At 56.3% G+C, this 57210-nt stretch carries 52 protein-coding genes (2 of these 52 cut by a window edge); 36 read left to right on the top strand and 16 right to left on the bottom strand.

The features are described from left to right. The 3 genes from ACWHVV_RS04020 to ACWHVV_RS04030 all read left to right on the top strand — a co-directional run. Positions 1-155 carry the 3' end of a LysR substrate-binding domain-containing protein gene (locus ACWHVV_RS04020; RefSeq protein ID WP_447928194.1) on the top strand. 718 nt of this gene lie to the left of the window's left edge, so the window shows 155 of its 873 coding nt (coding positions 719-873); its start codon lies off the left edge, out of view; its stop codon occupies positions 153-155. A 50-nt stretch (positions 156-205) separates the two neighbouring features. Then, positions 206-763, top strand: coding sequence for a cytochrome b (locus ACWHVV_RS04025; RefSeq protein ID WP_447928195.1), 558 nt, complete (start codon positions 206-208; stop codon positions 761-763). 155 nt (positions 764-918) lie between these two features. Then, the gene (locus ACWHVV_RS04030; protein ID WP_447928196.1) at positions 919-2583 is read left to right on the top strand and encodes a multidrug ABC transporter permease/ATP-binding protein; all 1665 of its coding nucleotides are present in this window, start codon (positions 919-921) and stop codon (positions 2581-2583) included. Here the strand turns inward: ACWHVV_RS04030 and fhuF are convergent. Next, the gene (gene fhuF, locus ACWHVV_RS04035) at positions 2580-3350 is read right to left on the bottom strand and encodes a siderophore-iron reductase FhuF (RefSeq protein ID WP_447928197.1); all 771 of its coding nucleotides are present in this window, start codon (positions 3348-3350) and stop codon (positions 2580-2582) included. The genes ACWHVV_RS04030 and fhuF overlap by 4 nt on opposite strands. 108 nt (positions 3351-3458) lie before the next feature. Then, positions 3459-4226, bottom strand: a complete 768-nt coding sequence (locus tag ACWHVV_RS04040; protein ID WP_447928198.1) for an ATP-binding cassette domain-containing protein — start codon at positions 4224-4226, stop codon at positions 3459-3461. Positions 4227-4389: 163 nt separating this feature from the next. On the opposite strand from ACWHVV_RS04040, the gene fhuB reads away from it, so the two are divergent. Continuing rightward, positions 4390-6369, top strand: a complete 1980-nt coding sequence (gene fhuB / locus ACWHVV_RS04045; RefSeq protein ID WP_447928199.1) for a Fe(3+)-hydroxamate ABC transporter permease FhuB — start codon at positions 4390-4392, stop codon at positions 6367-6369. Positions 6370-6375: 6 nt separating this feature from the next. Here fhuB and ltaE read toward each other — a convergent pair whose 3' ends face one another. Next, positions 6376-7380: a low-specificity L-threonine aldolase gene (ltaE, locus tag ACWHVV_RS04050; protein WP_447928200.1), complete on the bottom strand. Its 1005-nt coding sequence runs from the start codon at positions 7378-7380 to the stop codon at positions 6376-6378. Positions 7381-7468: 88 nt separating this feature from the next. Here ltaE and ACWHVV_RS04055 point away from each other — a divergent pair, with 88 nt between their 5' ends. Further along, on the top strand, positions 7469-8722 hold the full coding sequence (locus ACWHVV_RS04055; protein WP_447928201.1) for an NAD(P)/FAD-dependent oxidoreductase: 1254 nt from the start codon (positions 7469-7471) through the stop codon (positions 8720-8722). Positions 8723-8817: 95 nt separating this feature from the next. On the opposite strand, the gene ACWHVV_RS04060 is transcribed toward ACWHVV_RS04055, so the two are convergent. Together ACWHVV_RS04060 and ACWHVV_RS04065 are read right to left on the bottom strand one after the other, a co-directional pair. Next, entirely contained in the window at positions 8818-9579 is a 762-nt protein-coding gene (locus tag ACWHVV_RS04060; protein ID WP_447928202.1) for a M48 family metalloprotease, read from the bottom strand. Between the two features lie 584 nt (positions 9580-10163). Continuing rightward, complete coding sequence (locus ACWHVV_RS04065) at positions 10164-10304, bottom strand: hypothetical protein (RefSeq protein WP_447928203.1); 141 nt, start codon at positions 10302-10304, stop codon at positions 10164-10166. A gap of 224 nt (positions 10305-10528) precedes the next feature. On the opposite strand from ACWHVV_RS04065, the gene ACWHVV_RS04070 reads away from it, so the two are divergent. The 18 genes from ACWHVV_RS04070 (at position 10529) to ACWHVV_RS04155 (ending at position 33442) form a co-directional block, all read left to right on the top strand. Next, entirely contained in the window at positions 10529-12241 is a 1713-nt protein-coding gene (locus ACWHVV_RS04070) for a thiamine pyrophosphate-dependent enzyme (RefSeq protein WP_447928204.1), read from the top strand. A gap of 575 nt (positions 12242-12816) precedes the next feature. After that, complete coding sequence (locus ACWHVV_RS04075; RefSeq protein WP_447928205.1) at positions 12817-13872, top strand: ABC transporter substrate-binding protein; 1056 nt, start codon at positions 12817-12819, stop codon at positions 13870-13872. Between the two features lie 136 nt (positions 13873-14008). Next, entirely contained in the window at positions 14009-14443 is a 435-nt protein-coding gene (locus ACWHVV_RS04080; protein WP_447928206.1) for a tripartite tricarboxylate transporter TctB family protein, read from the top strand. Positions 14444-14458: 15 nt separating this feature from the next. Then, complete coding sequence (locus tag ACWHVV_RS04085; protein ID WP_447928207.1) at positions 14459-16021, top strand: tripartite tricarboxylate transporter permease; 1563 nt, start codon at positions 14459-14461, stop codon at positions 16019-16021. Further along, positions 16002-17570: a galactarate dehydratase gene (gene garD, locus ACWHVV_RS04090; RefSeq protein WP_447928208.1), complete on the top strand. Its 1569-nt coding sequence runs from the start codon at positions 16002-16004 to the stop codon at positions 17568-17570. The genes ACWHVV_RS04085 and garD overlap by 20 nt, the downstream gene beginning before the upstream one ends. A 46-nt stretch (positions 17571-17616) precedes the next feature. Then, on the top strand, positions 17617-18942 hold the full coding sequence (locus ACWHVV_RS04095) for an enolase C-terminal domain-like protein (protein ID WP_447928209.1): 1326 nt from the start codon (positions 17617-17619) through the stop codon (positions 18940-18942). Positions 18943-19280: 338 nt separating this feature from the next. Then, the gene (locus ACWHVV_RS04100; RefSeq protein WP_447928210.1) at positions 19281-20255 is read left to right on the top strand and encodes a Bug family tripartite tricarboxylate transporter substrate binding protein; all 975 of its coding nucleotides are present in this window, start codon (positions 19281-19283) and stop codon (positions 20253-20255) included. A gap of 83 nt (positions 20256-20338) precedes the next feature. Next, entirely contained in the window at positions 20339-20785 is a 447-nt protein-coding gene (locus ACWHVV_RS04105) for a tripartite tricarboxylate transporter TctB family protein (protein ID WP_447928211.1), read from the top strand. Positions 20786-20844: 59 nt separating this feature from the next. Then, on the top strand, positions 20845-22293 hold the full coding sequence (locus ACWHVV_RS04110) for a tripartite tricarboxylate transporter permease (protein ID WP_447929115.1): 1449 nt from the start codon (positions 20845-20847) through the stop codon (positions 22291-22293). Between the two features lie 252 nt (positions 22294-22545). Next, positions 22546-23463, top strand: coding sequence for a 5-dehydro-4-deoxyglucarate dehydratase (gene kdgD / locus ACWHVV_RS04115; RefSeq protein WP_447928212.1), 918 nt, complete (start codon positions 22546-22548; stop codon positions 23461-23463). A gap of 104 nt (positions 23464-23567) precedes the next feature. Further along, complete coding sequence (locus tag ACWHVV_RS04120) at positions 23568-24908, top strand: enolase C-terminal domain-like protein (RefSeq protein WP_447928213.1); 1341 nt, start codon at positions 23568-23570, stop codon at positions 24906-24908. Positions 24909-24976: 68 nt separating this feature from the next. Then, complete coding sequence (locus tag ACWHVV_RS04125; RefSeq protein ID WP_447928214.1) at positions 24977-25915, top strand: tripartite tricarboxylate transporter substrate binding protein; 939 nt, start codon at positions 24977-24979, stop codon at positions 25913-25915. 89 nt (positions 25916-26004) lie between these two features. Continuing rightward, positions 26005-26538, top strand: coding sequence for a tripartite tricarboxylate transporter TctB family protein (locus tag ACWHVV_RS04130; protein ID WP_447928215.1), 534 nt, complete (start codon positions 26005-26007; stop codon positions 26536-26538). Positions 26539-26575: 37 nt separating this feature from the next. Continuing rightward, a complete protein-coding gene (locus tag ACWHVV_RS04135; RefSeq protein WP_447928216.1) occupies positions 26576-28090 on the top strand; it encodes a tripartite tricarboxylate transporter permease in 1515 nt (504 codons plus the stop codon). Positions 28091-28254: 164 nt separating this feature from the next. Beyond that, entirely contained in the window at positions 28255-29832 is a 1578-nt protein-coding gene (locus ACWHVV_RS04140) for an aldehyde dehydrogenase (NADP(+)) (protein ID WP_447928217.1), read from the top strand. A gap of 141 nt (positions 29833-29973) precedes the next feature. Further along, positions 29974-30981, top strand: coding sequence for a 3-dehydro-L-gulonate 2-dehydrogenase (gene yiaK / locus ACWHVV_RS04145; protein WP_447928218.1), 1008 nt, complete (start codon positions 29974-29976; stop codon positions 30979-30981). Between the two features lie 239 nt (positions 30982-31220). Continuing rightward, positions 31221-31973, top strand: coding sequence for a FadR/GntR family transcriptional regulator (locus ACWHVV_RS04150; protein ID WP_447928219.1), 753 nt, complete (start codon positions 31221-31223; stop codon positions 31971-31973). A gap of 206 nt (positions 31974-32179) precedes the next feature. Further along, positions 32180-33442, top strand: coding sequence for a PQQ-dependent sugar dehydrogenase (locus ACWHVV_RS04155; RefSeq protein ID WP_447928220.1), 1263 nt, complete (start codon positions 32180-32182; stop codon positions 33440-33442). 83 nt (positions 33443-33525) lie between these two features. Here ACWHVV_RS04155 and ACWHVV_RS04160 read toward each other — a convergent pair whose 3' ends face one another. From ACWHVV_RS04160 to ACWHVV_RS04170, 3 genes are all read right to left on the bottom strand, one after another. Beyond that, positions 33526-33822, bottom strand: coding sequence for a hypothetical protein (locus ACWHVV_RS04160; RefSeq protein ID WP_447928221.1), 297 nt, complete (start codon positions 33820-33822; stop codon positions 33526-33528). A gap of 173 nt (positions 33823-33995) precedes the next feature. Then, positions 33996-35006, bottom strand: coding sequence for a phosphotransferase enzyme family protein (locus tag ACWHVV_RS04165; protein ID WP_447928222.1), 1011 nt, complete (start codon positions 35004-35006; stop codon positions 33996-33998). Positions 35007-35067: 61 nt separating this feature from the next. Further along, the gene (locus ACWHVV_RS04170; protein ID WP_447929116.1) at positions 35068-36003 is read right to left on the bottom strand and encodes a cation diffusion facilitator family transporter; all 936 of its coding nucleotides are present in this window, start codon (positions 36001-36003) and stop codon (positions 35068-35070) included. A gap of 177 nt (positions 36004-36180) precedes the next feature. Here ACWHVV_RS04170 and ACWHVV_RS04175 point away from each other — a divergent pair, with 177 nt between their 5' ends. Together ACWHVV_RS04175 and cobA are read left to right on the top strand one after the other, a co-directional pair. Further along, a complete protein-coding gene (locus tag ACWHVV_RS04175) occupies positions 36181-37026 on the top strand; it encodes an alpha/beta fold hydrolase (protein ID WP_447928223.1) in 846 nt (281 codons plus the stop codon). A 321-nt stretch (positions 37027-37347) separates the two neighbouring features. Further along, complete coding sequence (cobA, locus tag ACWHVV_RS04180; RefSeq protein ID WP_447928224.1) at positions 37348-38244, top strand: uroporphyrinogen-III C-methyltransferase; 897 nt, start codon at positions 37348-37350, stop codon at positions 38242-38244. Here the strand turns inward: cobA and ACWHVV_RS04185 are convergent. After that, complete coding sequence (locus ACWHVV_RS04185) at positions 38209-39456, bottom strand: MFS transporter (RefSeq protein WP_447928225.1); 1248 nt, start codon at positions 39454-39456, stop codon at positions 38209-38211. The two genes, cobA and ACWHVV_RS04185, sit on opposite strands and share 36 nt — an antisense overlap. 141 nt (positions 39457-39597) lie before the next feature. On the opposite strand from ACWHVV_RS04185, the gene dkgB reads away from it, so the two are divergent. Beyond that, entirely contained in the window at positions 39598-40410 is an 813-nt protein-coding gene (gene dkgB, locus ACWHVV_RS04190; RefSeq protein ID WP_447928226.1) for a 2,5-didehydrogluconate reductase DkgB, read from the top strand. Positions 40411-40697: 287 nt separating this feature from the next. Here dkgB and ACWHVV_RS04195 read toward each other — a convergent pair whose 3' ends face one another. Beyond that, complete coding sequence (locus ACWHVV_RS04195; protein WP_447928227.1) at positions 40698-41636, bottom strand: LysR family transcriptional regulator; 939 nt, start codon at positions 41634-41636, stop codon at positions 40698-40700. A 250-nt stretch (positions 41637-41886) separates the two neighbouring features. Here ACWHVV_RS04195 and rhmD point away from each other — a divergent pair, with 250 nt between their 5' ends. The 9 genes from rhmD to ACWHVV_RS04240 all read left to right on the top strand — a co-directional run bounded on the left by rhmD (position 41887) and on the right by ACWHVV_RS04240 (position 50636). Next, positions 41887-43071 carry an L-rhamnonate dehydratase gene (rhmD, locus tag ACWHVV_RS04200; protein WP_447928228.1) on the top strand — a complete coding sequence of 395 codons (1185 nt, stop codon included), beginning with the start codon at positions 41887-41889 and terminating at the stop codon, positions 43069-43071. A 20-nt stretch (positions 43072-43091) separates the two neighbouring features. Further along, positions 43092-43427, top strand: a complete 336-nt coding sequence (gene rhaM / locus ACWHVV_RS04205) for an L-rhamnose mutarotase (RefSeq protein ID WP_447928229.1) — start codon at positions 43092-43094, stop codon at positions 43425-43427. After that, a complete protein-coding gene (locus tag ACWHVV_RS04210; protein WP_447928230.1) occupies positions 43418-44302 on the top strand; it encodes an amidohydrolase family protein in 885 nt (294 codons plus the stop codon). Before rhaM ends, ACWHVV_RS04210 begins: the two co-directional genes overlap by 10 nt. A 31-nt stretch (positions 44303-44333) precedes the next feature. Beyond that, positions 44334-45104 (top strand): SDR family NAD(P)-dependent oxidoreductase, encoded by a 771-nt coding sequence (locus ACWHVV_RS04215; protein ID WP_447928231.1) that lies wholly within the window; start codon positions 44334-44336, stop codon positions 45102-45104. Positions 45105-45133: 29 nt separating this feature from the next. Next, complete coding sequence (locus ACWHVV_RS04220; protein ID WP_447928232.1) at positions 45134-45931, top strand: HpcH/HpaI aldolase family protein; 798 nt, start codon at positions 45134-45136, stop codon at positions 45929-45931. Between the two features lie 58 nt (positions 45932-45989). Continuing rightward, a complete protein-coding gene (aldA, locus tag ACWHVV_RS04225; protein ID WP_447928233.1) occupies positions 45990-47426 on the top strand; it encodes an aldehyde dehydrogenase in 1437 nt (478 codons plus the stop codon). A 102-nt stretch (positions 47427-47528) separates the two neighbouring features. Then, a complete protein-coding gene (locus tag ACWHVV_RS04230; RefSeq protein WP_447928234.1) occupies positions 47529-48962 on the top strand; it encodes a purine-cytosine permease family protein in 1434 nt (477 codons plus the stop codon). Further along, the gene (locus ACWHVV_RS04235) at positions 48962-49147 is read left to right on the top strand and encodes a hypothetical protein (protein WP_447928235.1); all 186 of its coding nucleotides are present in this window, start codon (positions 48962-48964) and stop codon (positions 49145-49147) included. Before ACWHVV_RS04230 ends, ACWHVV_RS04235 begins: the two co-directional genes overlap by 1 nt. 124 nt (positions 49148-49271) lie before the next feature. Then, positions 49272-50636, top strand: a complete 1365-nt coding sequence (locus ACWHVV_RS04240) for a GntP family permease (RefSeq protein ID WP_447928236.1) — start codon at positions 49272-49274, stop codon at positions 50634-50636. A gap of 72 nt (positions 50637-50708) precedes the next feature. Here the strand turns inward: ACWHVV_RS04240 and ACWHVV_RS04245 are convergent, their stop codons facing one another. From ACWHVV_RS04245 to ACWHVV_RS04270, 6 genes are all read right to left on the bottom strand, one after another. Beyond that, positions 50709-51566 (bottom strand): sugar phosphate isomerase/epimerase family protein, encoded by an 858-nt coding sequence (locus ACWHVV_RS04245; protein WP_447928237.1) that lies wholly within the window; start codon positions 51564-51566, stop codon positions 50709-50711. A 95-nt stretch (positions 51567-51661) separates the two neighbouring features. Continuing rightward, a complete protein-coding gene (locus ACWHVV_RS04250) occupies positions 51662-52663 on the bottom strand; it encodes a TRAP transporter substrate-binding protein (RefSeq protein WP_447928238.1) in 1002 nt (333 codons plus the stop codon). 54 nt (positions 52664-52717) lie between these two features. After that, a complete protein-coding gene (gene bglB / locus ACWHVV_RS04255; RefSeq protein WP_447928239.1) occupies positions 52718-53857 on the bottom strand; it encodes a beta-galactosidase BglB in 1140 nt (379 codons plus the stop codon). Between the two features lie 30 nt (positions 53858-53887). Beyond that, complete coding sequence (locus ACWHVV_RS04260; RefSeq protein WP_447928240.1) at positions 53888-55186, bottom strand: TRAP transporter large permease; 1299 nt, start codon at positions 55184-55186, stop codon at positions 53888-53890. Continuing rightward, positions 55183-55674 carry a TRAP transporter small permease gene (locus ACWHVV_RS04265; protein ID WP_447928241.1) on the bottom strand — a complete coding sequence of 164 codons (492 nt, stop codon included), beginning with the start codon at positions 55672-55674 and terminating at the stop codon, positions 55183-55185. The genes ACWHVV_RS04260 and ACWHVV_RS04265 overlap by 4 nt, the downstream gene beginning before the upstream one ends. A gap of 75 nt (positions 55675-55749) precedes the next feature. Next, positions 55750-56490, bottom strand: a complete 741-nt coding sequence (locus ACWHVV_RS04270; protein WP_447928242.1) for a hypothetical protein — start codon at positions 56488-56490, stop codon at positions 55750-55752. 249 nt (positions 56491-56739) lie between these two features. Between ACWHVV_RS04270 and kdgR the strand changes: the two genes are divergently transcribed. Next, positions 56740-57210 carry the 5' portion of a DNA-binding transcriptional regulator KdgR gene (kdgR, locus tag ACWHVV_RS04275; RefSeq protein ID WP_447928243.1) on the top strand. The gene runs 327 nt beyond the window's last position, so only the first 471 of its 798 coding nucleotides appear in the window; its start codon is at positions 56740-56742; the stop codon falls past the right edge of the window.

Here is a 57210-nt window from a genome sequence, read left to right on the forward strand (position 1 = left end):
CTTCGCTTCGCCCGCTGGACGAGTCGAGTGGGCTGCCCACGCTTCCTTCCATCGAGCTTGCCCTGCACCGCGCGCCGCATCGGCCCACCGAGCCTGCCCGCCGGCTGGGAGAGTTAATTCGCGAACAGCTAGCGGCCATTGGCGAAGCGTTATAAGGTTAGGGGCAGCGTTTTACTCATAAGGATTTAGGCGTCAGGAGCAAGCGATGCACGAGCTGGATCACTATATTTACCCACATCGGGTGCTGCACTGGCTGGTGGCGGCGGCGGTACTGGTGTCATTGGTCACGGGACTAACGCTCGGCACCTGGGGCTTCGAGCGGACGGCCAATTTTTTGGGAACGACTTTCACCAACCTCCTGTACACCGGGCATAAAACCCTGGGCGTGACGATCTTGCTACTGATGACCCTGCGTATCATCACGCGCATTGCCTTCGTAGTGCCAGACCACGACCCGCCCCTGAATGCGTTCGAGCGCATCGTCAGTAAAAGCGTACATCACCTTTTGTACATCGCGCTGGTGCTAATGCCGCTGATCGGCTGGGCGGCAACGGCCACCGGCGGCTACCCTATCGAGTTTTTCAGCTGGCACTTGCCCGGTTTTTTCAGTGAGAACGCCGCGCTATCCCAAACGCTTTTCGGCTGGCACGAACTGCTTGGCTGGGCCATTTTGGTGCTGGTGGTACTTCACGTGGGCGGTGCGATGATCCACTGGCGTATCAAGCGCGACAACGTCACCAAGCGGATGAGCCTGTTCGACTGATCCAGGGTGGCTTCAAGGGAGCGAGGGTATGGCGCTGCTGATCTTTTCCTGAAGGCTCGAACGGGTATGGGTAAGTGAAAATGACAATCACTTGCTGATTGACTTGGCGGGTGAGTGCGTCACAATTCGCGGCCTACACCACGGGGGAGTCTCTAATGGAGTTGTTGCGGGTCGTCTTTACGCACTACCGCTGGGCCTTTCTTGGCGCCATGGGGTTGAGCCTTCTAAGCGCCGGGTTAGGGGTGGGGGTCATCGCCTTCATCAACCAGCGTTTGATCACCTCTGAGAGTACCTTCTCCGTACTGCTGCCCTTCATGGGACTTTTGACGCTGCTTTTGGCGGTTACCCTGGCCACCCAGCTCGCGCTCACGCTATTGGGTCACTACTTCGTTTATAACCTGCGCTCCCGGCTTTTGAAACGCATGCTGGATACCGATATCGAGCGCCTCGAGCGGGCCGGTAGCGCCACGCTTTTGGCGAGCCTTTCAAGCGACGTGCGCAACATCACCATTGGCTTCGTACGCCTGCCGGAACTCGTGCAGGGCATCGTGATGAGCGTGGCGTGCGTTGCGTATCTTGCGTGGCTTTCGCCGGAGATGGTGCTGGTAACGGTGGCCTGGATGGCGGCTACCATGGGGATTGGCTGGTTACTGGTGTCCAAGGTGTACCGCCACTTTCATCTGGTGCGCGAAAGCGAAGATCTTTTATACCGGGACTACCAGACCGCTATCGAAGGGCGCAAGGAACTAGCGCTCAACCGCGCGCGGGCGCAGCGCTTTTTCGACGACACCTACACGGCGAACGCCAGGACCTACCGCCACCATATCATTCGCGCGGATACCTACCATTTAAGCGCCAATAACTGGTCGAACATCATGATGCTCGGCGCGATCGGCGTGGTGTTTTTCATGGCCAACGTGCTGGGGTGGGCGGGCCAGGCCACGGCGGCGACCTTCGCGCTAACGCTGCTTTTCCTGCGCACCCCTTTGATTCAGGCCATTGGCGCCTGGCCCACGCTGATCAGCGCCCAGGTGGCGTTCGATAAACTCAAAAGCCTCGAGCTTACCGAGTACCAGCCCGGTTTCGAGGTCGAGGATACGCTCAAAACCTGGCAGCGTATCGAGCTGGTCGACGTGGTCTACCGCTACGAAGGCGAGGGGGGCGCGCAAAACGCCTTTCAGGTGGGGCCGTTGAATTTGACCCTTCAGCGCGGCGAGCAGGTATTTCTGATTGGCGGTAACGGCAGCGGCAAGTCGACGCTGGCGCGGCTTCTTTCCGGGCTGTACCGCCCACAAAGCGGCTACATTCAAATCGACGACCAGCGTATCGGTGCCGCCGAGTGGGACGCCTTTCGCGCCCGCTTTGCCAGCGTATTTACCGACTTCCACGCCTTCGACCAACTAATGGGCCCGGGGGGCGGTGCCGCTGAGCCGGCGCTGGTGGCTCGCTGGCTCGAGCGGCTGCAGATGACGCAAAAGCTTGCGTGGCAGGATGACCGCGTCACCAACCCGACCCTCTCCCAGGGCCAGAAAAAGCGCCTGGCGCTGCTGCTCGCTATTGCCGAAGAGCGCGATGTGCTGCTGCTCGATGAGTGGGCGGCGGACCAGGACCCGCAATTCCGGCGGCTTTTCTACCGTGAGCTGTTGCCGCATCTAAAGGCGATGGGAAAAACCGTGTTCGCGATCAGCCACGACGACAGCTACTTCGTGCACGCCGACCGGCTTTTGGAAATGGCGAAGGGGGAGTTGATCGAGCTAACCGGAGAGCAGCGCCAGCAGGCAAGCGCGGACGCCGTGGCGCAGATCAGCCCCGGCGGCTAGCGCTTGCGGGCGCGTCGGTCGCAGCCCTCGAGCGGGCAGTTGCTGCACACCTCGAACTCGTCCAGCAGGTAGCGCAAGCAGCAAAGCTTACGCACTTGCTTCACTTCATCCGACCCCTTGGGCGTGAAACTTTTCACCGGCTGGTAGAGCGGGTTGCGTTGGCCGTCGAGGGTGCGCGATTCCAAAAGCGCCCGGGCGTCCTTCAAAGCACCTGGCCGTACGAAAGGGTGCTCGGCCAACAGATTGACGTAGTAGTCGAGGTAGCCGCCGGCATTGCTCCAGAATACCCGGGGGGCGGCGCCGGAAAGCGCGGATAGCCGTTCGATCAGCGGCGCCCAGTGGCCGTCGATCAGCGCGGCAAAGCGCTTGGCCGGGTCATGGGTGGTAACCGGCTCGCCGCCCTGGGCAAGCCAGAGCCCCTGGGCGCAGCCCTGGGCGTTGAGTAGCACGTAAGCCTCGTCCAGGCTAACCGGCAGTGCCCGGTCGAGCAGCAGGTGCGAGACCACGGTGGGCACGGTCAACGTGCTGAACAGCCACTTCGACCAAAGCGAGACGATGGCGCGGCGGTCGCCACCGGGAAACTGGGCGGCGTACTGCGCGATGTCCTGCTCCAATAGCGCCGGGTTGCGCCAGCGCGCGGCCTTTATTGCCCCCGGTGGCGGCTCGCCGCCAATGTGCGGCGGCGCCAAATGGGCCAAACGGTCGGTGTAGCACTCGGCCAGGGTGGCGGGGCGCCGGGGTTCGGGTTCGCGTAGGGCCAGGGGCATCGTCGCTTTCCTCATCCAGGGCGGGGCAGTGCCCCGGCGTGTTCTACGTTGACCAGATTAGTCGATAATGGTTATCAGTTAAACCCGTAGTCCGATCACTTTACCCACTTACTGGGCCACGGCAATGGAGTGGTGGCCGCTGGGGTGGTCGATGACCTGCATGGGCAACCCGTAAATCGCCTCCAGGGTCGGCGCGTGCATCAGCTCCCCGGGCGTGCCCTGGGCCAGCAGACGGCCGCTGTGCAGCGCGATCAGTTCGTCACAGTAGCGCGAGGCCATGTTGATATCGTGCAGTACGATGATCACGCCCAGATCGAGCTCGTCGCAGAGCTTGCGCACCAGCGCCAACACCTCGACCTGATGGGCGATGTCCAGCGCGGCCAGCGGTTCGTCCAGCAGCAAAAACCGGCTGCCCTGGGCGAGCAGCATGGCAAGCCACACCCGCTGGCGCTCGCCGCCGGAGAGCGTATCGACCAGCCGGTCAGCGAAGGCCTCGGTATGGGTCAGGTGAATGGCGCGCTCGATCGCGGCTTTATCTTTTTGGGTATGGCGGCCCAAAAGCCCGTGCCAGGGGTAGCGGCCAAAGCCGATCAGCTCGCGGCTGGTCAGGTTCTCCGCGCTGGGCAGCTGTTGGGGCAGGTAGGCCACCTGACGGGCGAACTCGCGGTGGCCCCACTGGGACAGCGGGCGCTGGTCGAAGTGGATGGCGCCTTCGGTGAGCGGCTGCTGCTGCGCGAGCAGCTTGATCAGCGTCGATTTACCCGAGCCGTTATGGCCGATCAGGCCGACGACTTTGCCCTGCTCGAAGGTGTGCTCGATGGCGTGAAGCAAAGGCTTGCCGGCAATGGTAAAGCTTGCGTTCAAGACCTCGAACATGCGCGGCTCCCGTGGTTTGGCGAATTGATCGTCCAATTGTAGTGTTAATACTTATCATTTAGAATCCTGCGCTTGAATTATTTTCTCTCACTTCTTGCCGACCGGGCTGCTCCATGACAACGCTTGCTCCTGTATTGACTGCTCTTTTAGGCGTTGGGTCGGCATGTCACTAAAACTTCGCGTCACCCCCTTTACCACCTGTGTCCTGCTCGGCCTGCCGCTGCTTTTGCTGCTGGCGCTGGCCTTGGCGGAGCAGGGCGGCGTTGCCGACAGCCTAAGTGGGCTTTTTAGCCCGGATTTTGCCAGCGCCGAGGCGCTGCTGCTTCATTTTACCTGGTGGCCGCGGTTTTTGGTGGCGCTGCTGGCCGGCGGCGCATTGGCCCTTGCCGGGGTGTTGATGCAGCAGGTGTTGCGGAACCCGCTGGCCTCGCCCACCACCCTAGGCGTCGCCTCGGGGGCCAATCTCGGCCTGATGATGGCGACGCTGCTGGCCCCTGGGCTTTTGGCTTACGGGCGCGAGTGGGTGGCGCTTGGCGGCGGAGTGGCCGCCATGGCGCTGGTGTTCGGGCTTGCCTGGAAGCGCCGGTTGGCGCCGGTCGTGGTGGTACTGGCAGGGCTTGTGGTCAACCTTTACCTTGGGGCACTAGCCACCGCGCTTTTACTGTTCAACCACGAAACCCTGGCGGGACTTTTGATCTGGAGCGCGGGGTCGCTGGCGCAAAACGGCTGGGAGGGCGTGGCCACGCTCTCGCTCAGGCTTTTGCTGAGCGGGGTGGCCGCCGTGCTATTGATTCGTCCGCTGGCGGTGTTGGAGCTCGACGACGCCAGCGCCAAAAGCCTCGGGCTTTCGCTTAAATATTTGCGCCTGACCGGACTGGGGTTGGCCGTTTTTATCACCGCAAGCGTGGTCAGTGTAGTGGGGATCGTGGGTTTTATCGGCTTGGCGGCGCCGAATATCGTACGCATGGCCGGGGCGCGGCGGCTGGGGTCGCGCATGCTCTACTCGGTGGTGCTGGGGGCGGTGCTGCTCGCCACCACCGACTTGTTGCTGCAACGCTTCTCCGGCCAGCTTGCCACGCTGCTGCCGACCGGGGCGATTACGGGCGCCCTGGGCGCGCCGCTGCTGCTTTGGCTGATCCCGCGCTTGAAGCTGCAAAGCGACCAGCCCCCGCAGGCCACGGGGGTGACCATGCTTCGCCATTCGGCACCCGGGCGGCGAGCCCTTTGGCTGCTGCTTTTGCTGGCGGGCGCGGCTTTGCTGGGGTTAACGGTTGGCCAAAGCGGCCACGGGCTCAACCTGGTGTCGCCCTTCGACGCGGCAGTAATGGAGTGGCGCGCGCCCCGTGTGATGGCCGCGGCGGCTAGCGGTTTGATGCTGGCGGTGGCGGGCACTCTTTTGCAGCGTCTTTCGGCCAACCCCATGGCAAGCCCCGAGGTGTTGGGTATCAGTGGGGGCTGCGCCATTGCGCTGATTCTGGGCATCTACTGGCTGCCCACGCCGGGGAGTGCCCAGTTGGTGGGGGTGGGGACGTTAGGCGCGCTGGCGACCCTGGCGCTTCTGGTCGTGCTCAACAAGAGAAGCGGCTTTCTACCCGAGCGCCTGCTGCTGAGCGGCGTGGCGGTCAGCGCTCTGTTCGATGCGGTGCGCGGCGTGATTTTGGCTGGTGGTGACCCGCGCGGCCAGCAGGTAATCGCCTGGCTTGCCGGTTCGACCTACTACGTGGATGTTCAAAGCGCGCTGCTGGTGGGGGCCGCCGCCGCCGGGCTGCTTCTCTTGGCGCTGCCCTTTACCCGTTGGCTGGATATTCTACCGCTGGGGGCGGCCACCGCGCGGGGGCTGGGCATCGGCTTGAACCGGGCCCGGCTGGCCTTGCTGTTACTGGTGGCGGTGCTGACCGCCTGCGCCACCCTGGTCGTCGGCCCGCTTTCGTTCATAGGGCTTTTGGCCCCGCATATGGCACGCCTGGCCGGTTTCTCCCGCGCCTGGTGGCATCTTTTGGGCGCGGGGCTGATTGGTATGCTGCTGATGGTGCTGGCGGATTTGATCGGCCGCCAGGTGATGTTTCCCTACGACATTCCAGCGGGCCTGGTCGCCTCGCTCATTGGTGGCGCCTACTTTATGTGGGGGCTGCGCCGCCTGTAGGCCGGCTTAGCGGTCGAAATACGCCTGCATCACCTCGAGCACGCGCCCGATATCGTCGTCATTAATATCGCGGTGTACGACAAACCGGGTGGCGTAAAGCAGGTCGAGCAAAATGTCGTGTTCTTCGAGCCATCGGGCCAGTCCCTCGACATGCCCTTTGTCGACCTGGGCGAACACCATGTTGGTCGCTTGTGAAGTCACCGTAATGCCGGGCAGCGCGGCCAGCCCTTCGCCCAGGCGTGTGGCCCGGCGGTGGTCGTCGGCCAAATCTGCCAGGTGGTGGTCTAGGGCGTGCTGGCAGGCGGCGGCAATGATGCCCGCCTGGCGCATACCGCCGCCCACCACCTTACGCCAGCGCCGGGCTTTATCGATCAGCGCGTGGGAGCCGACCAGCGCCGAGCCGATCGGCGCGCCCAGCCCTTTGGAAAAGCACAGCGACACGCTATCGAAGGGCGCGCAAAGCGTTTCGAGCGAGGTGTCTGTTGCCACCGCGGCGTTGAAAAGACGCGCGCCGTCCAGGTGGGTGGCCAGGCCGTGTTCGCGGGCAAGCGCGGTGGCGCGCTTAATGTACTCGAAAGGCAGTACCTTACCGCCGATGGTATTTTCGAGCGCCAACAAGCGCGTGCGCGCGAAGTGGATATCGTCGGCCTTGACCGCAGCGGCTATTTTCTCCAGCGGCAAGCTGCCATCCGGCGCGTTTTCGATGGGCTGGGGCTGAATGCTGCCCAGCACCGCAGCGCCGCCGCCTTCATAGCGGTAGGTGTGGGCATTCTGTCCCACGATGTATTCGTCGCCGCGCTCGCAGTGGGCCATCAGGGCGACCAGGTTGCTCTGCGTGCCGCTGGGGAAGAGTAGGGCCGCCTCCTTGCCGGTACGCTGGGCAAGATGGCGCTGGAAGGCGTTGACGGTGGGGTCGTCGCCCCAGACGTCGTCGCCCACCGGGGCGACCAGCATCGCCTCGCGCATGGCGCTGCTCGGGCGCGTGACGGTATCGCTTCGTAAATCAATCATGCCAGGCTCCTCTACTTTTCATGCGGCGTAAGGACAATTCTTTGTCCAGACACTATGGTTAACAGGACAACCTTGAGAAGGCAATTAAATGGATCTTAAAAGCGGTTATCCGTTCTGGGCGGTAAAAAATGGCCTGCTTGTTTCCTTTCCCCAACTAGACCACGACCATACCTGCGACGTCGTTGTCATCGGCGGTGGCATTACCGGCGCGCTGATCGCCGATGAGCTTAGCCAGCACGGCCACCACGTGGTCGTCTTCGAGCGTCGCGATATCGGCTGGGGCAGCTCCGCGGCGAGCACCGCGCTTTTGCAGTATGAAATCGATACCCACATGGTGGAGCTTGCCAAACGGTATGACGAGCCCCATGCGGTGATGGCCTATCAAGGCTGCGGCGAGGCGATTTTATCGCTCGAGCGGCTGGCCGGTGAGCTTGGCAAGGTCTCCTTCGAGCGCCAGGAAAGTCTCTACTACGCCTCGAGCGAAGACGATGTCGACGCCTTGAAGGCCGAGTACGCGCTGCGTGACAAGCACGGCTTCGACATGGAGTGGCTGGATCGCGAGGCGCTTTATGAGCGCTACGCTATCGATGCGCCCTGCGCGATTCTTTCGAAGCTCGCTGCGAGCCTGGACCCTTACCTGATGGCGTACCGGCTTTTCGAGCGTGTCCAACGCCAGGGCGGCGAGGTGTTCGATCGTACCGAAGTGGCGAGTCTTTCGCCCGATGAGCAGGGGGTGGTGGTTACCTTGAAAAATGCTGCCCGGGTGCGCGCTAAAAAGGTGATTATAGCGGCGGGCTACGAATCACAGCGCTGGCTCGACAAACCGGTGGCGAAAAACCGCAGCAGCTACGCCTTCGTGACCGACCCCATTGCGCCACAGGTGCTGGGCAAGCTTCGCCATACCCTGGTGTGGGAGTCTGCCAGGCCCTATCTCTATATGCGTTCCACCGATGAAGGGCGGCTTTTGGTCGGCGGTGATGACGACGACAACGACGTGCCCAAGCGCCGCGACGAACGCGTGATGGAAAAAGCCCATGGGCTCGCCCGCAAGGTCGAGTCGCTTTGGCCTGGGCTTGCGATCAACCCGACCTTCTGCTGGGCCGGCACGTTCGCCGAGACCGACGACGGGCTGCCGTATTTTGGCCCCGTCGAACGCTGGGGGCCGCACGTGCATTTCGCGCTGGCCTACGGCGGCAACGGTATCACCTATTCGATGATGGGCGCACCGCTGCTGCGCGCTCTGATCGAGGGGACCACCCACCCGCTGGCCGCCTTCTTTTCTTTCGAGCGGCGGTTAAGCGAGCCTGCTGATGAACACGACCCCGTACCCTCTCACGCATGAGAAGCGGCTCGCATGGGCTTTACCGAGCATGAAAACGTGACGAGGCGTGAAAAGGCGTCTACCCGAATGACGGGTAGACGCCTTGGGCGGGGCGATTAATTGAGCGAGTTGGATAGCCGGCTGGCCCGATCACCCGGCGCCGGGTGGCTGGAGAAGAAGCTGCTGTTATTACCGTATTGCGCTTCCATTTTGCGCAGCGCGGAGACCGATGCCTCGGCATTCAGGTTTTGGCTCTGCAGCATTTGCAGGGCGTAATCGTCGGCTTCGTTCTCCTGGCTTTGCGAGAACTGGGCATTGATGAGTTCTTCGCCCAGATCACCAAGCTCCGAGGAGGAAAGTACCGCTGCGGTAGAGCTACCGCTTGAAATGGCGGCTTCACGGGCAGCAGAGGCGGCGTAGGCCACCTGGAAGGCTTTTTTGGAATGACCCAGTGCGACGTGGCCGATCTCGTGGGCGATGACGTAGCGAACTTCGTCATCGTTCATTTCATCCATCAGCCCGCTATAGAGGCGGATAGAGCCGTTCGGCACTGCGAAAGCGTTCATTTCGGACTGCTGATAAACGTTGAAGTCTAACTGGTGGCCTTCCACTTCTTCCCAGCCTTGGGTCAAGCGCTGCAGGCGGGTAGCGTATTGACTATTGGTGTCCACCAACTGACTTTCGGCGTCCAGCTGGGCAATGGTTTGATCGCCGATCTGTTGGATTTGCTGATCGGACATCATGGCGGCGCCGGCCATATTGGTGCCCGCTGACATCAGGCCCCCCAGGTCTGCGCCAGATTGACAGCCGCTCATCGCCAATACGGCGCTCAAGGTTAATGCGTAGCGGGTTTTCGATCCTAAAAACGGGGTCTGCATTGTCAGTTCCTTAATGAATGAGCTTGTTTAAACACTTTTTGAATTAGTAAAGCCTGTTCGAGGCTAACTAATGTTAACCGAGAATGTATAGGAGGACCACCCATTTTAAAAACGCGCTAAGCCGCTATTGAAGCTTTATGGTTTTTTATGAGAAAGCGCCAGGAAGGCGACTAAAGAGAGCAGGTCAACCATGGAGTGAGGGCTTTAGCAGGTTTGGTAAAAGAGGCGCTATATCGGCGCTTTTATCGGTATTTGAGCCAGTTATTTATATAAATTATTGTAAAATATAAATTTTTTATTTCCTTGAATGACCGGCCAAGTGCTTTCATGTATTCAAGTGTAGGGTGTCAATGAACAAACAGTGCCCGTATCGCTTTGGCGGTCTATAAGGCTGGTTATAAAAACAGAGACAAAAGAAGACGCCTTGTAAGAAAATGCTTACAAGGCGTCGCACATTGCGCTAACGGTTTAGCGAAGCTTCTTTAATAAAGTTTCTTTAATGAAGTTTCTTGCTTTAACGCCAATGCGTCACGACCTATTGCCGAAGCAACGGGAAAAGCAGGACGTGGTATGACAATCGAGTCCTAGCCCAACCCGTTGGAGCTGCTTAATTGGTCGGTATATTCGGCAATCCCTTCGCTGGCGGCGTACTGCCAGACTGCCTGTGCTTGCCAAAAGGCGAGTACTTCCTGATCAAGGCAAGCACCGGATGTCGATAAGCTCATGTTGAATCCTCTGCAGGTTATACCACCAGGCTTTGCCCTAAAAGCCGGCACTGAATCAGTGCAAGCCAACGTCACCGCGGTTTTGGACCCCTAACCGTGGTCATTGACCCCTAGTATAGCAGCTTTGTTGCATTGCAGCATAAAGAGAACGTCCGTGCGTTCGGCAAAACCCCGGTTCAGGGCTAAGCTAAGAGATCACATCAACGCTGCGAAGGGAGTCGTCCATGAGTTCGAATGTCGCCGAGATACTGGTCAATACGCTGCAAAACGCCGGTGCCAAGCGCTGTTACGGCGTCGTGGGGGACTCGCTCAACCACTTCACCGACGCGCTTCGACAAAGCGACATCGAGTGGATCGGCGTGCGCCATGAGGAAGTGGGGGGCTTTGCCGCTGGCGGCGAGGCGTACATGACCGGCGAGCTCGCGCTTTGTGCCGGCTCCTGCGGGCCGGGCAGCCTGCACTTCGTCAATGGGCTTTTCGACGCCCACCGCAACAATGCGCCGGTGGTGCTGATCGCAAGCCACATTGCGCTGGGCGAAATCGGCAGCCAGTTCCCCCAGGAAGTGGATCAATCCCACATCTTCAAGCAGTGCAGCGTGTTCTGCGAAACCGTGGTGTCCGCCGAACAGGCCGGGCGCATGGCGGCCATGGCTGCGCAGGCGGCCATTAGTAAGCGCGGCGTAGCGGTGCTAATCGTTCCCGGCGACGTCATGACGCAACAGCCCGCCGGCGAATTGAGCTTTAAAACGCACACCTTCGACTACTCGATTCGCCCCAGCGCCGAGGCGCTCGTGCCCGCCGTTCAAGAGCTCAATAAAGGCGGCAAGATCACGATCTTTGCCGGCGCCGGCTGCGAGGACGCCCGCGAGCAGGTCATCGCATTGGCCGAAAAGCTTCAAGCCCCCATCGCCTGGACCTCCCGGGCCAAGAACTACATCGAGTACGACAACCCCTACCAGGTCGGAATGACCGGTGTGTATGGCCTGGAAGGGGGCTATCACGCGGTGGCGGAGTGCGACACGCTGCTGCTGCTCGGGTGCAGCTTCGCCTTCGCCCAGTTCTATCCGGAAGGCGCGCGCATCATTCAGGTCGATCACGAGCCCACCCAGATCGGCAAGCGCTACCCGGTGGATGTCGGCATCGTTGGCAGTATTGCCGAAACCTGCGAGGCGCTGAACCAGACCGTTCAGCCCAATAGTCATTCCGCATGGCTCGACAAGTGCTTGAAGCGCTACAAGAAGTCTCTCGAGAAGTCGGCCCACGACACCAAGGACAATAAGACGGTTCACCCGCAAGAGCTGACCCTGGCCATCGACCGCTTAAGCGATGAGAATGCGATGTTCACTGCCGATACGGGCAGTGTGAACGTTTGGATGTTGCGCCACATCCATACTTCAAAAGAGCGGCGCACGCTCTCCAGTTTACAACACGGCACCATGGCCAATGCCTATCCGCAGGCGCTGGGGATTCAACTGGCCTATCCGGATCGCCAGGTCATCGCCATGTGTGGCGACGGCGGCCTTTCGATGCTGATGGGCGACTTGCTGACGCTGGTCCAGCGCAAAATCCCGCTCAAGATCGTGGTCTACAACAACCAGTCGCTGAGTTTCGTCGAACTGGAGCAGAAGGTCGAGGGAATGCTGGACGCCTACACCGAGCTTCAAAACCCCAACTTTGGCGAAGTGGCCAGCGCCATTGGGCTTTGGGGTAAACGCGTGGAGCGCGAGGACGAGCTGGAGGGCGCGATCACCGAGTGGCTCAACCAGCCCGGCCCCGCGCTTTTGGATGTCATGACCAACCCGATGGAGCTGGTCATGCCGCCCAAGGTAGCGGCGGGGCAGGTGGGCGCGACCGCGCTTTACTCGGCCAAGGCCGTGCTGAGCGGGCGCATGGACGAGGTCGTGCATCTGGTGAAGAGCAACTTTTTGAAACGCTAGTCTAAAAGATGCGCTCAGCCCGGTGCGCGCAAGGTGACCACCGGGCTGACCACGCCTTAAAACACCTAATCAAACGATAAAACGTTGCGGCTGCGCATGCTCTCTAATTTTCGACTGGAAGGTTTTTACGGGGCTTTTGCGTTGCCAAAGTGTTGGTTATTGGGCCACAGCATACCGACGCTTAAAGGGGAGGTCAGCGGTAAGCCTATAGGTGTCTCCCAGAAGCTACCGCTTTAGCCCTTATCAAATTAAGTATTGGATAGATTCAGCGCTTTCCCCTTGACCTGCCTTGTTTTTTTCACAAAGTACCTTTTACATTTGTATAAATTTAAAAGCGTGGCCTAATGTAGAAAGGTTTCTTTGCCCGTTTAAACTTTGGTCTTGCTTTAGTGGTTTTAGCTTGCCGTACCCCGCGCTTATCCATAACCTTCCATTTGTATGATGTATTATTATTCATGCCTTGAATGGTACATCGAGTGCGCCCAATGATCGGCTGAAGCCTTGAAGTGTCGCTAAACAAAACGTAACGGCCTTCAAAGCGTAGAAAACCAACAATCAACGCAAAAGGTAAGCTTATGTTGCTATCCAAAAAGACATTCATGCGTGCAAGCGTGGCCGCGGCCATGGTGGGTCTTACCCTCAATGTTGGCTTTGCCATGGCCCAGGACGCCGAGCTTCGAGGCAACGTGCGCGTCGTGATCGGTTCGACCTCGACCGGTGGCGATACCTACCAAAATGCAAGCATTGTGGTAGACCGTTTGGCCGAGCACCTTGGCGTGAACATGAAGGTGGATGCGGTCGGCGCAAGCTCGGCGTTTCGCACCCTGGATAGGGACTCTCGGGGCAACACCCTGATGATCTTTCATGATCAGTCTTACCTTGGCTACCTGTATGGCGTACAGGGGTACGACGATATTTTCGAGAAGTACACCATCGGGCCGACCATCGCCATCAACCCCGGCAACGCCTACCTGGTGCCCACGGATTCACCTTACCAGACGATTGATGACATCATCGAAGCGGTGGGCAGTGGTGAAACCGTTCGCGTCTCCATTCAACCCGGCGGCGTCTCCGAGATCGGCTACAGCGCGCTCAAGAACGCGATCGCCATCGAACATCCGGGTCAGGAAGAGAACCTGGTCGCGATCAATACCGGCTCCCAGTCCGACAAGAACCAGCAACTGTTCGACGGCCAGGCCGATGTCATCAACGGCAGCGTTCAGGCCAACGAGCAGTACACGCGCTTGCCCGAGAGCGACCAGAAAGCCATGCGCTTCATCTGGCTGACGGCGCGCCAGGATACGATCGAACAGGCGCCGGAAGAGGGGCTTGGTCAAACCACCCGCGAGCAGCTCCTTGAATACGTCGAACCCAACGTGAACGTCACCATGGGCGATGACCAGAGCTTTACCTTCGATAAAGAGTTCTTCTTCCTTTACAACAAGGACATGGATCAAGGCATCATCGACCAGATCGACGAGGCGCTCGCCGAGATCTATGACGAAGGCGACATTCAACAGGCACAGCTCGATGCGTTCTTCATCCCCGACTTCAAGCCCTCTGCAGAGGCGTCGGAGTACCTGCAAGAGAAAATGACCCGCTACGAAGAGATCATCAGCAATATCAATTAAGAATAACGTCAACTAAGCGGTCAGGCGCTGGCGGCGGGCTGCCGTCAGCTTCTCCTTTCCTTTCCCGGGGCAAGCACATCGACGCGCCCACCGCCGCTGTCAGTGTGTGCGCCGAGTTCATACGTCTGGAGCAGATATGGCGTCAGATCTGTTGAGTGTTTCGATCGATTTCGAAACATCGCACTTATATTTTCCCACTCTCGTTCACTGGATTTTGGGCATCCTGTTTGCCGTGATCCTGGTGACTCGAGTGGTGCCCTTCATGGCGGCGGTCAAGCGCGGGGAGCGTACGCTGCCCATCCTTGGTGAGTCGCGGGATAACGGGCGATTTTTTGGCACCTTCGCGTTGATCATCGCCTATTTCTACCTGATGGACGTGGTCGGCAACCTGTTTCCGTATACAGGCTACGGCTTCCTGTTCGTCTCGATGGCGTTCGTGCTGCTCATGTCGCTGCTTTATCTGCATAAGTGGACCAAAAAAGCCCTCCTCATCGTCGCCGTCAATGCCGTCGTCGCGCCTACGCTGGTTTGGTTCGTACTCGCCAAGCTCTTTACTATCACCTTGCCGTGACCCGAAGGTAGCGCCATGGAATTTCTCTCGTTCCTCGATTTCTCTTTCTTTTTACTCGTTGGCTTTGGCACCCTGGTCGGTATCATTTTTGGGGCGATCCCCGGCATGACGGCGACCATGGCCGTGGCCGTCTGTCTACCGCTGACCTACGCGCTGGGCTTGAACCACGGCTTAGCGCTGCTGCTGGGGCTTTATGTTGGCGGTATATCCGGCGGGATGGTGCCGGCGGTGCTTTTGAATATACCCGGCACGCCCTCATCGATTACCACGACCTTTGACGGCTACCCCATGGCTCAAAAAGGCGAAGGCGAAAAAGCGCTGCGTATCTGCGTGATTGCCTCGCTGGTAGGTGGATTGGTGAGCGCCGCGGTGCTCTTTTTGTTTGCGCCTTTGCTTGCGGATTTCTCGATCAAATTCTCCTACGTGGAGAAGTTTCTGATCATCTTGCTGGCGCTCTCCGTGATTGCCTCGCTTTCCAACAGTATGTTGGTGGGCATCTTCAGCGGCGTGATCGGCGTCTGGTTGAGCCTGATCGGCGATTACAGTATCTCGGACGGCGGCAACGGCCATACCCGGCTGATGCTCGATTTCATGGAGCCGTACCTGTTCGAGGGCTTCTCGTTACTGCCGGTACTCATCGGTATTTTCGGGGTGTCGACCATTTTGCTTGAAGCCGAAAAAGGCGTTAAGCGGGACGTTGCCGGCGAGCGCGTCAAGATTGGCAAGGAGAGCGCTTTTTCGCTGTCGGTGTTCAAGGGCAGTTTGACCAACCTCACGCGCTCCTCGTTTATCGGCACTTTCGTGGGCATGCTGCCAGGCGTTGGGGGGAGTGCTGCTTCGGTCCTTGCTTATACCCAGGAAAAGAACCTGGCGCGGGACTCTTCGCAAATGGGTAAAGGGGCGCCCCAGGGCCTGATTTCTTCGGAATCGGCGAACAATGCGTTAACCGGCGGTGCGCTCATTCCGCTTCTGTCGCTGGGTATTCCAGGCGACTCGACCACTGCCGTTTTGATCGGCGCCTTTACGCTGCAGGGGATTCAGGTAGGGCCACTATTCATTCCGGAAAACCACGACACCTGGTACGTCATGATGGTCGCACTGGTGTTGGCCAACTTCGTGATGTTTTTCTTGATGTTCTTTGCCATCAAGCATATCGCCAAGGTGGTCATGGTGCCCAAGCATATTCTTTACCCGCTCATCGTGATGATGTGTGTGGTCGGGGCGTATGCCATCAACTACGGCATCATGTTCGATGTCTGGACACTGCTGATCTTTGGCGTGTTGGGCTACTTGATTCAAAAAATCGGCCTCGAAGTCGCGCCGCTGATCATCGGGTTCATTCTGGGCAGCCAGGCGGAGGTCTATTTCGTCAAAAGCCTCGAATCCTTCGGCACCTATAGCATCTTCTTTACCAAAAGCCCGATTGCGATGGTGCTTTGGGCGCTGATTGCCGCGTCCGTGGTCTTCGCCATCGCCATGGGGTTCAAGTCGCGAGCCCGGCAGAAGATGGAGCTTAGCCAGATGCCAGGCCGTTCGACCACCGATTCAGGAAAGCCGCATGACTCAACTAACGACTAATTCCCGCGTCATTCAGGTTCATCCCAACGACAATGTCGCTATCGTGATCGAACACGGGGGGCTGGCCGAAGGCGTCAGTATCAACGACGAGTGCACGACGACGATGCCGATCCCTCAGGGCCACAAGGTGGCGCTAAAAGCGATTGCGCAGGACAGCCCGGTCATTCGCTACAACGAGGTGATCGGCACGGCGGTGGTGGCAATCGAGCGCGGCGGCCACGTCAATGAAACCAACGTGCGCTTGCCCACGGCCCCGGGCCTGGACGAGCTACCCTTGGCCACGCGGGAGCCGCCGGCGTCCGAGCCGCTCGAGGGCTATACCTTCGAGGGGTTTCGTAACCCGGATGGCAGCGTGGGCACCAAGAACGTACTGGGTATTACCACCAGCGTGCAGTGCGTAGCGGGCACCGTTGAGTACGTGGTCGAGCGTATCAAGCGCGAGCTTTTGCCGCGCTATTCCAACGTGGACGATGTGGTCGGGCTCAATCACAGCTACGGCTGCGGCGTTGCGATCAACGCACCGGCGGCCATCGTGCCCATTCGCACGCTGAAAAATATCGCGCTGAACCCCAATTTCGGCAACGAGATAATGGTGATTGGCTTGGGCTGCGAAAAGCTTCAGCCCTCGACGCTACTTGAAGACCGCCCGGTAAGGATTTACGAGAATACCGAGGCTGCCGACCCCGAGGCCAATGTCTTGAGCCTTCAGGATGAAAGCTTTGAGGGGTTTGGCGAGATGGTGGATGGCATTCTCGCCATGGCCGAGCGTCACCTCGAGCGCTTGAACAAGCGCCGCCGCGAAACCTGCCCGGCATCAGATTTGGTGGTGGGCATGCAGTGTGGCGGCAGCGACGCCTTTTCTGGGGTGACGGCCAACCCGGCGGTGGGCTTTGCCACGGATTTGATCGTGCGTGCCGGTGGCAGCGTGATGTTTTCCGAGGTCACCGAGGTGCGCGACGCCATTCATCTTCTAACGCCCCGGGCGATCGATAAAGCCGTTGGCCAGGCGCTGATCGATCAGATGGCCTGGTACGATGACTACCTGCTACAGGGCCAGGCCGATCGTAGCGCCAACCCGTCGCCGGGTAACAAGAAGGGCGGCTTGAGCAACGTGGTCGAAAAGGCGTTGGGCTCGGTGATCAAGTCCGGTAACTCGCCCATCGTCGACGTGATTGGCCCGGGGGAGCGGCTGCGGCGAAAAGGGCTGACCTTTGCGGCAACGCCGGCCAGCGACTTTATCTGCGGCACATTACAGTTGGCCGCGGGTATGAACCTGCAGGTGTTCACCACCGGGCGGGGCACCCCTTATGGGCTCGCCATGGTGCCGGTGCTCAAGGTGGCGACCAACTCGCACCTGGCAAGCCGGTGGCACGACATCATCGATCTGGATGCGGGGCGTATCGCCACCGGCGAGGTCAGTATCGAGGATGTCGGCTGGGAGCTTTTTCATCTAATTCTGGATGTGGCCAGCGGCCGGAAACAGGCCTCGGCAGATAAGCTGGGCATCCACAACGACCTGGTACTGTTTAACCCGGCCCCGGTCACCTAGATAGCGCATCGATACATTTAACCTGGTCAAAAGAGAGTCGATAGTCATGTTGCCAAAAATTACCTCAATGAAGGTCGTACCCGTCGCCGGTTACGACGGTTTTTTGCTCAACCTGAGCGGTGGCCACGCGCCCTGGTTCATTCGCTGCGTCGTGATTCTTGAAGACGATGCCGGTAACAAGGGCGTGGGCGAGATTCCGTCGAGCGAGGGCATTCTCAAGGGCCTCGAGCAGTGCCGCGATATCGTCGAAGGCTCCAGCATCAACGGCTTCAAACAGACGCTCAACAACGCCCGGGTGGCGCTGGCCAGAAACGGTCGCGAAGAGCGCGGCCGCCAAACCTTCGATCTGCGCGTCGCGGTTCACGTCATTACGGGGCTGGAGTCGGCGCTGCTCGATCTTTATGGCCAGGCGGTAGGGCTTCCGGTGGCGGATCTTTTGGGTCAGTACGGCCGCCAGCGCGATGAGGTCGAGGCGCTGGGTTACCTGTTTTTGCTGGGTGACCCGGATAAAACCGATCTGCCCTATCCGAAAGCCACGGCGCCGGCGGATGCCTGGGACGAAGTGCGCTACCAGGAGGCGCTGACGCCGGATGCGGTCGCCAACCTGGCCAAGGCAGCTTATGAGCGTTACGGCTTCAAGGACTTCAAACTCAAGGGGGGCGTGCTGCGCGGCGAAGAAGAGGCCGACTGCATCCGCGCGCTTCACGACGCCTTCCCGGAGGCGCGGTTGACGCTGGACCCCAACGGCGCCTGGACACTCGATGAGGCGGTACGGGTTCTGGATCCCATCAAGCACCTTTTGAGCTACGCCGAAGACCCCTGCGGCCAAGAGGAGAGCTACTCCGGGCGTGAAACCATGGCCGAGTTCAAAAAGCGTACGGGCCTGCCCACCGCGACCAACATGATCGCAACGGACTTCAAACAGCTGCAGTACGCGGTTCAGCTCAACGCGGTGGATATTCCGCTGGCCGACTGCCACTTCTGGACCATGCAGGGTGCGGTGATGGTTGGTGAGCTTTGTAACGAGTGGGGGATGACCTGGGGGTCGCACAGCAACAACCACTTCGATATCTCGCTTGCCATGATGACTCACGTCGCCGCGGCGTGCCCGGGGGAGATTACCGCGATCGACACCCACTGGATCTGGCAGGACGGCCAGCGCATCACCAGGGAGCCGTTCCAGATTCGCGATGGCAAACTCACCGTGCCGAAAACGCCGGGTCTGGGCGTCGAGCTCGATGAAGAGAAGCTAATGGAGGCACATCGCCTGTACAAGTCGTTGGCCGTCACTCAGCGCAACGACGCCATGGCGATGCAGTATCTGATCCCCGATTGGGCGTTCGATCCCAAGCGCCCGGCGCTGGCTCGCTGAGTGAAATAACGCATTTGAAGTATCGCAAGAGGGCAGCCTGACAAGCAGGCTGCTTTTTTTTGCCATTCAGGGTTGTTTCGCTCATCGCGCTTATTTTTTAATTCGCTGTTTTATAAAATAATTTTCTAAGTCACGAAGCGCCTCTACCCACTTTTTTTGGGGTTTTAGTGCTACTTATAATTCAGGCGGAAACTGTATGGACCATAGTCGTATATTAAAACGCTGTAACCACGTCTAACTTGTAGTTGTATGATTAAATACATATTACTTTAAAAAGGTTTTTGTCTTAAATAAACAAAAGCTTAAGCGCTATTATTTTAATAAAAATGGAGCGAACGATGAAAAAAACCAAAAAGCTACTTTTGAGCGCTACCTCACTTTGCCTGGTGATGGCAGCCAGTAGTGCGTTAGCCGAGGAGTTCAGGGGGCCGGTAAGAATCGTGGTGCCGTTTGCGCCGGGCGGCACCTCTGACATTCTCGCCCGCTATATAGCCCCGGAGCTGTCTGACGCGATCGGCCAGCCCGTGATCGTAGAAAACAAGGCAGGCGCAGGGGGCAACATCGGCGCCGATTACGTTGCGAAAGCGACACCCAACGGGCATACGCTGCTTCTTTCCGATTTAACGGCGCTTTTGGCCGCTCCCAGTGTTTTGGAAAGTGTGGCATACGATATCGAAAATGATCTGGCGCCCGTCACCATGGTGTCATACTCGCCTTACGTATTGGGGGTGTCTCAGCGTAACGAGTTCGCTGACTTCGATGAATTACTCGAGTACTCCCGCAATAACCCCGGCGACATTTCTGTTGCCACTTCGGGAGTGGGCGCGAACAACCACATCACCACCGAGCGTTTGATTCAACATCTGGACCTGGACTGGAACGTCATCGCTTATCGCGGCGGCTCCGATGCCACCCGCGCCGTAGTGTCGGGGGAAAGCGATATGCTGCTGAACGGTACGACTGCGTCACTGCCTTTCGTGCTGAGCGGCCAAATGAGTGCGTTGGCGGTAACGGGGGAGGAGCGTCTTGAAGAGCTGCCGGATATTCCTACCTTTCGAGAGCTAGGCCTTCCAGGCGAGCTGGACGGCACTTATCAGGGTATCTTGATAACGGCCGGTAGCCCGCCCAAGGTCGTCGAGCGGCTTCAAAAAGAGCTTACCGCGATTCTTGCCACAGAAGAGATCCAGTCTAGAATCGCCGAGCAGGGTGGCCAGGCTCGGCCATCCGACTCACCCGAGCAGCTTCAGGAATGGATGGCTACGCAGAAAAGCGAGCTGGCGCGCTTCATCGAAAGCGCCGGTATCGGTCAGTAATTATCATCAATGTCCATTGTATAAAAAATACATCCTGCTCTTTGGAGCGGGATGTTACGCCCTGATGATAAGAGATAGGCACCATGCGAGTAATAACCAACAGAGATTTTCTTGCAGGATTAATGTGTCTCATCGTATCGGTGCTGGTGCTTTGGCAGGCACAGGACTACAGCATGGGAACACTTCGCAATATGGGGCCGGGGTATTTACCACGCTTTCTGGGTTTTTCGCTCGGCTTTCTTGGCTTGGCGACCATGGGGTTCTCAGCAAGGACTGCCAGCGAGTTTCCCAATATCAACTATAGAGCGTTGGTTTGTATCACGGTCGCTATCCTGGTGTTTGCTCTTTTGATGAGGCCGGCCGGTGTTTTTATCGCCACGATGGCGCTGGTATTGATATGTGGTGTCAGTGAGAAAGCGTTCAGGCCCGTCAGGCTGATTTTAATCGGCATAACGCTTTGTTTGTTGTCGTATGTCGTTTTCATTGTTGGTCTTAATATGCCGATCCGCCTTTTTCCCTGGAGTTTCTAATGGAAATTTTAAATAATTTGGCGCTTGGTATATCCGTTGCTTTTACGCTCGAAAATCTCATGTACTGCGCCCTGGGGGTCACGGTAGGCATGTTCATCGGGGTCATTCCCGGTGTAGGGCACCTGGCGGCGATCTCCATGCTGCTTCCCTTGACCTATTACGTACCGGCCACCACGGCGCTGGTCATGTTGGCGGGTATCTATTATGGCGCCCAATACGGTGGCTCTACGGCGGCCATACTGCTGAACTTGCCCGGCACGCCTTCTTCCTCGGTCGTTTGCCTCGATGGTTACCCCATGGCCAAGCAGGGGCGAGCCGGGGTCGCCTTGTTCATGACCACGATCGCTTCCTTCGTGGGGAGTTTCATTACCGTTATCGTGCTGGCGGCCTTTGCGCCACCGCTTGCGAATTTTGCCGTGGCTTTCAACTCCGCCGACTATTTCGCCATGATGCTTTTGGGGCTCGTAGCCGCCGCTATTCTAGTACAAGGGTCGCCGGCAAAAGGACTCGCCGCCGTCGTGTTCGGGTTGATTCTGGGCGTTGTCGGTACCGATGTGAGTACGGGTATTCAGCGCTATACCTTCGGTTTAACGTTCCTCTATGACGGGCTCAACATCGTCGCGATCGCCATGGGGATTTTCGGGGTGACCGAAGTCATCGCCAACGTAGGTAAAGTCGTTCAAGTCAAAAACGATAAAAAGATTACCTTTCGGTCACTCTTGCCAACCCGGCGCGATATGAAGGAGAGCATTTTCCCCATGTTGCGAGGTACGGGTATCGGAACAGGTATCGGGATACTACCCGGCACGGGTACCTCCATCGGCTCGTTCATTGCCTACGCGTTGGAAAAAAGGATTTCGAAAAATCCGGAAAAGTTTGGCAAGGGTGCAATCGAAGGGATTACTGCCCCTGAAAGTGCCAATAACGCAGCGGCTCAATCGGCGTTTATTCCTACCCTTACGCTGGGGATACCCGGTGACGCTGTGATGGCACTCATGCTGGGTGCTCTTTTGATACACGGTATTACGCCAGGGCCTAACGTGATTTCCGATAGCCCGGATCTTTTCTGGGGGCTGGTCATCAGCTTTTTGATCGGCAACGTACTTCTTTTGATTCTCAATATACCCATGGTAGGGCTATGGGTAAGGCTTTTAAAAATCCCGTATCCCATTTTATATCCTGCCATCATCCTGTTTATCGTCATTGGTGTGTACAGCATCAACTACTCCGACATGGACATCATGCTGGTCGCACTGTTTGGCGTGTTTGGTTGTGTATTCTTGTTACTGGGCTTCGAACCTGCACCATTATTATTAGGCTTCATTCTTGGGCCCATGATGGAGGAGAACTTTCGCCGTGCCATGCTGCTTAGTCGTGGGGATTTGATGGTCTTTTTGGAAAGGCCCGTTAGTGCAACGTTCTTTGCCTTGATAGCCGCCTTTATTTGTTGGTCGATATACTCGGCGGTAAAGAAAAAGAAAATGCCTGTCGAAGAAGATGCTAAATAAATCATTTAAATAGTCGGCCTGCACTGAATGGCGTTTCTTATAGCAAGACGTTAGATGAGAAGGAAGTCGTAAAGCGGTAGAGGGTGACGGTTAATCCTTAGCCTAAAGTCTAGAAGAATGATTGTATGATGTATGACAATATGGCCTCAAGGCTGAACGCAGTTGCCTCAATAGGCGATACACAGGTGATGAGCGTCAATCCTATCACCGCCGGCTATGGTGGCTTACCGCATAAACAAAAAGGGACTCGCAATGAATTTCTCTAAAGAATCGCTCAAGGCTTCTATTACTGATGGTCTACTGTCATTTCCTATTACGGACTTCGACTCCGATGGCGGGTTCGATGTCGAAAGTTACCGTAAGCGGCTGTTATGGTTGAAAGAGTATGAGGTTTCTGCGCTTTTTGTTGCGGGCGGTACCGGTGAGTTTTTCAACTTAACGCTTGAAGAGTACCGTCGAGTCGTCGAAGTAGCGGTGGAAACCATCGGCGGCCATGTTCCCATCATCGCCAGTGCCGGTCAGAGCGCCGAGCTTGCTCGCCAGCATGCGAAGATCGCTCAGGACGCCGGTGCCGACGGCATTCTTTTGATGCCTCCGTACCTGACCGAGTGCTCACAAGAAGGCATCGTCGATTACGCGGCCAGCGTTTGTAATTCGACCGACCTGGGCGTTATTTACTACAACCGCGCCAATGGCTACCTGAACGTCAATGCCGTCAAGTCGTTGGCAGAGCAGTGTGACAACCTGGTGGGTTTGAAAGATGGCAAGGGCGACATGCAATCGCTCAATATCACGATCAAGACGATCGGTGATCGCTTGGCCTATGTCGGGGGCGTCCCTACCGCCGAGATCATCGCGGAGGCTTACCTGGCCATTGGGGTGAGCACTTACTCTTCTGCGGTCTTCAATTTCGTCCCTGACATGGCCGTCAAGTTTTACAAGGCGCTGCGTCAAGGTGATAGCGACTTTATCAGTAAAGCGACGCGTGAGTTTTTCATTCCCTTTGTCACGCTGCGCGATACCACCCCGGGTTACGCCGTTAGTCTGATCAAGGCCGGTGCCGACATCGTAGGCTACCCGGCGGGTAACGTCAGAGTGCCTTTGACCATGCCTAACGATGAACAGGTAAGCCAGCTCAAAAAGCTGGTCGAGAATGCCAAGTCGCTCTAAAAAATGGGCATGCCTTGCAAGAGAGGTGGCTTTATTTGCGGGCTTCTCTTGCGCTATTGAATAAGTAAAGGTCTACGCGACGATAGACTGATGTAGAGGTGTTTATGCCAAGCCAGGGTACTCCCACCATTATCGAAATGCGTGTCATCCCGGTCGCGGGTCGCGACAGCATGTTGCTCAATATCGGTGGGGCGCACTCTCCCTACTTTACTCGCAACCTGATCATCCTTAAGGACAGTGCCGGTAATGTGGGCGTGGGCGAAGCACCGGGGGGAGATACGATCCAGCAGTCGCTCGAGCAGTCCAGAGAGCGTGTGATTGGCCAGTCGATTGGCAAGCTGCGCTCAGTGGTCGCCTCTTTGAACAGTGCCGGTCAGAGCGCGGACTTCGAGGATTTCGGCAAAGGCTCCTGGACGTTCGAGCTGCGCGTCAATGCGGTGGCCGCCCTTGAAGCGGCCTTGCTCGATTTGCTGGGCAAGTTTTTGGACGTACCCGTCGCCGAGCTTTTGGGAAATGGCAAACAGCGCGACAGCGTGGACGTGCTGGGTTATCTCTTCTTTATTGGCGATGGACATGCTACACCGCTGGATTTCAGGCGTGGTACTGAAGGCGTGAGTCACGATTGGTATCGCCAGCGCGACGAAGCGGCAATGACGCCGCAGCGTATCGTCGAACTGGCCGAGGCCGCTCACGACCGCTACGGCTTCAAGGACTTCAAGCTCAAGGGCGGGGCGCTACCTGGCGAGCAGGAGATCGAAGCCGTGACGGCGCTTCATAACGCGTTTCCCGACGCGCGAACCACGATTGACCCCAATGGCGCCTGGTCCTTGCAGCAGGCTATTGCGCTTTGCAAGGACCTTCATGGCGTCATTGCGTATGCAGAAGACCCTTGTGGCGCGGAGCAGGGCTTTTCGGGGCGCGAGATTTTGGCGGAATTCCGCCATGCGACCGGGTTGCCCGTCGCGACCAATATGGTCGCCACTAACTGGCGTGAAATGGCGCACGCCTTGATGCTGCGTTCCGTGGATATTCCGCTTGCCGACCCGCATTTCTGGACCCTATCCGGCGCGGTGCGTGTTTCACAGCTTTGCCAGGACCACGGTATGACCTGGGGCTCCCACTCCAACAACCATTTCGATATATCGCTTGCCATGTTTGCGCAGGTGGGGGCCGCCGCAGTAGGCCGTACGACGGCGCTCGATACGCACTGGATTTGGCAGGAAGGCGATGCACGCTTGACGCGTAACCCGCCGGAAATCGCCAATGGCAAAGTGGCGGTTACCGATGCGCCCGGCCTTGGGGTGGAAATCGATATGCAAGCGATCGAAAAAGCCCACGAGCTCTATCGCCGCTTACCGGCAGGCGGGCGCGACGATGCCACCGCCATGCAGTATTTGATCGATGGCTGGACATTCGATCCCAAGCGACCCGCGCTGGTTCGCTAAGTGGTGCTGTCCCGGGGCGTTCAAACGTAACCCTGGGCTTCTAAATCCGAGTGAGAGGTGCATTAACAATGAAAAAACTACTAAGCAATTTGACGCTCGCCATCGGGGTTGTTGTCGCAGGCCAAGCAATGGCGGATTACCCCACGAAAAATATCAGTATGATCGTGCCGTTCTCCGCCGGTGGCGGTAACGATACCTTTGTCCGAGCGCTTCAACCGCTAATCGAAGAGCAGTTTGACGGTACCCTGGTCATTCGCAATATCGCCGGCGGCGGCGGCGCCGTGGGTATGTCCCGCGCCGTTGCCTCGCCGGCCGACGGTTACACGCTGCTGGCCGCCAGCAACGCCATGCTGACGCTTGAAGCGATGGGTAACGTCGCTTTTACCCACGATGATTTCGACTTCATTGCCAAGATCATTGAAGAACCCTATTTGATTGCGGTGAGTAGCGAGAGCCCCTACCAGGATATCGAGAGTCTGGCCGAGGCCGCGGCGTCTGAATCCATTCGTGTGGGCTCTTCCGGCGTGGGCTCTTCTGCCTATATTACCGCCAACGCCATTGCTAACCGTACCGAAGCCAACTTTAACCTGATTCCTTATCCCGGTGGCTCCGAAGCTATCTCTGCGGCCATGGGAGGTCACGTAGAGGCCGTCGTGCTGGGGGGCGCAGAACTTCGCTCGGCGCTCGAGTCGGGGCGTTTGAACGCCCTGGCGACGACCTACGCCGAACGCAGCGATAACCTGCCGGACGTGCCGACGTTTCAGGAGTCCGGGTACGACCTAACGCTTACCGTTTGGCGGGGTATCGTCGGTCCGAAAGGCCTGCCCGAAGAAGTGAAAGAGCAGTGGGTGGCCGCCATTCAGCAAATCGTCGAAGACGGCTCTTACGAGCAAACAGCGAACAACCTGGGAACCGAGCTTGCGCCGCTCTACGGCGACGAGCTCGATGCTTTCATCGACGAGTCCGCCGCGGTCATGCGCGAAGCAGCGGGTGATTTGGCAAACTAATCGTGAAAGAGGCGCGCTGGCAGGCATCGCCTGCCAGCGGGGATGTTTTCGGCGCTACTGATCTGGCGTAAAAGCGACTGGGTAACATTATGGAACGTGATATTGGAAAACCGCTGTTTAATGTTTTTCTACTAATTGCTTCAGCCAGTGCGTTCGTTGCTGCTTCAGCGCTGCCTAACGTTGAAATACCCGGTGATCTTTCTGCCGCTTTTTTTCCAAAGCTTCTTTCTGGCCTCGTTTTTATCCTGGCCATCCCCTGTCTGATCAAAGACTTTCAGGAATGGAAAAGCCCGGAAAGCAAGAGCCCGGAGAGCAATAGTAGAAGTGGCGACAAAACATCATCGGCTTCGGGGCGTGTACGTAGCATCGCCCAATGGTCGTTTATCATCGTTTTGCTGATTGCCTATATTTTAGCGTTCGAGCGGCTTGGATATATTATTAGCACATCATTATTTACCTTTTTTTGCGTAATGGGGCTGGTAATGATTAGCGGTACCTGGGCGACGTTATCGACGCCGCAAAAAGGGGGGTCGGTACTCTCTGGTGCGGTTTTTTCGGTAGTACTCGCAAGCGCCATCTTTTATGTGTTTACCGAACTTTTCCAAATTCCGCTCCCATCGTGACCGGACATTCTTACTTCTTGATATTTAGGAGGCTTGCATGATTTCCGGTTATCTCGATGGCTTGGGTATGGTGTTACAGCTGAGTACTTTGCTGGCCATTGCCGGTGGGACTCTTTTGGGTATTATCATGGGGTCGCTGCCGGGGTTGACCTCGGCGATGGCGATTGCCCTGTTGCTACCCGTGACTTTTGGTATGCCCCCCGTGGCGGGGATTGGCATGCTGCTCGGCGCCCTTTGCGGCGCGGGCGCCAGTGGTTCTATACCCGCCATTTTGTTGAATATTCCGGGCACGCCTTCGTCGGTGGCCACCACCTTCGATGGCTTCCCCATGGCGCAGAAAGGTGAAGCAGGGCGCGCGCTCGGCTTGGCAATCGTGGCCTCTTTCTTTGGCGGCGTCGCCAGCATGGTGATACTGAGCCTGCTGGCGCCGCCCATTGCTGAATTTGCGCTGCGGTTTGGGCCGGCAGAGTACTTCTCGCTGAGTGTTTTCGGTCTGGTGATCATCGCCTCGGTGGCGGGTAAGTCGCTCATCAAGGGTTTGATCGCCGGCATTATCGGTTTTTTTATCGCTACTGTCGGAACCGACCCGATTACCGGGGTCAATCGCTTTACCTTCGATGAGCTCTCTCTTCTGACCGGGGTAAGCCTTTTGCCGGCCTTGATCGGCCTATTCGCGGTTTCCCAGGTCCTCAAGGATGCGTTTGAGTACGACCCTAACGAGCGCATCAAGGAGAGTGCTCACCGGATCGATATCGCCCGCCCGCGTTTTATCGAAACGTTAAAAAACTGGAAGGCCGTACTGGTCGGGGTCGCGTCGGGCTCGGTGGTCGGCCCCATACCTGGCGCTGGCGGTAGTATTGCGTCTCTGGTGGCCTACGATCAAACGCGGCGCTTTTCGAAATCCCCCGAGAAGTTTGGTACCGGTCACGCGCCGGGTATCGTGTCCGTCGAAAGCGCGAATAACGCTTTGCTGGGGGGCGCGCTGATTCCTACCCTGGCCTTGGGTATTCCCGGCGAGGCTGCCACTGCCGTGCTACTCGGCGGGCTCATGATTCAAGGCATTACGCCTGGACCTCTACTCTTCGCCGATCAAAGCGGCACCGTTTACGGTATCTTTCTCGCCTACCTGGTGGCGAATGTCTTCATGCTTTTGATCATGTGTCTGGGCATTAAGTTATTTATCCGTGTTCTGACGGTGCCAAGAAAACAACTTTTAGCCGCCATTCTAGTATTTTGTTTTATCGGTGTTTATGGCGTCGATGGCGATGTCTTCAATCTCTATTTGATGCTCGGGTTTGGTGTCCTGGGTTATTTCCTCAATCGTTATAATTTTGGTACGGCGCCGGTCATTTTGGGGCTGATTCTCGGCCCTATTGCCGAGGCGAATCTGCGTCGCGGGCTGCAGTCGTTTCAGGGTGACTGGACCCCTTTTTTCACTCGGCCAATTAGCGTAGCCTTTTTAGTAGTAGCCGTTGGTTTACTTGCTCTGACGTTATGGCAAAACTATCGTTCTAATCAACGAAGCAACACTACCGAAGGCGATAATGTTTAATATTTATAAAGACATCTAACCGAGTATCGATCTGCTAGATTACATACGAGGGACACCGTTTTCGACTCGCCATTTTAAAGCGCAAGTGCTAGCTAAAGTTTGCAAGGGCTGCCTGGTTTAATTGCAAATAAACCAGGGACATTACTCTCATCGCAGGAGGCAAGATGAATTTAACAGGTGAAATGTTAATCGGACAGAAAGCCGTTAAAGGGTCTCGTGATCCTATTCAGGCTATCAATCCCGCAACAAACGAACGCCTGGAGCCTGGCTATGCAGGCGGCACCCAAGCGGAGGTAGATCAGGCATGCCAGCTTGCCTGGGACGCTTTTGATCAGTACCGGGAAACATCGCTTGAAGACCGCGCTGCGTTTCTTGAAACCGTTGCCGACGAAATTGAAGCGCTAGGCGATGCGCTGATCGAGCGGGCCGTTGCCGAGTCGGGGCTGCCCCAGGCGCGTATTCAGGGCGAGCGAGGCCGTACCTGCGGCCAGCTTCGCCTGTTCGCTAAAACCGTGCGTGCCGGCGAGTGGCTGGATGTACGGGTCGACCCGGCCATGCCCGGCCGTGAACCCATGCCGCGTAGCGATCTGCGTCAGCGCCACATCGCGCTTGGCCCGGTGGTCGTATTTGGCGCCAGTAACTTCCCCTTGGCTTTCTCTGTGGCCGGTGGTGACACCGCCTCGGCACTTGCCGCAGGCTGCCCGGTCATCGTGAAAGCCCACGCTGCACACCCGGGTACCGGTGAGCTTGTCGGCCGGGCCATTCAGTCAGCCGTCAAGAAATGCGGTCTCCCCGAAGGTGTCTTCTCGCTACTGTTTGGTTCCGGTCGCGAAGTGGGAACCGCTCTGGTGAGTGATGCACGTATCAAGGCTGCTGGCTTCACTGGCTCGCGTAGCGGCGGTATCGCACTTTGGAAGGCGGCTCAGTCGCGTCCGGAACCCATTCCGTTCTATGCCGAAATGAGCTCGATCAACCCGGTGTTCCCGCTGCCAGAAGCCTTGCAAGCGCGCGGTGAAGAGATGGCTAAAGCGTTCGTTGGGTCGCTCAACATGGGCGCGGGCCAGTTCTGCACCAACCCGGGGCTTGTGATCGCGATTAAAGGGCCAGAGCTTGACGCGTTTGTTCAGACGGCGGGCAACGCCGTCAAAGAGAGCGCGGCTCAGACCATGCTGACCCCGGGTATTTTCGAGGCCTACGAAAAGGGCGTCAAAAACCTGCAGGATAGCGGCAAGGCTCACGAAGTAGCGCGCGGACAAAAAGGCGATAGCCCCAACCAGTGCCAGGCCGGGCTGTTTACGACCAGCGCACAAGACTTCCTGGGTAGCGAAGCGTTGCAGGGGGAAGTGTTCGGTTCGACCTCTCTGGTCGTCGAATGTGCTGACACAGAGGAAATCAAACAGGTGGCCGAGCACCTGGAAGGGCAGCTTACCGTGACGCTGCAAATGGACGACGCCGACCTCGAGGCCGCGCGTAAGCTTCTGCCCACGCTCGAGCGCAAAGCTGGCCGTATCTTGATCAATGGCTGGCCGACCGGTGTCGAGGTGTGCGATGCCATGGTGCATGGTGGCCCGTTCCCGGCGACGTCGGATTCTCGGACGACCTCGGTCGGAACGGCGGCTATTTACCGCTTCCTGCGTCCGGTGTGCTATCAGGATCTGCCGGATGCGCTGCTCCCCGAAGCGATCAAACAGAGCAATCCGCTGAGCTTGAACCGCTTGGTAGATGGCAAGCGCGAGCAGTAATCGGTTAGCGATCTTCGTGCAACCGTTTCAAAGGCCACCTTCGGGTGGCCTTTTTAATCATAGCGACCAAGGAGGAATAGCTATGTAGATGTGTTAAAGCTAACGTAATAAAGATACTATGTATTATGTTTTGAGGTGATCATGACTAGAGTGACGTTTGAAACCTTGCTGAACACGCTTGAAAACGTTTTTTTAAAAGCGGGGTTGAGCGAGGAGTGCGCGAAAACCTGCGCGCGTATCCACACCGAGAGCACCCAGGACGGTGTTCACTCCCATGGCATCGGCCGCGTTCCGCGTTTCGTCGAGTTCGTAGAACAGGGCTTTGTCGATATTACGGCCTCACCCACTAGCGTGCAGACACTCGGGGCCATCGAGGTACTGGATGGCAACATGGGCATTGGTATCACTAACGCCTTGCACGCCACCGAACGGGCCATGGAGCTAGCGAAAGAGCACGGGATGGGGTTAGTGGCTTTGCGTAATACCACCCACTGGATGCGCGGCGGAAGCTACGGCTGGCATGCCGTCGAGCAGGGGTTTGCTACGATCATGTGGACGAACACCGAGTCGTGTATGCCTGCCTGGGGGGCGACCTCCCAAGCTGTGGGAAACAATCCGCTCGTCATGGGGGTGCCCTACGAAAAGGGGCCTCTGGTACTGGACATGGCGATGTCCCAGTTCTCCTATGGCAAGCTTCAAACGACGCAGTTAAAAGGCGAGCAACTGCCCGTCGATGGTGGCTTCGACGCTGACGGGGAGCTCAGCCGGGACCCGGCAGCCATTGCGGCAACGCGGCGATTATTGCCAACCGGATATTGGAAAGGCTCGGGGTTGGCTATCTTACTCGATGCATTAGCCTCTTTGTTGGCCCAGGGAAATCCGAGCCACGAAATCGATAAGGTCCAACGCGGCAGCGGTGGCGGTAGCTGTCAAATATTCATGGTGTTCGATCCTCGCCAGTTGGGAGGCAAAGCGTCCTGCGATGCGATTGTCGAGGGGATCCAGGCCCACTTGAAAGCAGCGGTGCCAGCAGAACAAGGCCGCACCGTCCGGTGGCCCGGCGAATCGACGTTTCATAATCGCAATGCAAAAGAGCTTATTAATATCGACGATCAGTTATGGCAGTCGGTTATTGAACTTGCAGGTTAGCGTTATAAAGATAGGTGTTTAATTGTTCGGGCTAATATTTAACAGTTTTTTGGGGTTTTCTAATAAAAGTTAAAACTATTTGAATATGACTCATTTGCACCCGACAAAGGGGTTGCCGGGATCAGGGTTTAAGCCTTAGTGGGAACGGGTGGTAGGATGATATGCGATTATAAATTAGTGCCTGTTTATCGAACACTCATGAAAATGGCGCGATACATTTTATTGAATGCAAACAAAGGATGTCGGGCATGGCCACGCAAACGCCTCTAACAACGCCATTTAAAGTCAACAAGGTTCCTCAGCAGGGTAGTTTATCCGTACACGTGGCAGAGCAGCTTGAAACGTTGATTGTGCAGGGCAAAGTAGCGGTAGGAGATAAACTGCCCACCGAAAACAGTCTTTGCGAGTCCTTTGGCGTGAGCCGCACTGTTATTCGGGAAGCCATTACGCATCTCAAGTCATTGGGTTTGGTCGAAACACGCCGTGGTGTGGGCACGACCATTTTGCGCACCTCCAAAGTGGAGGCGCGCCCGGCAGAGCGCATTAAACCTACGACGGTCGAGGATATTTTACACCTTTTAGAACTACGTTTGACGCTGGAGCCTGCCGCGGCAGAGCTTGCCGCTTTACGCCACGATGAACAGGATAAAGCGACGCTGGAGTCTCAGCACCAGGGGTTCATCAAGGCATATACGGCGAATGCTCAGGCCCGGGAAGAGGACTATCTCTTTCATTTTACGATTGCCAAGGCAACCAAGAATCCGTTTTTCGAGTCGTTCTATGAGCAGTGGAGCCAAAGTGTGATCCCCCGCGCCAAGCTCATGAGTAGCGATATCAATCCGGTGTCTTCTCAGCGCTACCTGGAGCAGGTGCAAAAGGAGCACGCGCGCATACTCGAAGCCATTTTGGCGCGCGATGGTAACGCCGCGCAAAAAGCCATGCAGCAGCATCTCACGCGCGCGCGGGATACCTACGCGCAGTACCGCGACTAGGCGTAGTCAGCGGCCTTCAAGGCGTCTCGCGCCGGGCCCGTGCGTGAGCGCTAACATCGGCGCTGTTTTCTCATCCGGCGATCTACGGGCCTTTTTGGTTTCACCTTTATTAGCAAAGCGCTATTTGTGGGCTTTGCAAAGCTCCCCTACGCTGAAAACGTATCGTGTTAGTTAACTCACGTTAATTTTTTCTAAAGGAGTAGATCATGGCGGGCCAAAAGGTACTCAAAATGTCCTTGAAGCCGGCGCCGCTTCGGTGGGCGGTGGGCGCGGCGTTTTTAGCGATGGCGGCCGGGGCGCAGGCCGACGTCAGCGTGGTGGAAGAGAGCATGGCCACGGATGTGGAAAGCGAGGAGACCACGTTCGACGTCACGCGCGTCGTTGGCGGGCTGGAGCATCCCTGGGGCGTGGCCTGGCTGCCGGATGGTCGCATGCTGATCACCGAGCGCCCGGGTCGGCTTCAATTGATCGATGGCGACACCGTCACCTCGCTCGATAACCTGCCGAAAACCGACTTGGAGGAAGACGATGATTCCGCCGTCCAGGGCGGCAACCAGGGCGGGTTGTTGGATGTCGTGGTGCATCCGGACTATGCCGACAATGGCTGGGTCTACTTCACCTACTCAAGCCCTGGTGACCCGCGGGCGTTCAGCACCTACGAGCCGGGTTACGGGACCGGAACCGCGGTGGCGCGCGCACGTATCGACGCGGACAACGCTACGCTGACCGACCTGGAAACCCTTTACACCCAGGTACCGCGTACGCATCCTGGTGCTCACTACGGTTCGCGCATCGTCTTTCCCGGCGACGGCTCGATGATCTTCCCGATCGGCGACCGCAACGTTCAGAACCTGCCCCAGGATCTGACCAACCCCGGCGGCAAGATGATTCGCCTGAATGAAGACGGCGGCGCTCATCCAGACAACCCCTTCATCGGCGTGGAACCCGGCAACCTGCGCCCGGAAATCTACTCTTACGGCCACCGCAATAACCAGGGGCTAGCGCTTCACCCGGAAACCAACGAAGTATGGGCGGTGGATCACGGCCCCAACGGCGGTGACCGCCTCTACCGGGTAGACGAAGGCGCGAACTACGGCTGGCCGATGATCGCTCACGGTACCGAGTACACCACCGAAGAGCATATCGGCCTGGGGCGTGAGGCGCCCGGCTTGACGCCGGCGAATCACATTTGGGAAGACTCCATGGCGCCGTCGGGGCTGGCGTTCTACACCGGCGATGTTGCCGAGTGGCAGAACAATATGTTCGCGGGCTCCCTGAACCGCGAGCAGCTCCACCGCCTCGTGCTGGATGACGACAACCAGATCGTGCATGAAGAGATGCTGCTGGCCGACACCCTGGGCCGCATCCGCGACGTCCGCCAGGGCCCGGATGGCATGCTTTATGTGCTCACCGACGAAGAGGACGGCGGCCTTTATCGTATCGAGCCGCAAAACGCCTCTAGCGAGTAATCGCCGGTGCAAGATGAATACCCCATCGGGCACCTTCGGGTGCCCGATCTCATTGAAAGGCGCGGATGAATTTCAAAACGCTTTCATCCTACGTATAGGCGACGTTCAATCGCCTCGCTTTCTTCAACGGGCGGCTTTGCCCATCCGAACATCCCGCCTGTCGGCGGGGTGAAGACTTCCCAGCCATTATGATCGAACGTGACCAGTGTGGCGCCCATATGGCGTTCGAGCCGCATGAACAGCGCTTGCAACTGCTCGAGAGCCGGCCCGTCGGCCAAGCGTGGCACGCCGATGAGGCGCACGCCGTGCATATGCAAAAGGACGAAGAGGTTGTAGTAACCAAAGGGCTCCGCGAACACCATATCGCCGGGTTTTACCAACAGCCTCAGCAGAAGATCCAGCGCGTGGCTTACGCTGGCGGGCTGTTTGAGCGTGTTCTATCTGCTGCTCCATCAGACAAGGCGTCTTGCCTGATAGACTGCGCGAACGCGTCGATGAGGGTCAGGCTTCTTCGGGAGGGCGTGCCCTGATGTCGGCTCGTGGTTGGATTCATTCAACCTATGTGTAAGCGCGGCGCTACGTTCGAGATGCCTAAATACGTTCGCGCCAGGGCGGCGGTGCCTTGAATGAAACCGTCGCTCAGTGCTTTCGCAGTGGGGCTTTCGGCGTGAGTGACGAGCCAGGCACTTAGCATGATGCGCCGAATCATAATAAACGTATCGAGCGCAGCCTCGTCGTACTCGTCGAAGGTCGCAATATGTCGATAGCCGCGAAGCCACGCTTTGCGCAGTCGGGGGACGAGCGGGTCGAGCTCGAAAAAGCTGACGGCAGCGGCGAAATCGAACGCATACCAGCAAAAGCCGCTGTCGTCGAAATCGATGACCGACAGCCGCTCGGCTTTCACCAGCAGGTTGGCCGGACGCAGGTCGGCGTGTATCAGTCCGTAGCGTCGCTCGTCGCTGCCGTACGCTTCAATGAACCGATAAATCCGCTCGATGGCCCGTTCGATCGCGCGTTCATCCGATGCCGTGATACCCAGGGCCTGGCGCCAGTCGCCCCAGAGAGCGTTCGGTCCGATCATCGTCTCCAGGTCCCATCGTTTGCGAACGAACCACGTCGGTGGCTGCCAGGCTTTGCTGTGCTCGTGAAGTGAAGCGGTGATCGCCCCCAGCTTTTCGAACCAGTCGGGCAGCCCTTGGCCCCAGTTCGGGGCTTCCCCTTCGATATACTCGAACGCCACGGCGTAAAAGCAGCGGCCGTCGAGCCGGAGTTGAAGGACCGGGCTGTCTGTGAGGGTAGGCAGCGGTGAAGGTGTTTCGACCCTACGGGCCCGGCGTAGATTGTCGAGCCAGGCAAGCTCCGATTCGATCTCCCTTTTGATTTGATAATGTGGGCGATGTACGCGAAGGGTGTACGTCTGTCCGGTAGCGGGGCTTGCCGCCAAAAAGGTGGCGTTTTCCGAGGTAGTGAGAAGCTTGACGTGCGTATCGCCGGGCAACTGCCAGCAGGGTAGTGCCTGGGTGAGCCGTTCCTGAAGAGCGGACAGCAAGGCCTGGGTGTACATGGCAAAGCTCTCGTTGGCGTTTTAGGATAGAAATGCTCGCCTTGCAAACCACGGGGAGCGCTTAGCTGATCTGGCGCACCAGCAGCCCACTGGTTGGCGCCGCCCAGCGCGTGTCGATGGTAAACACGACGTCGCACACCACCGGCGAATAGTGGCGGCGCACGTGTTCGTCGACCCGGTCGCGAAGGGCGTCCTGGGTGGTCAGCGACATCGCGGCGTCCTCTTTGGGCAGCACGACGTGAACCATCACGTACAAAAGCCGGCCCGGGCGCACGATGCGAACCCGCACCTCGAGCGCATCGATGCTCTCGAGCCCCCTTGCCACGGCTTCACGCACCGGCGCCGCTACCGCTTCCGTGGGGGCCTTGTTGACCAGCTCGCCCAGCGCCTGGCTCGCCATACGGATGGGCACCCCCAGGCAAAGCACCACGACCGCGATCACCAGAATCGAGTCGACATAGGGCAAAACGCGCTCGAATCCCAGCTTATCGAACAGTACTACCAGGCAAAACGCGGTGAGTACCGCCGCCGAGATAATGCTGTTCACCACCCAGTTGAGCTTGTCCGCGGCTACCAGGGGGCTGACCACGTGGCGCTCGCTTTTATGCATCACCCAAGCGGTCAGCGAGCAGGCCAGGGTCGCAAAGCTTGCGTACACGACTGCGATACCCGCGGATATTTCGCGGCCCCCGGTCAAAAGCGCGGCAATCGCATCGACCAGCGCAAAGATCGAGACCCCAAAAATCAAAAGCCCCTTACAGAGGTTGACCACCGATTCGAAGTAGCTGTAGCCAAACGGGTAGGCGTCACTGTCCGGCTGGCTCGCCATCCTGCTCACCTTGATGGTGACCAGCGCGACGACGAAATAGATCATGTTGAAAAGCCCATCGAGCAAAATGGCCTGGGAGTTGGAGGCAAGCGTGGCCGCGATGCCCACGACGCCGATCAAAAGCGCCATGAACGCGGAAAAAGCCAATGTACCGGACTCGGTCTTCACCAATACCTGCTCCTAAAGTGGTGGACAACGCGGCTCAGCATAGCAATTTTCTGGCGTGCCTTCGCCCAAAGCCGGCACCCACCCTTGGCCTTGCAAGCATTTGGTAAGCCGTGAAGAGTTGTACTAGCCTTTCATGACACGCTGTTACCACGTTCAACCAATCTGGAGGGTGAAACGATGCCGCTGCTCAATGCAGGAACTCAGCACGGAACACCGGTCGAGCTTTATTACGAGGTCCACGGCGCAGGTAAGCCGGTGGTGCTGATCCACGGCTGGCCGCTCAGCGGGCGCGCCTGGGAGCCGCAGGTGCCGGCGCTGGTCGAGGCGGGCTATAAGGTCATCACCTATGATCGCCGGGGCTTCGGTAAATCCACCCAGGCTGACGGTGGCTACGATTACGACACCCTGGCGGCGGATCTTAAAAAGCTGCTCGACGCTCTCGACGTTCATGACGCAACGCTGGTCGGTTTCTCCATGGGCGGCGGCGAGGTAGCCCGTTATATCGCAAGCTACGGCACCGAGCGGGTCAGTAAGGCGGTGCTGGCGGCAGCGGTGCCGCCCTATCTTTACAAGGCCGACGACAACCCGGACGGCGGGCTGGACGATGCCACCATCAACCAGTTCCTGGACGGCATTCGGGGCGATCGCCTCGCGTTTTTGGAGGACTTCACCAAAAACTTCTTCGCCGCCGGCGACAAGACCGATCTGATCAGCGAGGCCAACCGTCAGTACCACCGCGACATTGCGGCGTTCGCCTCGCCCAAGGCGACGTTTGATTGCGTCAAGGCCTTCAGCTACACCGACTTTCGCGACGATCTGCCCAAAATGAAGCTACCGACGCTGGTGCTCCACGGCGACGCCGACGGTATCGTACCGGTCGAGGTCAGCGGCAAGCGGGCCAGTGAAACGCTGCCCCATTCGAAGTTCGAGACTATCAGCGGCGGGCCCCATGGCCTCAACGTCACCCACGCTGACGCGTTCAATAAGGCCTTGATCGCGTTTTTAGATAGCGACGAAGGCTAGACGCAAGGACAAGCTCGAGGCATCAAGAAAACGCCGACCTTTTCATAGCGCCGCCGCTTTGTATCAAGAGGCGGCGCTTTTTGCGTTTAGGCCGGGTGGCCTCGCCACCCTCGAAAGCGAAGCTCGCGCGGCGCAGCGGGTGTGTATAATGATTGCCTGAAGTGGCTGTTGCCGGGCGGCCCGCCGAACGGGCTAGCCAGTGATTTGCAGCTGCCCCCCGTTAAGTCAGCAGGCCATCAGAGGGTACGCAGCGGCCAGGAACGCATCGATGCGCTCGGTGCCTGTCTGAACTTGAATCGATTCTTGAAAAGGAGCGGGGCCATGCGCGTCCTAAGCAAACACCGGTTACACAAATGGCCTGAGGCGCTAATGCGCGTCAGCCGACAGGTGTGGTCCTGCGTGACGCCCCGCAAGGAGCGTCTGTGTTTACCTGCGCGTGGCGAGTGTGAGAAGGGCACGGTCTACCTGGTGGGCGCGGGCAGCGGCGATGTCGAGCTTCTAACGCTGAAAGCCGCCAGGCTTTTGATGCAGGCCGACGCCGTGGTTTACGACCGGTTAGTGGACGATGAGGTGCTGGCCCTTATACACCCCGGCGCCGAGCGCTATTACGTGGGCAAGAGCCGCGGCCATCACAGCGTGCCCCAGGCCGAGATCGGCGCGCAGCTGGTCACACTTGCCCGAGCGGGCAAGTCGGTCGTGCGTTTGAAAGGCGGCGACCCGGGCATTTTTGGGCGCATGGGCGAAGAGCTTTGTTCACTGGCCGAGGCGGATATCAAGGCCCGCATCGTGCCCGGTATTACCGCCGCTTCGGCGGCGGCCGCCAGCATGGGTATTCCGCTGACCGACCGCGGCCACGCCCAGCAGCTTCGCTTCATTACCGCCCAGCTCTGTCGTGAAGGCGGCGCGCCGGACTGGCAGGCACTTGCCCGCCAGGACGAAACCCTGGTGTTCTACATGGGGCTTTCAAAGGTCGAGGCGATTTGTCAGAGCTTACGCCAGGCGGGTCTTCCGGGCACCTGGCCGATCATGCTGGTGGCCAACGCCAGCCAACCCGAACAGCAAGCGCTCGTCGGCACGCTCGAGGATATGCCCGCACGCCTGGCGTCGCACCCGCTGCCGTCGCCCTGTTTGATCGTGGTAGGCAGTGTGGTCAGCATGGTGGCGCAAAGCCCCGCAGCGCACTCAGCGGGCATCGTCGAAGCGGTCGACCCGGCGTAGCGTGGGAAAGAGCTTCATCCACGCGCCGACCACGGCCAGTGTGCCGACCCCGCCGATCACCGCCGCCGGTATCACGCCAAAGGCGGCTGCCATGCTCCCGGCGCGAAACTCCCCAAGCTCGTTGCTCGAGCCGATAAACAGCATGTTGACCGCGTTTACCCGGCCCCGCATTTCGTCCGGCGTGGCCAGCTGAATCAGCGTCGTGCGCACGTAAACGCTGATCATGTCCGCCGCCCCCGCCACCAGCATGGCGGCCATCGATACCCAAAAAAGCGTCGAGAAGGCGAATACCAGGTTCGCCACCCCAAAGACCGCCACCGCGGCAAACATCACGTGCCCGGCACGCCGGGTAATGCCCCGCACGCCCAGATAAAGCCCCATCAACAGCGCGCCAATGGCGATAGCGCTTCGCAGCGCCCCTAACCCTTCGGCGCCCACATGCAGCACCTCTTGGGCATAAATGGGCAACAGCGCTACCACGCCGCCCAACAGCACGGCGAAAAGGTCCAGCGAAATGGCCCCCAAAATGATCGGCTGATGGCGAATATAGGCAATACCCGCCGAGAAGCGCTTCCAGGCGGTACTTTCGAGCACCTTCGCTTTCTCGATGTGGCGTACCGGCACCCGCAGCAAAAAACCGAGTGCGACGATAAAGCAACCCAGGCACACCGCGTAGGCAAGCTCTCCGCCGCCCAGGCTATAAAGCACGCCGCCCAGCAGCGGCCCGCTGATGACCGCGACCTTCATGATCGAGCTATTCAGCGCAATGGCTTGGGCAAGCTGGGCACGCGGCACGATATTGGGTAAAAGGCTTTGCAGGGTAGGGCCGGTAAACGCCCGGGCGCAGCCAAAGAGCGCCAGCACCAGATAGATTTCCGTAATGCTTTCATGGGTCGCCTGGGCGAGTACCCATAAAAGCGCGCTGCAAAGCCCCTGTACCGCCCAGCTCAGCAGGAGTATACGCTTGCGCGAGAAACGGTCGACCACGTCACCCGCCGGGAGCAGCAACACGACCATGGGCAGAAACTGGGCCAGCCCCACGTAGGCCAGTGACATTGCATCGCGGGTAATGTCGTACACCTGCCAGGCCACCACGATCGCCTGGATCTGCATGGCAAAGACCGCGGCCAGCCGCGCGAGTAAAAAGCTCAAAAACCCGGGCTGACGGTAAATCGGCGGCGTACAGGGTGTATCAATGGCGTTATTAGGCATGGCGGACTTATTAGCAGGCAAAGAAAAGAGTGTAGCGCATTGCCTTGGGTGGTTGAACTTGGCTGCCGTGTGCCCCATATCGCTACTTAAGTCTTAACGACACCGCACATGCAAGTGCTTAACGCAAAAAGGATGATACCCATGGCTACGACCACCCTGCCCAATCCCGGTTTCGGCACCTTCCGCTTGGAAGGGGAGACGCTTAAAGAGAGCATCAACGCCGCGCTGGAGGCGGGCTATCGGCACATCGATACGGCCCAGTTTTACGGCAACGAGGAGACCGTCGGCGAGGTACTTCGCGATAGCAGCGTGGCCCGTGGCGATATCTTCCTGACTACCAAGGTCTGGTACGACCGCCTCGAGCCGGACGCGCTCAAGCAGAGCGTCGACGAGTCCCTGAAAAAGCTCAAGACCGAGTACGTGGACCTGTTGCTGATTCACTGGCCCTCGCCCAACGACGAAGTGCCCATGGCGGATTACCTGACCGCGCTAAAAGAGGTCAAGGCGGAAGGCAAGGCGCGCCATATCGGCGTTTCCAACTTCACCATCGCCCAGCTCGACGAGGCAGTGGGCATTCTCGGTAAGGGTGAGATCCTCACCAACCAAATCGAAGTGCATCCGTTCTTGCAAAATCGCAAGCTGGCCGAACACTGCGAGTCACTGGGCATCGAGGTCACCGCGTTCATGCCGCTGGCAGTGGGCAAGGTGATGGAGGATGCGGTACTCAAGCAGATCGCCGGTGTCCACGGCGTCACCCCGGCCGAGATCACCATGGCCTGGCTCAAGGGCCGCGGCATCGTCACCATTCCGTCCTCCACCAAGGCGCGTAATATCGAAAGCAACATCAAGGCCTTCGAGCTCACCTTGACCGAGGCCGAAATGGCGGATATCGCGACCCTCGACCGCGGCGAACGTATTGCCAACCCGGACATGGCGCCGGCCTGGGATGAGTAAACTCGTATAACGGGCAGCAATCCCGACGGGGTCGTTGGCCGCAATCGGCGCCTGCATTAGCAGGCGCCTTTATCTGCACGAAGCACTTTAGAAACAAGCAGCTTTAAGCCGCAGAAAGGTCGTGACAACGCACTCAAAGAGAAGCTTTGCATATCCATGTCTTGGATATAGCAGCCAAGGCCTTTGCTGGTTTATGGGTTACCAATTGTCAACTGTATTGAATCGAACGGCTTTCGTAAGGTCTGAAGAATCGGTTTTTTGTGTTATCGATAGCTATCGGGCATGCATTAATCTCGCCACTGAGTGGCGTTTCGTCGAAGGATGTCGCAAAAACCAGTCACTGGTTCGCTATAGTAAGTCTCTTTTCGGGTTAATAGTCCGAAAGGTGTTAGCGTCCTGCCCAAGCTCATGGGGAGCTTTTCAATCAATCCCGCCGATAAGTGATCGTTGAGTACGGTTTCGGCCATCACAAGCAGTGCATCGCTTTTCTGCACAAGCTGTAAAGCCGCAAAGATAGATCCGCATTCGATAATATCTCGAGGCGAAACCAACCCTTCCATTTCGAGCTCTTTTTCCAGTGCCTGGCGCGCGGGTGTTGCGATGGGTTGCAATATCCAGGGCCACATTTCAAGCAGATCCTTTAAAGGCGGCAGTGGCGCCTCAACGAGCGGATGATGACGGCGAACTACTGTCACCATGTTTTCATTACCCAACGGTTCGAAGTCGAACTGATTATGCTGGATCGAGGTGGCATAGCGGGCAATGGCGATATCCACCTTTCCCTGCTCGAGGAGTTCCACGAGCTGGTCGCTGGTTTCTCCCATCAAGCGTATCTGTAGAAGAGGGCGCTGGCGTTTCATCTCAATAATGGATTGCGCTACCAGTTCGGGCGCGGCCCCCATAATAGCACCTACCGTCAATTGACCTCGGCCGCCCAGCTGATAGCGGTGCATCTCTTCGGCGCAACGATCCAAGCGTGCCAAGGCGTTTTCAGCAAATTCGATGAGCATGTCGCCTGGACCCGTGGGCTGCATGCCATGCGCGGTGCGTTCAAAAAGCTGACAGCTAAACACTCGCTCAATTTCTCCCAGCATTCGTGTAGCTGCTGGCTGAGACATATGCATGGCGGCAGCTGTCTGATGAAGATTTCTGCGTTTCCCTAGTGTTGAAAGCATCAGCAGGTGCTTGTAGCGCAGTCGTGCGACCAGTGACTGAAAGCTTTCCATGGTTGTTGCTCGCTTTTTTGATACCTAAATAGTATGGCGAAGTGAACGTCTCAAGCTGTGCGACATTAGTCTAGTGAGCCATATCACGTATTTTACCTGCCTGGATCCAAAGCCGCACCGTTGTGGGCGTCAAGCCAGTCGATAACTAAAAGGTATCGAGAAGAGCTGGATAAGCATTGGCCCACTAACTTACTTTTACATACAACGTTACTTAATACGATGGCGTTAATAAGAGCTAAAAGGAACGTTAATGAGCGATATGACTATCAAGCAAGTGCGCGCTTATACCGTTCGCGGTGGCGGTGCGGATTATCACGACCAGGCAGAAGGGCACTGGATCGACTCACAAATTGCCACGCCCATGAGCAAGTACCCTGAGTACCGAATGACCCGAAGCAGTTTCGGGCTCAATGTCTTGGGCACGTTAGTAGTCGAGGTAGAGGCAAACGATGGCACGGTCGGGTTTGCCGTCACCACCGGCGGCGAAATTGGTGCCTGGATCGTCGAGAAACACCTGGCGCGCTTTATTGAAGGCAAGCAGGTGGGCGAGATCGAAAAGATCTGGGATCAGATGTTCAACGCCACGCTTTATTACGGACGTAAAGGCGTGGTGGTCAATACGATTTCCTGTGTTGATCTGGCCCTTTGGGATCTATTGGGCAAAGTGCGTCAACTGCCGGTACATCAGTTGCTGGGCGGTCCGGTCCGCGATGAGCTGGTGTTTTATGCCACCGGCGCACGTCCGGATCTGGCCAAGGAAATGGGCTTTATTGGTGGCAAGATGCCGCTGGTGCATGGGCCAGCCGAAGGCGATGAGGGGCTTCAGAAAAATCTGGAGCACTTGGCCAAGATGCGTAATGCCGTTGGCGATGATTTCTGGCTGATGTACGACTGCTGGATGAGCCTCGATATCAACTATGCCACGCGGTTGGCTCAGGGCGCTCAAGAGTATGATCTGAAGTGGATCGAAGAAGCCTTGCCGCCGGATGACTATTGGGGCTATGCCCAGCTCAAACGCGATGTCCCCAAGGGCATGCTCGTAAACACGGGCGAGCATGAAGCGACCCGATGGGGCTTTCGCATGCTGCTTGAAATGGAGTGCTGCGACGTCATTCAACCCGATGTGGGCTGGTGCGGCGGGATCACTGAGCTGATCAAAATATCTGCCTTGGCCGATGCTCATAACAAGCTGGTCGTACCGCACGGCTCCTCCGTATACAGCTATCACTTCGTGATCACACGCCACAACAGCCCGTTCGCCGAATTCTTGATGATGGCGCCCAAGGCGGACGAGGTCGTGCCTATGTTCAACCCGTTACTTTTGGATGAACCGGTGCCCGAAAACGGTCGCATGCCTGCTTCAAAACTCGACAAGCCCGGATTTGGCGTACGCCTGAATCCTGATTGCGAGTTGGCGCGTCCCTATACTCATTGAGTCGATTGAAAGGAGGGTTCATGCCCATTCAAGCAGTGCGTATGACGCTCTATCCCGGGCAGGAAAAGGAGTACCGGCGTCGACATGACGAGTTATGGCCAGAACTCGCGAAGGCTTTAGCCGATGCTGGCATTGAGGAGTACCGGATTTTCCTGGATCCACGAAGCCATCATTTGTTCGCCATCATGTACCTGCGCGAGGCGCACACCGTCGACCAGCTGGCTGCACTGCCCGTTATGCAGCGCTGGTGGGCATATATGGACGATATTATGGACACGGCCTCAGATAAATCGCCGGTCAGCATCCCCCTTGAGGAAGTGTTTGTCTTTTTACCTGGAGAGTCAGCTTGCAAGTAGTCGACCCGCACCTGCATTTTTGGGCCCTCGACCAGGGCAATCAGCCCTGGCTCGAGAACCCTTCGCCGAACTTGCTGGGCGACTACACGCCCATGGCGCGCGACTTCGGACCCCAGGAGTTGTTCGATCAGCTCGACGACATAGAGCTTATGGGGCTGGTACATGTGGAAGCCGATGCGGATGACCCTGTGGCAGAAACACAGTGGCTTACTCGCCTGCTTGCCAGGCATTCTTCCCTGGACGTGGCGATGGTCGCAGGAGTGGATCTATCGCAGCATGAGGCGCCAGCGCAGCTAGAGGCCCAGCTCGAACTTTCAAGCCAGATACGTGGGGTACGCCAAATCCTCAATGTGCACCAGGACCCGCTTTACGACTATGTGGGGCGCCACTACATGGAGGAGTCTCTATGGCAGCAGAACATGGCCCGGCTAGCGCAACTGGAGCTCTCGTTTGACCTGCAGATTTATCCTTCGCAAATGACTCAGGCCGCCGCGTTAGCCGCTCGTCACCCGGATATTCAATTCGTTTTAAATCACGCGGGCATGTATGTCGACCGGCAAGGCGTACGCGGCTGGCGCGAGTGGCGCGATGGAATGCGCTTGCTGGCTCGCCAGCCCAATATAGCGGTCAAGCTGAGCGGCTTCGGCATGCTCGATCACCACTGGAGTGTCGGTAGTATCCGCCCGCTGATTCTCGAGGCGCTCGATGCCTTTGGGGTAGAGCGCTGCCTGTTTGCTTCCAACTATCCGGTGGATGGGTTGTATGCCGGCTATCAAGATATCTGGCGTGCCTATGCCCAGATAGTGGCTGATGCGAGCCAGGCGGAGCATCAGGCGCTATTTGTGAAGAATGCTCGCCGCATTTATCGCATTTAAATTTTACTGACTGAAATTCAAAGGATTTTATATGTTGCTAGCGGATAAGAGCGTCATTATTACCGGCGCTTCACGGGGCATTGGCCGTGCGGCCGCTCTGGAGTGTGCGCGCCAAGGGGCCAATGTGATCATTGGCTATAGCGGTAGTCCTTCTAGTCGTACCGCGGTCGACGAATTGATCCAGGAAATCAAAGCGCTGGGCCGTAAGGGAGTCGGGGTTGGCGCGCCTGCGGAAGATCCGGATACCGGTCAGCTATTGGTTGACGCCGCCGTCGAGCATTTCGGGGGTGTCGATGTGTTCGTAAATAATGCGGGTATTTGTCCTTTCCATAGTTTTCTGGATATGCCGCGGGAGACCTATCTTGACACGGTTAATACGAATCTCAATGGCGCCTTCTTCGCGGTTCAAGCCGCAGCCAATCAGATGAAACGCCAAGGCCGCGGCGGCGCGATCATCGCGGTGAGTTCTATCAGTGCACTCGTGGGCGGGGCGATGCAAACGCACTATACCCCCACCAAAGCAGGGCTTTTGTCGTTGATGCAGTCCTGTGCGGTGGCATTGGGGCCCTATGGAATTCGCTGTAATGCGCTGCTTCCAGGCACTATCGAAACCGATATCAACAAGGACGACCTTGCCGACCAGGAGAAGCGGGATTACATGACCGAGCGCACGCCGTTGGGCCGTTTGGGTCGCCCTGAAGACCTGGCCGGGCCGCTGGTATTTCTCGCCTCCGACATGGCGCAGTACGTTACCGGTGCGTCGCTACTGGTAGACGGTGGCATGTACGTCAATTTGCAGTAACTGGTTATTACCTCTTGGGAGCCGCAAGCATGCAGATGCCCGTTAATACCTTCAAAAATGCGCTGACCGAGCGCGATCCCCTGTTTGGTTGCTGGGCCGGTTTCGCGACAGGCTATGCCGCCGAAATTCTCGCCGGTACCGGCTTTGACTGGTTACTCATCGATGGTGAGCATGCGCCGAATACCGTGCCCACGATTCTGGCCCAGCTACAAGCGGTGGCGCCTTACCCAACCGCGCCGGTGGTGCGCTGTGTCAATCAGGACCCGGCGTTGATCAAGCAACTGCTCGATATTGGCGTTCAGACGTTAATGGTACCCATGGTCGAAAGCGCCGAGCAGGCCGCGGCGCTGGTGCAAGCGACGCGCTACCCACCGCACGGTATCCGTGGCGTAGGTGGGGGCCTGGTAAGAGCGACTCGCTGGGATGGCGTCGACGACTATCTGCATAAGGCTCATGAGTCACTCTGTCTGATTGTGCAGGTGGAGTCGCCCAAAGGCGTGGAACACGCCGAGGCGATTGCCAATACCGACGGGGTGGATGCGGTATTCATTGGTCCTGCCGATCTGTCGGTGGGAATGGGGCATGCTGGCAATCCGGGCCATCCCGACGTTCAACAGGCGATTGAGAAGGTGATCAAGACCGCCCAGGCCGCGGGCAAGCCGGTGGGAATTCTAGCGCCGCTCGAAGAAGATGCCCGACGATACCAAGCACTAGGCTGTCATTTCATCGCGGTGGGGATTGATATCAGCCTGCTGCGTCAAAGCGCCATGGAGACGATTGCTCGCTATAAAGAGCAACCGACGCAAAAGCCATCCGGCACGTATTAAAACACTGAGCCATTGCGGCATTAGCGCCGCGACCTATAACGATAACAGGAGACTCACGATGTCACAGCCAACCACTTATCAAAACTATATCAATGGTGTCTTCGAGCCAAGCGAGCAGCACCTGGAGGTTTTTAATCCGGCTACTCAAGCGCTGCTATCGCGGGTGCCCAATGCCAATCCTGGAGAGGTTGACCGGGCACTAGAGGCTGCCCGTGCCGCGCAAAAGAGCTGGGCTGCGACACCGGCCGTCGAGCGGGCGGCATGGCTGCACAAGCTGGCCGACAAACTACGCGATAACGTGACATCGTTGGCGCGTACCATTACCCAAGAGCAGGGCAAGGTCAGCGGTCTGGCCGAAGTCGAGGTCAACTTTACGGCGGACTATCTGGATTATATGGCCGAATGGGGGCGCCGTATCGAAGGCGAAATCATTCAGAGTGATCGGCCTAAAGAGAATATATTTTTGTTTCGTAAACCGCTTGGCGTCGTCGCCGGCATCCTGCCTTGGAACTTTCCGTTTTTCCTGATAGCCCGCAAGATGGCACCTGCCTTGATCACAGGGAACACCGTGGTCATCAAACCAAGTGAAGAGACGCCCAACAACTGCTTCGAGTTCACTCGGCTGCTCGATGAGGTTGGTTTTCCGAAGGGCGTGTTCAACGTAATCAGCGGTACCGGGGCTGAGACGGGCAACGCCCTTACCGCCAGCCCGCAGGTCGATATGATTAGCTTCACCGGTAGCGTAGAGACGGGTAGCCGCATCATGACCAACGCGGCAAACAATATCACCAAGCTCAATCTGGAGCTGGGCGGTAAGGCACCCTCTATCGTGCTCGATGATGCCGACCTTGACTTGGCGGTGAACGCTATCCGCGGCTCTCGGATCATCAATACCGGCCAGGTTTGTAACTGTGCTGAGCGTGTTTACGTTCAGCGGGGCGTAGCCGATGAGTTTACCGCGCGAATGGCCAAAGCGATGGAGGCTACTCGCTTTGGCGACCCGCTAGCCGATAGTGACGTCGAAATGGGCCCGATCATCAACCAGGCAGGATTGGATAAAGTCGCGCAAATGGTGGAAACCGCACGTCGTGAAGGCGCTGAACTGGTTACCGGTGGCAGCATCGCCGATTCTGGCGCTGGGTTTCACTATCAGCCCACAGTGCTTTCCAACTGCCGTCATGATATGGAGATCATGCGCAAGGAGATCTTCGGTCCCGTCCTCCCTATACAGATTGTCGATACCCTCGATGAAGCCATCGCGCTAGCCAATGACTGCGAATATGGACTGACCTCTTCTATCTATACGCGCAGCCTCAGCAGCGCCATGCAGGCAGCGCGGGAGCTGGACTTTGGTGAGACCTACATCAACCGTGAAAACTTCGAGGCGATGCAAGGCTTCCACGCGGGGGTGCGTAAATCAGGGATTGGTGGAGCGGATGGCAAGCATGGCCTATACGAATATACCCATAGCCATGTGGTGTACCTGGAAACCTGATAACCCATCCGACAGAGGTATCCAGCCATGAGTCATACGAGCGACTCTGCCCCTACGCCAGATGCGTCTGGCGTAGGGGGTGGAGAGTACGAGCGTACGCCGGTGCCTGCCAAGGCCCGGCTTGGTTTCAAAAGCTTTATCGGTATGTACGCAGGCGAGCACACCGCAGGTACCGAGCTGATGATCGGCCCGCTGTTTGTGCTCGCAGGTGTGGCCGCCTTCGATGTGGTCGTAGGGCTGCTGGTGGGCAACTTGTTAGCTGTAATGAGTTGGTTTTTTTTAACCGCACCCATCGGCACGCGAGTGCGGCTAACGCTCTACCGGCACCTCGAAAAAATTGCTGGCCGTTATACGGTCATTCTTTACAACTTGGCCAACGGCGTTTCATTCTGCTTTCTTGCTGGGGCGATGATCACCGTGTCGGCCACAGCCGTCGGTGTATGGTTTGGGTTTCCACTACCAACTCTTGCTGACCTGTTGCCCAATAGCTTGGGCTGGGTGTTGAGTGTTGTGGGCGTGGGAATAGTGATTACGCTCGTCGCAGCTTTTGGCTACCGCTTTGTGTCATGGTTTGCCAATATCGCGGCTCCTTGGATGGTGTTGATGTTCCTTGGTTTTGGCATCGTATCATTGAAGTGGTTTATCGATGCGACGGGGGCTGAAGCAAGTTCACTAAGCGATTTGTGGACGCTAGCGGATACCGCGATATGGACCGGTGTGGAAGTGCCGGGCCAGCCCAGTTTTTCGATTTGGCATGTGATTTTCTTTGCATGGTTCGCCAATATGGCCATGCACGTGGGCATGTCCGACTTAACGGTGCTGCGGTTTGCGCGCAAGAGTTGGTATAGCATTGCTTCGGCTGCAGGCATGTATGTTGGCCACTTTATGGCCTGGTTGGCGGCCTCAATGCTGTTTGCCTTTCAAATGTATGACGCGGGACTTACCAGCGAGGCTGCTGTCATAGCGGCCTCTGAGGCGGGGCAGATGCCTAACCCCCTGCCTGGCCCGCTGGCTGATCAGGCTTTAGGAGTGGCGGGGCTAATCTGCGTCATCATCGCCGGCTGGACGACGGCCAATCCAACCATCTATCGGGCAGGCCTGGCTTTTCAGGCGGTCATTCCCTCGGTTTCGCGCTTTAAAGTGACTATCGGTACTGGGCTTTTGACGACTGTCGTGGCGCTATTTCCAGGTGTGGCGATGCAGCTTCTGGATTTTGTCGCGCTGTATGGTCTACTGCTCATGCCTATAGGGGCGGTGATCGTTATCGATTACTGGATACTGCCCAAGCTAGGGCTGAAAAGCTTTTATGCCGAACACGCTGGGCAGCGCTTTACGATACCTGTGATAGCGACATGGCTGGTGACGTTGGCCGTTTGCCTGTTCATGGTGCAGTTTGCCGGTATCGAAATCTTCTTTGTAGCGCTGCCCGGGTGGTTCATCGCTGCGGCTCTATTTATCGCCCTAAGCTTTATTGCTCAGCGTAAGCGGCAAGCAGTATCAAAGACATCTTCCATATCAAAGCGGGAGTCTTTGTAATGCGTAAGCTTTTCCAGGGTATTTCACTTTTGATGCTGGTGCTGACCGTACTATTACCGCTGCTGTATTTGTTTGACGTGGTCAGCGATTCCACGATGAAGGGGAGCGTATTAGCGGTAACCGCTACCTGGTTTATCGCGACTCCTGTGTGGATGAGAAGAGAGGGTGAAACATCCAAAGACTAATAGCTACACCGTTCTAGCGCCTCAGTAACTGGTCTAATAATAATAGCGAAATAAGTGGCGGATACGCTCCGCCCACTTGAGCCTCTGTGAACTCAATAAAGACGATAATAGTGGAGACGCCGCCATGGAAGTATTGCATCTTGCAATAGCGATCTTGCTGATCCTGTTGCTGATACTTTACGTAAAATTAAATGCCGCCATTAGCCTGGTAGTGGGCTGCTTGTATCTCGGCTTATCCATGGGTCTTGGCATGACCGGCACGGTGGATGCCATTGGTGCAGGCTTTGGCAATATCATGACGGCCATCGGCTTGCCGATCGGCTTTGGGGTGATCATTGGCCAACTCATGAGTGATTCGGGTGCCGCCCATAAGATTGCCCACAAAATGGTATCCAGTGCGCCTAAAGGAGCCGGGTTATATGCCCTCGGACTTACCGGGTTCTTGCTGTCGATACCCGTGTTCTTCGATGTCACCTTTGTGATTCTGGTGCCGCTAGGCGTGGCTCTGGCCAAAACATTGGGCAAGCCGTTGCCGTATGCCATTGGTGCGCTGGTAATCGGTGCGGCCACCTCGCATACGATAGTGCCACCTACTCCCAATCCTCTAGCGGCGGCCTCTATCCTTGGTTTTGATATTGGTATCATGACCTTTGCAGGGCTGACCGTTGGGCTGATCACGTCGCTGATCGTCATGAAACTCTATTTTATGTTGCTGGATGCCGGTATCTGGAATGCCGCCAAAGACGAATTGGCGATTGATGAAGCTGGTGAGCTCGATGAGGAAGCTGCGGCGCACCCTGACGTGGCGGACATCCCGCTGTGGCAGGCACTGGCGCCTATCGCCATTCCTATCCTGCTCATTTTAAGCGGCACACTATACGATTACGGCCAGCAAATCGGTGTACTTGGAGGGACCGAGCCGCCTGGCTTCGTCGCCTTTGTGAGTGATCGAATCGTGGCTTTGATGCTCGGGGCGATAGCAGCATATGCCGTTTCCATTCCACTGATGTCCCGCGATCGGTGTGATGTTTCCGCCTCCAGAGGGTTACAAACGGCGGGACTTGTGCTGTTGGTCACCGGTGCGGGGGGCTCGTTGGGAGCCGTAATTCAGGAGACGCAAATCGGTGAAATGCTGGTCGATCAGCTTTTCCGAGATACCCAGTCAGCGTTGGGCATGGTGCTATTGACCTATGCTTTGGCGGCTATTTTCCGGATCGCCCAAGGCTCTGGTACCGTGGCCGGTATTACTGCCATGACCATCATGGCGGGGGCGGCCTCCACAGGGGTCGTCGAGCCGCTATGGATTGCCTTGGCGGCTTTAGCGGGCGGTATCAGTATTGGTCACGTCAACGATAGTGGCTTCTGGATCACTACCCAATTGGCCAGGTTCACCGTTCGCGGGGGATTCAAAACCTATACGCTGGGCGAGGCGATGGTGTCATTGATGATCCTGATGCTGACAATCGTCGGCGTATTGATTTGGAATTGACCCATCGAAATTCGAAGCCGTTACTGCAGGAGCGGTGGGCGCCAGCCAAATGGGGCTAGCGCCGTCTGCTCGTTAGCGGGGGTGATTGCTGATATGGGGGCCAACGTTACTCAGAGATTGGATGAAGGCAAAACTGGCCTCGATATCATCTGCCTGGATTTCATCCATGATGATATCGATATAGGGTTTTTTCGTGATTAATTGGTCAAATACCAATTGATAATCAAGCCAGCCCTTGCCCAAAGGTACAAATACCAAACGGCCGTTGTCGATAATAAAGTCTTTAGCATGAATAACGGCGACTTTATCGCCCCACTCGGATATGGCGCTGCTCAAAATTTCCTGTTGATCATGATAGTTATCACTCGTTAATAGATTGACAGGGTCAAAAATGATCTGCAAGTTATTCGAGGGTATGGCATCCACTAAACGGCGTACTTTATCCACGCTATGGAGCGGATGATTGACCCCTGGCTCTATACCGACAATAACGCCAAATTTTTCTGCTTCTACTACCAGTTCCCTGACGCTTTTCACCATCTCACTGAAGGCTGCCTCTGTGAAGTTATCTTCGGTATACATAATCTCGGCATTTACATTGCCGGTTTCGGTACCCACAATGCTGCAGCCGAAGTCCCGCGCGTACTTTAAGTGCTCTTTGAACAGGGCGAGCGCCTGCTCACGCTCCTGCTGATCAGGATGGATGATATTAACGTAGCAGCCCAACACCGATATTCTCAGACCTCTTTCGCTGAATGCTTTGTGGATATGGCTAGCCAAACCCGGGGTGATAAATCCCACTTCAGGGATTAAATCGAAGGATTTTCCCAAAGCGAGCTGTACGGTGTTTAGACGCCTGGCTGATAAGTTGTCGACAAGACTATTCAATGTCTGTTTAGGCAGGTCATGAGCTCTAATGCCAATATTCATAGAGTCCCCGTTGAATAAATAAAGATAGTAGAATGCAGGCGAAGGGGTAGCCAATAAAGCGTAGCAACGAGTGCTACGCCTGCTGGAAAATAGTGCTAGTGATTGCTGGCTTCTTTGATCTGCTGATAAATAGCGTACTCTTCTGGTGTGCTTTCTAGCGCTTCGTAAATTGGCTGGACAGCCTCCTGGAAGGGGGCGATATCCACTTCATTAATGGCAACCCCAAATTCATCCTGGATTTGTGTTTGGGCATTGGTGATCGCTTCTTGCCAATGCTCTACTTGAGACTCAGTAGACTCACCAAGCGCTTCCATTACCGCTACGCGCTGATCGTCCGAGAGCGAGTCAAGTACCCGGTTGCTGATCAGGATGATGTCGGGAATTCGGGTATGGCCATCCAGCGTATAGTAGTCGACGACCTCACCATGGCGGGCCGCGGTGAGGGCGAATTCGTTATTTTCAGCGCCGTCTAACACGCCTTGCTGCAGCGCTGTATAAACTTCTTCTTGTGCCATCACCACTGGCGAGGCACCCAGCAGTCTCATCGTGTCGATGGCAGTTTGGCTCTGCATTACACGAATCTTTTTACCTGCTAAATCTTCAACTCGTTCGATGGGTTCGCCCGTAGTGTAAAAATTGCGCTGACCAGAGTCATACCAACCAACGCCTACAAAGCCTTGATCTTTCGTTGATTGATACACGCTAGACATAATTTCTTCATCGTCCATAACGTGATAAAAGTGTTCTTCGTCATCGAACAGATACGGCATTGAAAAGACATCGTAAAGAGGCGAGAAACTGCCCATTAATCCGCCCGACACCTTGGTCATATCGATTGCTCCCGCCTGGAGCAGTTCGACGAGTTCGCTTTCGCCGCCTAGCTGGCTATCTGGAAAATAGGACACGGTAACCGATCCATTGCTCTTTTCTTCTACTAATTCCCCGAAGAGGTCCAGCGCATCTTTCACCGGCTGGGAATTTTGAGCATAGGCCAGCTTTAGGTTAATGTTTTGCTCTGCTTGAGCGCTCCCGGCGGCTAATGCGAAAACGGTAATCGCCGCGGATAAGATTGTTTTTGGGTAGCGTGAGGTGATCATGGTTCACTCCATATTGATATTGTTGGTATTGAGTTGCGCGTTAAATACGCTGATTTACAAGTATGTCCGCATATATTCAGAAAGACATAATATGGACATCGCTTGACCATATGGCATTGATGTTAATGGTATTTCTTTGTAGAAATCGAGACTGTCTCCCATGGCTGTCCCAAATGAAACCTGCTCTAGTTCACCTGCTGAGTTAATGTTGTCGATAACGCCTTTAACCGCTTGTTCTGCCACCTGAGCGTAGCTAGCATCGATATAGCGTAAACGCACAGCTTTTAATAATCCGTATGCAAACCCTGCCGTTGCCGAGGCTTCAAGGTAGGAGTCTGGGTCATTCATCAATGTGTGCCAAAGGCCGCTGTCGGATTGCCATTGGGCAAGTGCTTCGACTTGCGACTCAAGTACCTGGATGAGGTGGCGGCGAAATGCATCGTACTTTGGTAGGTCAAGTAATTCCAAAAAATCAGGAATCACAATGGTCAGCCAGCTATTGCCCCGTGCCCAGAGGGCGTTGGCATAGTTATGGTTGCCCTCGAACGTCCATCCATGAAACCAGGCGCCGGTTTGTTTATCCATCAGGTATTGGATATGAATCAGAAATTGATATTTCGCCTCTTCGATATACTCGGGTTTATTCAACAATTGCCCAATCTTGGCAAGTGGCATTACGCTCATCATCAGCGTGTCATCCCAGAGCTGCTGATAATTTTCGCTGTTGTAAACGATATGCTGGAGGCCACCTTTCTCCGTGCGAGGCATTTCATACATGATCCACTCGGCCCAAGCTTCCAGGTAGGGTAACCATTCTTTATGGCCCGTTTCTTCATAGCGATAGGCAAGTGTCAAAAAGGGACATACAGTGTTCACATTCTTGGTAGCCAGGGGCTCCTCGAAGCGGTCTTTAAACCACTGATCGATAATGGCCAGAGCCTCTTTGTCGGTGGTTTGCTCGTAATATTTATATATACCGTAAAGACCGATACCATGGGTCCACTCCCAGCCTGCCCAGCCTTTGGTATCGATCGTTCTGCCATCATCCAGGTGCAACAGGTACTCACCGGTTTGATCATGTATGTTGACCAGATTATGAATATTGCTTTTAATAAGTCCGATCAACTCTTTGCGCTCGATGAAACGTTCTTTCTTTCTTAAAAGATCGCTATGCTTTACTTCAAATACTTTCATTGACGTTTTCTCCATTAATGATGGATGGCGTTATAGCCCCATAATTCTGGGTAAAAATAGTGTGATTTGAGGAATATAAGTAATTAATAAAAGTATGACCATAATCACGAAGTAGAAAGGCAATAAAGGAAGCAGCAGATTTTCGACTTTCTCTTTGGCAACGCCCGCCCCCACAAACAGGCCGGTTCCAACCGGTGGTGTGATGGTACCGATGCAAAGGTTGAATACCATAATGATGCCAAAATGTACTGGGTCGATTCCGATTTGCGTAGTTATCGGAAGTAAAATTGGGGTGAAAATCAAGATGGCGGGGCCTATATCCATAAAGCAGCCGATGACCAGTAGCATCAGGGTAATCACTAGTAAAACTATTATCGGATTGCCCGAAATATCTAAAATGGCTGCACTCAACGCGCCAGGAAGACCTGTGATCGACATCGCGAATGACATGGCAGCTGAGGCAGCCAGTAGAAACATGATGACGCCGGTAGTTTCGAGTGCTTTTATCAATGACGCTTTGAACGCGGTAAAGTCGATAGTGCGATAAATACAGATGGTCAGTAGCATGGTATAGAGGACGGAAATCGCGGACGCCTCCACGGCGGTGAAGATGCCCAGAATGATCCCGCCAATAATAATGACAATTAAGAATAAGCTGGGCATCGCATCCATAATGATCTTTCTGACCGATGAGTTACGTAAATCGATACGGGTGGTATAACCCCTTGCTTTCGCCGTTAGGTAGGCGACCAGCATGCAGCCGAATCCCCACAGGCAACCAGCAATAAGCCCGCCGGCAAAAAGGGCAGAGATAGAAGTTCCTCCACTGGCCAACGCATAGAGAATGAACGCCGTTGTTGGGGGAATAAGCATGCCGGTGGGGGCCGAGGCAATATTGGCTGCTGCCGAAAAGGGACGGCTATAGCCTTCTTTCTCACTCATGGGGACCATGACGCCCCCGATCGAGGTCGAGGCGGCGATCGCCGAGCCCGAAATAGCGCCAAACATCATATTGCCGACAATATTGGTATGAGCTAAGGAACCAGGGATTCTGCCGCTGAATAACTTGGCGAAGTTAACCAAGCGCAGTGCAATCCCACCATGGTTCATTAAAACCCCGGAAAGGATAAAAAATGGAATGGCGAGCAGCGTGAAGCTATCCAAGCTGGAAACCATTTTTTGTGCGGTTGTAAAAATGGCAATTTCTGTTGGCAATGCCATAAGAATCGTGGCCATCGAGGAAACCGCGATGCAAATACCAATGGGGGCGCCAATAATGAGTAAAATGAAGAAAGTGGCCACTAATAAAATACCAGCGTCTAACATCATGGGGTTGCACTCCCTGTGGGGGCCTTATTCTTGAAGATGAGGGTGCAGTTATTTAAGCAGTAGATTATGATTAATGTGCCAGAGACCGGTAGAGATAAATATAAGTACCCTTTGGGAATGCCGAGCAACGGATAAATCTGGGACATGCTGTTATTCGCCGCTTGCAGTCCACCATAAATAAGCACAATCGCCGCAAAGAGGATAAAGAGTATTTCCATCAGTAAGTCCGAGCATTTCTTCCAACGTCCTGTCAGCTTGCCGGTGAGCAGTGTTAGGCTGACATGCTCCCGCTGACCTACCACATAAGCAATAGCTAGCATTGACAACCACACCAAAGAAAACCTAAGTAGAGCCTCGGAAATAGTACTGGGGTTATTAAATGCATAGCGAGCAATGACTTGCCAGCTAGCCACACCCACCATGCTTATAAAAAGTAGGCAACACAAAAACTTTAGCGATAAATCGATAGCGGCGTGTATTTTTAGCATTTTACATACCTGTTTCTGTAAGATTGATAGCAGTTGTCTTTATCAATAAAGTATTTGGTTGCCTACAGTTTTTATCTAAAATTTATACTGATAGCCAATAAGCCAAGAACTATTTCGTTGGTTTGGATCGATACTTGCTTCAGAGCTGTTACGATCCCTCTGAACGTAGCCTCCAAAAACAGTATTATTTGCATTCAGATGGTTAAATACGAGGAGCTCTTGCTCTAAGTAGTCACGGTTTCCGGTGCCGAAATCAGGAGAACTGCTCTCATGCTTAAAGTGATAGTGGGGATTGTAGAGGAGCATCCAGCTATCATTGATATTGTAAGTAGCATATAAATCAATCCGTCCCGCACGGCCTTTTACCGCTGTTTCATGGGTCGTTTCGTGCTCATAGCGATAACGGCCAGCTAAACCCCAGTCGTCCGCTTGGTAGCTCAAACGTAAGCCAGCCAATGCGCGGGTTACGTTCGATCTGAATTTAGCGCCTGCTTGAGGCGTCATGGACCATCGATTGTTGGCGTCTAGCTGAATTTTAGGGAAGGAGTAATTAACGAAAGCTTCATCGTGCTTTGGCCAGCCGCTTTCATGAACGTCATCCTGCCAAAACCAGGACTTTTCAAACATAAGGGAGGATGAGTCATCAAAGATCCGGCTGATCGCGATTTTGGGTAGCGTCAGCGCATGATCATTGGTCGTCTGCTCGAGCTTCATTGTCAGAAGATGCTCAGCAGACCAGGCGGGAGTAGAAAGTGCAATTAAAGCACACGCTGTAGCTAAGTTTGATACCCGCGCCACCCGATGAAGTGTAGTCATGTCTTCTCCATATTGGTTTTGTTCTTTGTCTATTTCCCAAGGGTACTTTGGTTTTAATATTAAAAATCCCAAGGTGCGCATTAAATGTACCAGCGTGCCTATAAAAATGAAACGATGTTTCTTTTATACTTTAGTCGTTTTTTATATGCTTGGATGATGAGCGCCATAACAGAATTCGTTGGCAACTCATGTTTTTTGAGGTAAATTCAGAACGATAGTCCATTTTTTATGAAACGAGGTCCAAGCAATATGGCCGCTTCGCAGAAGCCGGATAATGTAGCAGCCGTTATGAAGGTTTTCGCCATTCTTGAAGGGCTTGCCGAGCAACCAAGCATTGGCCTATCCGAGCTCTCACAACGTTCGTTTACTTCAAAAAGCACGGCATACCGCTTTCTTCAGACAATGAAGGAGCTTGGTTACGTGTCTCAAGAGCAGGAGTCTGAGAAGTACGCGCTGACGCTTAAGCTTTTTGAGCTAGGGGGCGCAGCTCTCGAAAATGTTGATTTGATTTCACTGGCGAATCCGGAGATGCGAGCGCTTTCTGAGAAGACCCATGAGGCTATACATCTTGGGGCGTTGGATGAAGACGGGCAGCATATTGTTTACTTACATAAATATGATTCGCAATTTAATTTATGTATGAATTCGCGCGTTGGTCGGCGTAGCCCAATCTACTCAACCGCAATGGGTAAGACGCTCTTGGCTTGGATGGAGGAGGGT

This window comes from Vreelandella sp. EE27 (assembly GCF_968206495.1).

What these genes read in the sequence shown, in the direction of transcription:
- ACWHVV_RS04025 (WP_447928195.1), top strand. Translation starts at nt 206, where the DNA reads ATGCACGAGCTGGATCACTATATTTACCCACATCGGGTGCTGCACTGG.
- ACWHVV_RS04030 (WP_447928196.1), top strand. Translation starts at nt 919, where the DNA reads ATGGAGTTGTTGCGGGTCGTCTTTACGCACTACCGCTGGGCCTTTCTT.
- fhuF (WP_447928197.1), bottom strand. Translation starts at nt 3,350, where the DNA reads ATGCCCCTGGCCCTACGCGAACCCGAACCCCGGCGCCCCGCCACCCTG.
- ACWHVV_RS04040 (WP_447928198.1), bottom strand. Translation starts at nt 4,226, where the DNA reads ATGTTCGAGGTCTTGAACGCAAGCTTTACCATTGCCGGCAAGCCTTTG.
- fhuB (WP_447928199.1), top strand. Translation starts at nt 4,390, where the DNA reads ATGTCACTAAAACTTCGCGTCACCCCCTTTACCACCTGTGTCCTGCTC.
- ltaE (WP_447928200.1), bottom strand. Translation starts at nt 7,380, where the DNA reads ATGATTGATTTACGAAGCGATACCGTCACGCGCCCGAGCAGCGCCATG.
- ACWHVV_RS04055 (WP_447928201.1), top strand. Translation starts at nt 7,469, where the DNA reads ATGGATCTTAAAAGCGGTTATCCGTTCTGGGCGGTAAAAAATGGCCTG.
- ACWHVV_RS04060 (WP_447928202.1), bottom strand. Translation starts at nt 9,579, where the DNA reads ATGCAGACCCCGTTTTTAGGATCGAAAACCCGCTACGCATTAACCTTG.
- ACWHVV_RS04065 (WP_447928203.1), bottom strand. Translation starts at nt 10,304, where the DNA reads ATGAGCTTATCGACATCCGGTGCTTGCCTTGATCAGGAAGTACTCGCC.
- ACWHVV_RS04070 (WP_447928204.1), top strand. Translation starts at nt 10,529, where the DNA reads ATGAGTTCGAATGTCGCCGAGATACTGGTCAATACGCTGCAAAACGCC.
- ACWHVV_RS04075 (WP_447928205.1), top strand. Translation starts at nt 12,817, where the DNA reads ATGTTGCTATCCAAAAAGACATTCATGCGTGCAAGCGTGGCCGCGGCC.
- ACWHVV_RS04080 (WP_447928206.1), top strand. Translation starts at nt 14,009, where the DNA reads ATGGCGTCAGATCTGTTGAGTGTTTCGATCGATTTCGAAACATCGCAC.
- ACWHVV_RS04085 (WP_447928207.1), top strand. Translation starts at nt 14,459, where the DNA reads ATGGAATTTCTCTCGTTCCTCGATTTCTCTTTCTTTTTACTCGTTGGC.
- garD (WP_447928208.1), top strand. Translation starts at nt 16,002, where the DNA reads ATGACTCAACTAACGACTAATTCCCGCGTCATTCAGGTTCATCCCAAC.
- ACWHVV_RS04095 (WP_447928209.1), top strand. Translation starts at nt 17,617, where the DNA reads ATGTTGCCAAAAATTACCTCAATGAAGGTCGTACCCGTCGCCGGTTAC.
- ACWHVV_RS04100 (WP_447928210.1), top strand. Translation starts at nt 19,281, where the DNA reads ATGAAAAAAACCAAAAAGCTACTTTTGAGCGCTACCTCACTTTGCCTG.
- ACWHVV_RS04105 (WP_447928211.1), top strand. Translation starts at nt 20,339, where the DNA reads ATGCGAGTAATAACCAACAGAGATTTTCTTGCAGGATTAATGTGTCTC.
- ACWHVV_RS04110 (WP_447929115.1), top strand. Translation starts at nt 20,845, where the DNA reads ATGTACTGCGCCCTGGGGGTCACGGTAGGCATGTTCATCGGGGTCATT.
- kdgD (WP_447928212.1), top strand. Translation starts at nt 22,546, where the DNA reads ATGAATTTCTCTAAAGAATCGCTCAAGGCTTCTATTACTGATGGTCTA.
- ACWHVV_RS04120 (WP_447928213.1), top strand. Translation starts at nt 23,568, where the DNA reads ATGCCAAGCCAGGGTACTCCCACCATTATCGAAATGCGTGTCATCCCG.
- ACWHVV_RS04125 (WP_447928214.1), top strand. Translation starts at nt 24,977, where the DNA reads ATGAAAAAACTACTAAGCAATTTGACGCTCGCCATCGGGGTTGTTGTC.
- ACWHVV_RS04130 (WP_447928215.1), top strand. Translation starts at nt 26,005, where the DNA reads ATGGAACGTGATATTGGAAAACCGCTGTTTAATGTTTTTCTACTAATT.
- ACWHVV_RS04135 (WP_447928216.1), top strand. Translation starts at nt 26,576, where the DNA reads ATGATTTCCGGTTATCTCGATGGCTTGGGTATGGTGTTACAGCTGAGT.
- ACWHVV_RS04140 (WP_447928217.1), top strand. Translation starts at nt 28,255, where the DNA reads ATGAATTTAACAGGTGAAATGTTAATCGGACAGAAAGCCGTTAAAGGG.
- yiaK (WP_447928218.1), top strand. Translation starts at nt 29,974, where the DNA reads ATGACTAGAGTGACGTTTGAAACCTTGCTGAACACGCTTGAAAACGTT.
- ACWHVV_RS04150 (WP_447928219.1), top strand. Translation starts at nt 31,221, where the DNA reads ATGTCGGGCATGGCCACGCAAACGCCTCTAACAACGCCATTTAAAGTC.
- ACWHVV_RS04155 (WP_447928220.1), top strand. Translation starts at nt 32,180, where the DNA reads ATGGCGGGCCAAAAGGTACTCAAAATGTCCTTGAAGCCGGCGCCGCTT.
- ACWHVV_RS04165 (WP_447928222.1), bottom strand. Translation starts at nt 35,006, where the DNA reads ATGTACACCCAGGCCTTGCTGTCCGCTCTTCAGGAACGGCTCACCCAG.
- ACWHVV_RS04175 (WP_447928223.1), top strand. Translation starts at nt 36,181, where the DNA reads ATGCCGCTGCTCAATGCAGGAACTCAGCACGGAACACCGGTCGAGCTT.
- cobA (WP_447928224.1), top strand. Translation starts at nt 37,348, where the DNA reads ATGCGCGTCCTAAGCAAACACCGGTTACACAAATGGCCTGAGGCGCTA.
- ACWHVV_RS04185 (WP_447928225.1), bottom strand. Translation starts at nt 39,456, where the DNA reads ATGCCTAATAACGCCATTGATACACCCTGTACGCCGCCGATTTACCGT.
- dkgB (WP_447928226.1), top strand. Translation starts at nt 39,598, where the DNA reads ATGGCTACGACCACCCTGCCCAATCCCGGTTTCGGCACCTTCCGCTTG.
- ACWHVV_RS04195 (WP_447928227.1), bottom strand. Translation starts at nt 41,636, where the DNA reads ATGGAAAGCTTTCAGTCACTGGTCGCACGACTGCGCTACAAGCACCTG.
- rhmD (WP_447928228.1), top strand. Translation starts at nt 41,887, where the DNA reads ATGAGCGATATGACTATCAAGCAAGTGCGCGCTTATACCGTTCGCGGT.
- rhaM (WP_447928229.1), top strand. Translation starts at nt 43,092, where the DNA reads ATGCCCATTCAAGCAGTGCGTATGACGCTCTATCCCGGGCAGGAAAAG.
- ACWHVV_RS04215 (WP_447928231.1), top strand. Translation starts at nt 44,334, where the DNA reads ATGTTGCTAGCGGATAAGAGCGTCATTATTACCGGCGCTTCACGGGGC.
- ACWHVV_RS04220 (WP_447928232.1), top strand. Translation starts at nt 45,134, where the DNA reads ATGCAGATGCCCGTTAATACCTTCAAAAATGCGCTGACCGAGCGCGAT.
- aldA (WP_447928233.1), top strand. Translation starts at nt 45,990, where the DNA reads ATGTCACAGCCAACCACTTATCAAAACTATATCAATGGTGTCTTCGAG.
- ACWHVV_RS04235 (WP_447928235.1), top strand. Translation starts at nt 48,962, where the DNA reads ATGCGTAAGCTTTTCCAGGGTATTTCACTTTTGATGCTGGTGCTGACC.
- ACWHVV_RS04240 (WP_447928236.1), top strand. Translation starts at nt 49,272, where the DNA reads ATGGAAGTATTGCATCTTGCAATAGCGATCTTGCTGATCCTGTTGCTG.
- ACWHVV_RS04245 (WP_447928237.1), bottom strand. Translation starts at nt 51,566, where the DNA reads ATGAATATTGGCATTAGAGCTCATGACCTGCCTAAACAGACATTGAAT.
- ACWHVV_RS04250 (WP_447928238.1), bottom strand. Translation starts at nt 52,663, where the DNA reads ATGATCACCTCACGCTACCCAAAAACAATCTTATCCGCGGCGATTACC.
- bglB (WP_447928239.1), bottom strand. Translation starts at nt 53,857, where the DNA reads ATGAAAGTATTTGAAGTAAAGCATAGCGATCTTTTAAGAAAGAAAGAA.
- ACWHVV_RS04260 (WP_447928240.1), bottom strand. Translation starts at nt 55,186, where the DNA reads ATGATGTTAGACGCTGGTATTTTATTAGTGGCCACTTTCTTCATTTTA.
- ACWHVV_RS04265 (WP_447928241.1), bottom strand. Translation starts at nt 55,674, where the DNA reads ATGCTAAAAATACACGCCGCTATCGATTTATCGCTAAAGTTTTTGTGT.
- ACWHVV_RS04270 (WP_447928242.1), bottom strand. Translation starts at nt 56,490, where the DNA reads ATGACTACACTTCATCGGGTGGCGCGGGTATCAAACTTAGCTACAGCG.